General features: G+C 63.6%; 49 protein-coding genes (1 of these 49 cut by a window edge). 22 read left to right on the top strand and 27 right to left on the bottom strand.

Annotated features, from left to right (window positions below; genetic code table 11):
- Together pgm and JY500_RS14250 are read left to right on the top strand one after the other, a co-directional pair.
- Complete coding sequence (pgm, locus tag JY500_RS14255; RefSeq protein ID WP_206253439.1) at positions 1 to 1,641, top strand: phosphoglucomutase (alpha-D-glucose-1,6-bisphosphate-dependent); 1,641 nt, start codon at positions 1 to 3, stop codon at positions 1,639 to 1,641.
- A 341-nt stretch (positions 1,642 to 1,982) separates the two neighbouring features.
- Positions 1,983 to 3,038, top strand: a complete 1,056-nt coding sequence (locus JY500_RS14250; RefSeq protein ID WP_206253437.1) for a hypothetical protein — start codon at positions 1,983 to 1,985, stop codon at positions 3,036 to 3,038.
- A 24-nt stretch (positions 3,039 to 3,062) separates the two neighbouring features.
- On the opposite strand, the gene JY500_RS14245 is transcribed toward JY500_RS14250, so the two are convergent.
- Genes JY500_RS14245 through JY500_RS14235 form a run of 3 tightly spaced genes read right to left on the bottom strand, consistent with a single transcriptional unit; the run spans position 3,063 to position 6,148 of the window.
- Positions 3,063 to 3,611: an FMN-binding protein gene (locus JY500_RS14245; RefSeq protein ID WP_206253436.1), complete on the bottom strand. Its 549-nt coding sequence runs from the start codon at positions 3,609 to 3,611 to the stop codon at positions 3,063 to 3,065.
- A complete protein-coding gene (locus tag JY500_RS14240) occupies positions 3,611 to 4,945 on the bottom strand; it encodes an outer membrane beta-barrel protein (RefSeq protein WP_206253434.1) in 1,335 nt (444 codons plus the stop codon). The genes JY500_RS14245 and JY500_RS14240 overlap by 1 nt, the downstream gene beginning before the upstream one ends.
- Positions 4,946 to 4,969: 24 nt before the next feature.
- Complete coding sequence (locus JY500_RS14235) at positions 4,970 to 6,148, bottom strand: cytochrome-c peroxidase (protein ID WP_206253433.1); 1,179 nt, start codon at positions 6,146 to 6,148, stop codon at positions 4,970 to 4,972.
- A 93-nt stretch (positions 6,149 to 6,241) separates the two neighbouring features.
- On the opposite strand from JY500_RS14235, the gene JY500_RS14230 reads away from it, so the two are divergent.
- Positions 6,242 to 7,138, top strand: coding sequence for an FAD:protein FMN transferase (locus tag JY500_RS14230; RefSeq protein ID WP_206253431.1), 897 nt, complete (start codon positions 6,242 to 6,244; stop codon positions 7,136 to 7,138).
- 8 nt (positions 7,139 to 7,146) lie between these two features.
- Positions 7,147 to 7,605, top strand: coding sequence for a hypothetical protein (locus JY500_RS14225; protein ID WP_206253423.1), 459 nt, complete (start codon positions 7,147 to 7,149; stop codon positions 7,603 to 7,605).
- Here JY500_RS14225 and JY500_RS14220 read toward each other — a convergent pair.
- Together JY500_RS14220 and cls are read right to left on the bottom strand one after the other, a co-directional pair.
- Complete coding sequence (locus tag JY500_RS14220) at positions 7,599 to 7,916, bottom strand: hypothetical protein (RefSeq protein WP_206253421.1); 318 nt, start codon at positions 7,914 to 7,916, stop codon at positions 7,599 to 7,601. The genes JY500_RS14225 and JY500_RS14220 overlap by 7 nt on opposite strands.
- Positions 7,917 to 8,017: 101 nt before the next feature.
- Complete coding sequence (cls, locus tag JY500_RS14215) at positions 8,018 to 9,475, bottom strand: cardiolipin synthase (protein WP_206253419.1); 1,458 nt, start codon at positions 9,473 to 9,475, stop codon at positions 8,018 to 8,020.
- Positions 9,476 to 9,646: 171 nt separating this feature from the next.
- On the opposite strand from cls, the gene JY500_RS14210 reads away from it, so the two are divergent.
- Positions 9,647 to 10,540 carry a hypothetical protein gene (locus JY500_RS14210; protein ID WP_206253417.1) on the top strand — a complete coding sequence of 298 codons (894 nt, stop codon included), beginning with the start codon at positions 9,647 to 9,649 and terminating at the stop codon, positions 10,538 to 10,540.
- Positions 10,541 to 10,602: 62 nt separating this feature from the next.
- On the opposite strand, the gene JY500_RS14205 is transcribed toward JY500_RS14210, so the two are convergent.
- From JY500_RS14205 to JY500_RS14195, 3 genes are all read right to left on the bottom strand, one after another.
- The gene (locus tag JY500_RS14205) at positions 10,603 to 11,157 is read right to left on the bottom strand and encodes a PEP-CTERM sorting domain-containing protein (protein ID WP_206253416.1); all 555 of its coding nucleotides are present in this window, start codon (positions 11,155 to 11,157) and stop codon (positions 10,603 to 10,605) included.
- A 193-nt stretch (positions 11,158 to 11,350) separates the two neighbouring features.
- A complete protein-coding gene (aceB, locus tag JY500_RS14200) occupies positions 11,351 to 12,949 on the bottom strand; it encodes a malate synthase A (protein ID WP_206253414.1) in 1,599 nt (532 codons plus the stop codon).
- Between the two features lie 31 nt (positions 12,950 to 12,980).
- The gene (locus tag JY500_RS14195) at positions 12,981 to 13,670 is read right to left on the bottom strand and encodes a haloacid dehalogenase type II (RefSeq protein WP_206253412.1); all 690 of its coding nucleotides are present in this window, start codon (positions 13,668 to 13,670) and stop codon (positions 12,981 to 12,983) included.
- Positions 13,671 to 13,824: 154 nt separating this feature from the next.
- On the opposite strand from JY500_RS14195, the gene JY500_RS14190 reads away from it, so the two are divergent.
- The 8 genes from JY500_RS14190 (at position 13,825) to JY500_RS22340 (ending at position 21,517) form a co-directional block, all read left to right on the top strand.
- Entirely contained in the window at positions 13,825 to 14,742 is a 918-nt protein-coding gene (locus tag JY500_RS14190) for a LysR family transcriptional regulator (RefSeq protein ID WP_206253404.1), read from the top strand.
- Positions 14,743 to 14,835: 93 nt separating this feature from the next.
- A complete protein-coding gene (locus JY500_RS22445; RefSeq protein ID WP_206253402.1) occupies positions 14,836 to 15,342 on the top strand; it encodes a GspH/FimT family pseudopilin in 507 nt (168 codons plus the stop codon).
- Positions 15,343 to 15,355: 13 nt separating this feature from the next.
- Entirely contained in the window at positions 15,356 to 15,937 is a 582-nt protein-coding gene (pilV, locus tag JY500_RS22440; protein ID WP_206253394.1) for a type IV pilus modification protein PilV, read from the top strand.
- 9 nt (positions 15,938 to 15,946) lie between these two features.
- Complete coding sequence (locus tag JY500_RS14175; protein WP_206256494.1) at positions 15,947 to 16,825, top strand: PilW family protein; 879 nt, start codon at positions 15,947 to 15,949, stop codon at positions 16,823 to 16,825.
- Entirely contained in the window at positions 16,822 to 17,406 is a 585-nt protein-coding gene (locus JY500_RS14170) for a pilus assembly PilX family protein (RefSeq protein WP_206253385.1), read from the top strand. Before JY500_RS14175 ends, JY500_RS14170 begins: the two co-directional genes overlap by 4 nt.
- A 24-nt stretch (positions 17,407 to 17,430) precedes the next feature.
- On the top strand, positions 17,431 to 19,002 hold the full coding sequence (locus JY500_RS14165; RefSeq protein WP_206253383.1) for a vWA domain-containing protein: 1,572 nt from the start codon (positions 17,431 to 17,433) through the stop codon (positions 19,000 to 19,002).
- Positions 19,003 to 19,544: 542 nt separating this feature from the next.
- Entirely contained in the window at positions 19,545 to 21,080 is a 1,536-nt protein-coding gene (locus JY500_RS14160; RefSeq protein ID WP_206253381.1) for a pilus assembly protein, read from the top strand.
- Positions 21,077 to 21,517 (top strand): type IV pilin protein, encoded by a 441-nt coding sequence (locus JY500_RS22340; RefSeq protein WP_206253380.1) that lies wholly within the window; start codon positions 21,077 to 21,079, stop codon positions 21,515 to 21,517. The genes JY500_RS14160 and JY500_RS22340 overlap by 4 nt, the downstream gene beginning before the upstream one ends.
- Before the next feature lie 880 nt (positions 21,518 to 22,397).
- Here JY500_RS22340 and JY500_RS14150 read toward each other — a convergent pair.
- The 3 genes from JY500_RS14150 to JY500_RS14140 form a co-directional block, all read right to left on the bottom strand.
- Entirely contained in the window at positions 22,398 to 22,652 is a 255-nt protein-coding gene (locus tag JY500_RS14150; RefSeq protein WP_206253378.1) for an ATP-binding cassette domain-containing protein, read from the bottom strand.
- The gene (locus JY500_RS14145; protein ID WP_206253376.1) at positions 22,643 to 22,849 is read right to left on the bottom strand and encodes a hypothetical protein; all 207 of its coding nucleotides are present in this window, start codon (positions 22,847 to 22,849) and stop codon (positions 22,643 to 22,645) included. Before JY500_RS14145 ends, JY500_RS14150 begins: the two co-directional genes overlap by 10 nt.
- Before the next feature lie 158 nt (positions 22,850 to 23,007).
- Complete coding sequence (locus tag JY500_RS14140) at positions 23,008 to 24,321, bottom strand: DUF4397 domain-containing protein (RefSeq protein ID WP_206253374.1); 1,314 nt, start codon at positions 24,319 to 24,321, stop codon at positions 23,008 to 23,010.
- A 179-nt stretch (positions 24,322 to 24,500) separates the two neighbouring features.
- Between JY500_RS14140 and JY500_RS22335 the strand changes: the two genes are divergently transcribed.
- On the top strand, positions 24,501 to 25,121 hold the full coding sequence (locus JY500_RS22335) for a TetR/AcrR family transcriptional regulator (RefSeq protein WP_206253372.1): 621 nt from the start codon (positions 24,501 to 24,503) through the stop codon (positions 25,119 to 25,121).
- 109 nt (positions 25,122 to 25,230) lie between these two features.
- On the opposite strand, the gene JY500_RS14130 is transcribed toward JY500_RS22335, so the two are convergent.
- The 6 genes from JY500_RS14130 to JY500_RS14105 form a co-directional block, all read right to left on the bottom strand.
- Positions 25,231 to 26,772 (bottom strand): cryptochrome/photolyase family protein, encoded by a 1,542-nt coding sequence (locus JY500_RS14130; RefSeq protein WP_206253365.1) that lies wholly within the window; start codon positions 26,770 to 26,772, stop codon positions 25,231 to 25,233.
- The gene (locus JY500_RS14125; protein WP_206253363.1) at positions 26,769 to 26,921 is read right to left on the bottom strand and encodes a DUF2256 domain-containing protein; all 153 of its coding nucleotides are present in this window, start codon (positions 26,919 to 26,921) and stop codon (positions 26,769 to 26,771) included. The genes JY500_RS14130 and JY500_RS14125 overlap by 4 nt, the downstream gene beginning before the upstream one ends.
- Positions 26,922 to 26,924: 3 nt before the next feature.
- Positions 26,925 to 28,457, bottom strand: coding sequence for a cryptochrome/deoxyribodipyrimidine photo-lyase family protein (locus JY500_RS14120; protein ID WP_206253361.1), 1,533 nt, complete (start codon positions 28,455 to 28,457; stop codon positions 26,925 to 26,927).
- Between the two features lie 143 nt (positions 28,458 to 28,600).
- Positions 28,601 to 29,443, bottom strand: coding sequence for a DUF6671 family protein (locus tag JY500_RS14115; RefSeq protein ID WP_206253357.1), 843 nt, complete (start codon positions 29,441 to 29,443; stop codon positions 28,601 to 28,603).
- Complete coding sequence (locus JY500_RS14110; RefSeq protein ID WP_206253356.1) at positions 29,443 to 32,016, bottom strand: YbcC family protein; 2,574 nt, start codon at positions 32,014 to 32,016, stop codon at positions 29,443 to 29,445. The genes JY500_RS14115 and JY500_RS14110 overlap by 1 nt, the downstream gene beginning before the upstream one ends.
- Positions 32,017 to 32,042: 26 nt before the next feature.
- Positions 32,043 to 33,620, bottom strand: coding sequence for an NADH-quinone oxidoreductase subunit L (locus JY500_RS14105; RefSeq protein WP_206253355.1), 1,578 nt, complete (start codon positions 33,618 to 33,620; stop codon positions 32,043 to 32,045).
- 99 nt (positions 33,621 to 33,719) lie between these two features.
- Here JY500_RS14105 and JY500_RS14100 point away from each other — a divergent pair, with 99 nt between their 5' ends.
- Positions 33,720 to 34,598 (top strand): LysR family transcriptional regulator, encoded by an 879-nt coding sequence (locus JY500_RS14100; protein ID WP_206253354.1) that lies wholly within the window; start codon positions 33,720 to 33,722, stop codon positions 34,596 to 34,598.
- A 194-nt stretch (positions 34,599 to 34,792) separates the two neighbouring features.
- Here JY500_RS14100 and JY500_RS14095 read toward each other — a convergent pair whose 3' ends face one another.
- Together JY500_RS14095 and JY500_RS14090 are read right to left on the bottom strand one after the other, a co-directional pair.
- Positions 34,793 to 35,824, bottom strand: a complete 1,032-nt coding sequence (locus JY500_RS14095) for an ethylbenzene dehydrogenase-related protein (protein ID WP_206253353.1) — start codon at positions 35,822 to 35,824, stop codon at positions 34,793 to 34,795.
- A 238-nt stretch (positions 35,825 to 36,062) separates the two neighbouring features.
- Positions 36,063 to 36,680, bottom strand: coding sequence for a TetR family transcriptional regulator (locus JY500_RS14090; RefSeq protein WP_206253352.1), 618 nt, complete (start codon positions 36,678 to 36,680; stop codon positions 36,063 to 36,065).
- 186 nt (positions 36,681 to 36,866) lie between these two features.
- Here JY500_RS14090 and JY500_RS14085 point away from each other — a divergent pair, with 186 nt between their 5' ends.
- From JY500_RS14085 to JY500_RS14070, 4 genes are all read left to right on the top strand, one after another.
- Positions 36,867 to 38,051 carry an efflux RND transporter periplasmic adaptor subunit gene (locus tag JY500_RS14085; RefSeq protein ID WP_206253351.1) on the top strand — a complete coding sequence of 395 codons (1,185 nt, stop codon included), beginning with the start codon at positions 36,867 to 36,869 and terminating at the stop codon, positions 38,049 to 38,051.
- 11 nt (positions 38,052 to 38,062) lie between these two features.
- Complete coding sequence (locus tag JY500_RS14080; RefSeq protein WP_206253350.1) at positions 38,063 to 41,176, top strand: efflux RND transporter permease subunit; 3,114 nt, start codon at positions 38,063 to 38,065, stop codon at positions 41,174 to 41,176.
- On the top strand, positions 41,173 to 42,600 hold the full coding sequence (locus tag JY500_RS14075) for an efflux transporter outer membrane subunit (protein WP_206253345.1): 1,428 nt from the start codon (positions 41,173 to 41,175) through the stop codon (positions 42,598 to 42,600). The genes JY500_RS14080 and JY500_RS14075 overlap by 4 nt, the downstream gene beginning before the upstream one ends.
- Before the next feature lie 167 nt (positions 42,601 to 42,767).
- Positions 42,768 to 43,268, top strand: coding sequence for a GAF domain-containing protein (locus tag JY500_RS14070; protein ID WP_172198363.1), 501 nt, complete (start codon positions 42,768 to 42,770; stop codon positions 43,266 to 43,268).
- A 79-nt stretch (positions 43,269 to 43,347) separates the two neighbouring features.
- Here JY500_RS14070 and JY500_RS14065 read toward each other — a convergent pair whose 3' ends face one another.
- The 6 genes from JY500_RS14065 to radC all read right to left on the bottom strand — a co-directional run bounded on the left by JY500_RS14065 (position 43,348) and on the right by radC (position 50,509).
- Positions 43,348 to 43,962: an HD domain-containing protein gene (locus tag JY500_RS14065; protein WP_206253343.1), complete on the bottom strand. Its 615-nt coding sequence runs from the start codon at positions 43,960 to 43,962 to the stop codon at positions 43,348 to 43,350.
- A 61-nt stretch (positions 43,963 to 44,023) separates the two neighbouring features.
- Positions 44,024 to 45,793, bottom strand: coding sequence for a PTS glucose transporter subunit IIBC (ptsG, locus tag JY500_RS14060; protein ID WP_206253337.1), 1,770 nt, complete (start codon positions 45,791 to 45,793; stop codon positions 44,024 to 44,026).
- 29 nt (positions 45,794 to 45,822) lie between these two features.
- Positions 45,823 to 48,822, bottom strand: coding sequence for a phosphoenolpyruvate--protein phosphotransferase (gene ptsP / locus JY500_RS14055; RefSeq protein ID WP_246479633.1), 3,000 nt, complete (start codon positions 48,820 to 48,822; stop codon positions 45,823 to 45,825).
- Between the two features lie 455 nt (positions 48,823 to 49,277).
- Complete coding sequence (gene rpmG / locus JY500_RS14050) at positions 49,278 to 49,445, bottom strand: 50S ribosomal protein L33 (protein WP_172198374.1); 168 nt, start codon at positions 49,443 to 49,445, stop codon at positions 49,278 to 49,280.
- Positions 49,446 to 49,469: 24 nt separating this feature from the next.
- Positions 49,470 to 49,703: a 50S ribosomal protein L28 gene (gene rpmB / locus JY500_RS14045; protein ID WP_172198377.1), complete on the bottom strand. Its 234-nt coding sequence runs from the start codon at positions 49,701 to 49,703 to the stop codon at positions 49,470 to 49,472.
- Positions 49,704 to 49,831: 128 nt separating this feature from the next.
- Positions 49,832 to 50,509, bottom strand: coding sequence for a RadC family protein (radC, locus tag JY500_RS14040; RefSeq protein ID WP_172198380.1), 678 nt, complete (start codon positions 50,507 to 50,509; stop codon positions 49,832 to 49,834).
- 67 nt (positions 50,510 to 50,576) lie between these two features.
- Here radC and coaBC point away from each other — a divergent pair, with 67 nt between their 5' ends.
- Genes coaBC through JY500_RS14025 form a run of 3 tightly spaced genes read left to right on the top strand, consistent with a single transcriptional unit; the run spans position 50,577 to position 53,026 of the window.
- Positions 50,577 to 51,764, top strand: a complete 1,188-nt coding sequence (gene coaBC / locus JY500_RS14035; protein WP_206253335.1) for a bifunctional phosphopantothenoylcysteine decarboxylase/phosphopantothenate--cysteine ligase CoaBC — start codon at positions 50,577 to 50,579, stop codon at positions 51,762 to 51,764.
- Positions 51,765 to 51,801: 37 nt separating this feature from the next.
- Positions 51,802 to 52,251 (top strand): dUTP diphosphatase, encoded by a 450-nt coding sequence (gene dut / locus JY500_RS14030; RefSeq protein ID WP_172198387.1) that lies wholly within the window; start codon positions 51,802 to 51,804, stop codon positions 52,249 to 52,251.
- Complete coding sequence (locus JY500_RS14025; RefSeq protein ID WP_206253329.1) at positions 52,202 to 53,026, top strand: substrate-binding periplasmic protein; 825 nt, start codon at positions 52,202 to 52,204, stop codon at positions 53,024 to 53,026. Before dut ends, JY500_RS14025 begins: the two co-directional genes overlap by 50 nt.
- A 27-nt stretch (positions 53,027 to 53,053) precedes the next feature.
- Here JY500_RS14025 and JY500_RS14020 read toward each other — a convergent pair whose 3' ends face one another.
- Both JY500_RS14020 and JY500_RS14015 read right to left on the bottom strand, forming a co-directional pair.
- Entirely contained in the window at positions 53,054 to 54,007 is a 954-nt protein-coding gene (locus JY500_RS14020; RefSeq protein ID WP_206253327.1) for a transglutaminase family protein, read from the bottom strand.
- On the bottom strand, positions 54,004 to 56,475 hold the 3' portion of the coding sequence (locus tag JY500_RS14015) for a circularly permuted type 2 ATP-grasp protein (RefSeq protein ID WP_206253321.1). Its footprint extends 42 nt past the window's final position; the window shows 2,472 of its 2,514 coding nt (coding positions 43–2,514); its start codon lies off the right edge, out of view; the stop codon is at positions 54,004 to 54,006. The genes JY500_RS14020 and JY500_RS14015 overlap by 4 nt, the downstream gene beginning before the upstream one ends.

Here is a 56,475-nt window from a genome sequence, read left to right as displayed (position 1 = left end):
ATGGCACACCCCCTGGCCGGTCAACCGGCGCCCAAAGACGTCCTGACTGACATCCCCGCGCTGCTGGCTGCCTATACGGCGATCACGCCGGATGTGAACAACCCGACGCAGCGCGTGGCCTTCGGTACCAGCGGCCATCGCGGCAATGCGTTTGCCGGCAGCTTCAACGAAGCGCATATCCTCGCGATCACGCAAGCCGTTTGCGAGTACCGCGCGCAGGCGGGCATCACTGGCCCGCTGTACCTGGGCAAGGACACGCATGCGCTGTCCGGCCCCGCGCAGATCAGCGCGCTCGAAGTGCTGGCCGCAAATGGTGTGGAAACCCGCATCCAGGCCGACGATGGCTTCACGCCGACGCCGGTGATCTCGCGCGCGATCCTCGTGTACAACCGCGACAACGCCGGTCCGCGTGCCGACGGCATCGTCATCACGCCGTCGCACAACCCGCCGGTCGACGGCGGCATCAAGTACAACCCGCCGCACGGCGGCCCGGCGGATACCGACATCACCGGCTGGGTCGAGGCGCGCGCGAATGCGCTGATGGCGGAGGGCAACAAGGGCGTGAAGCGCGTGCCTTACACCGAGGCACTAGCCGCCGCGACCACGAAGGCCGAAGACTTCGTCATGCCTTACGTGAAGGATCTGGGCGCGGTCATCGACTTCGACGCGATCCGCAAGGCAAACCTGAAGATTGGTGTGCACCCGCTCGGTGGCGCAGCCGTCGCGTACTGGAAGCCGATCGCCGACACCTACGGGCTGAACATCGAGATCGTGAACCCGGCGGTCGATCCGGCCTTCTCATTCATGACCCTGGACCATGACGGTAAGATCCGCATGGACTGCTCCAGCCCCTACGCGATGGCGAGCCTCGTCGCGCTGAAGGACAAGTTCGACATCGCCTGGGGCAACGACGCCGACGTCGACCGCCACGGCATCGTCACGCCGTCCGTCGGCCTGATGAACCCGAACCACTACCTGGCGGTGGCGATCAACTACCTGCTGACGCACCGCCCGCAGTGGCCGGCCAGCGCAGCAGTCGGCAAGACGCTCGTCTCCAGCGCGCTGATCGACCGCGTCATGAACGGTCTTGGCCGCAAGTTCCTCGAAGTGCCGGTCGGCTTCAAGTGGTTCTCGGGTGGCTTGCTCGACGGCAGCTTCTGCTTCGGTGGCGAGGAGAGCGCTGGCGCATCCTTCCTGCGCCGCGACGGTTCGGTGTGGACCACCGACAAGGACGGCATCATCCTCGGCTTGCTGGCAGCGGAAATCACCGCCGTCACCGGTAAGGACCCGGGCGTGCATTACCAGGAACTGGCCGCCAGGTACGGCGCGCCGTTCTACACCCGTATCGATGCTGCCGCGACGCCGGCCCAGAAGGCGGCCTTCAAGGGCCTCACCGGCGAGCGCGTGACTGCTGCGACGCTGGCGGGCGACGCCATCACCGCGAAGCTCACCAAGGCGCCGGGCAATGGTGCGTCGATCGGCGGCCTGAAGGTCACCACCGCCAACGGCTGGTTCGCCGCGCGCCCCTCGGGCACCGAAGACATCTACAAGGTCTATGCCGAGAGCTTCGTCAGCGCCGAACACCTGCAACTGATCGTGAAAGAAGCGCAGCAGATCGTCAGCGACGCGCTGGCAGCCTGACTTCGCGCAGGTCACTGGAAAACCCGGCCTCGTGCCGGGTTTTTTGTCTCTTTCGTGACGTTGGCATCGCGCGCTGTGTGACGGCGTGACCCAGCATGCGGCCGGGGTACCGAGTCGGTTCTGGACAATACGCCGGGGTCTCGGCGCAAATGGAGTAAAGCAGGATGCGGATCAGCGAATACGAACTGAGCCAGATCGAGGGTTGGCAATGCCTGTCCGCGCTGGTGGAGTGGGAGTCCGTGAGTCGTGCGCCGCAGCGGATCGAGTTTCGTGTGCCGAGCACCGGATTGCCGATGCGTCTTCACGCTGCGCCCTTCGTGCTGGCTGCTGCGGTGCCCGCGATGGCCGCCGGTGAAACGCGCATTGCGAGCACGCTGCCCCTCGACCCGGTTCTCGTTGAAGGCATTCCGTCGGCACTCGCGATCATCAAGCATTGGTGCCGTGATATGTCGGGTGCGTGGACCTTGCCGACGCTCGAATGTGCAGTCGAGGCATGCGTTGCACCGCCCGGGCGAGCGACTGCGAGCTTCTTCTCCGGCGGCGTTGATGCGACGTTCACCCTGTTGCGCAATCACAGTCTGCTTCCGGTCGGAGCCGCCGGCCGGATCGACCATGCCTTCATTGTGTTTGGTTTGGACCTTGGCTACCTGAGTACCCGCGACGACCGGCCCGCGTACGAGCAATTCCTTGCGTCGGCGGTACCGTGGCTTGCCTCTCGCGGTGTGCGGGGCGTCCAGGTTGAAACGAATCTGCGCCAGCTTGACCCGCGATCTGGCTTCTGGGGTGTCGCGTTTAATGGCTTCGCACTGTCTGCCATTGCCCAGTTGTTTCCCGATGTGGTCGAACAGGTGCACATGGGAACCAGCGGCGAGCGTTTGATCGACATGGTGCAGAACCCTTGGGGCTCGCATCCGGTGATACACCCCTACTTGAGCTCGATGGCCGTACAGGGGCGTTCGCCCTACATCGAGTTCTCGCGTTTGAAGCGCCTGGCCGTCCTTGCCAAAGACACCGATGCGGTGAGCCGACTGCGTGTCTGCTTTTCATCGCGGGAGGGGGCGCTGAACTGCGGGGTGTGCGAGAAATGCATTCGTACCCGTATCGGGCTTCTACTTTGTGATGCCGACCCACAGGCTGGATTCGACGGGCCGCCGCTGTCGGCTGCATTGATTCACGCGGTTTCGCTAACCAGCCCGGTAGGTCAATCGGAACATGAGGAACTGCGGGATGCTCTCAGGGCGCACGGTAATCATGACCTCGCGGATGCCGAAGATGATCTTGTTCGACGCTGGCTCCGCTACGAAAAGTGGCGCCAGAAGCGCGGCTTCAAAGGCTGGCTGCGGCGAAAGCGCGATGCCCTGCAGCAGCGCTTTGCGGTGGATGCAGCAAAGCGCTGAGCAGGCGATCGCGCCGCGCGGTCGTTAGCGAGGCGCCAACACGGTGCGCTGGATCGTCGCCAGCCGCTGCACGCCCTCTGTGACATGGCGGCACGACAGGGTCGCGCCCGAGATGCTCTTGATTTGCTCGCCAAAGCGAAGTTCGTCGAGCGTCTTCTTGCCGACGAACTGCTTGCGCCATGCGGGTAGCCGGATCTCCTGTCCATGCGATTCGCGGTACGCCAGCACCTCTACTGCCTGAATTGCACCGTCAGCGCCGAACGCGACGGCATAGCTGATCAGCTCGTATTTGCCGATGACCTCATCGAGCAGGATCTGGCCGATCAGCTTCCCCGCGCCGTCGCGCGCGGTCCAGCCCTGCACGCGCCGCGGCTTGGTTGCAACGCCGAGCGCCTGGTCGAGCACTTGCTGCTGCGCGGGCGTGAGCTCAATTGCGATCTCGTCGAAGCGCGCTGCCTGCGGAAACAGCGCAGCACGTGCCTGCTCGGCGCTCATGTACACCACCGCATGCACCGGCAGCACGATCGCGGCCGGTGTCAGCGCGAGGGCGGCGAATAGCCAACGGTGCTGCATCAGTACGCAAAGCCAATGCCGAGGTTGAACATGTCGCGGCTGCTGTTCTCACGGAACCACTGGTAATCCGCCTTCAGCACCACCTGCGGATGCAGCTTGAAGCTTGCACCGGCGGTGACCACGGCTTCTGTCGGTTGCGCTGCGTAGCCGAACTGAGCGAGGGCGTCGTCGTACTTGCGGGCGGTATTGAATTGCTCGTAGCGGACGAACGGCAGCAGAGCATAGTCGCCCTGGGCCCAAGCCTTGTAGCCGGCCTGTGCATACCAGCCATCAAAGCGCTTGGGCACCGGATATGGGTTGCCGACCTGGGTCAGGTTGAATTGTTCAACGTTTGAGAAGCTGCCGATCGCATACAGCGCGCTGAGATCCCAGTTGCCCGGAGTCCATCGTGCGTGCGCCTCTGCCAAGGTCAGACGAGCGTCCGGGCTGGCGAAATCGGGTTGCTTTTGCGCGACGTCGCCGATGAATACACCGCCGCCAACGTTCAGCCCGGGCTGGCCGTTGTAGTTCAGCGCACCGTAAAGCGCGAGATTGCCTGCCTTGGCGAATTGCCCTTCCTGATGGACCGCGCCGAGTGGCGATTCGAGCGCTTCGGCATCGGTAGCGTCCCACTTCGTGAGGTCGAATCCCGTCGTGACGCCAGCGTCCCAGCGCAGGCCGAAGTCCGTGCTGCCCGTGAGGCCAATGCCGATCTCTCGCCAGGTGGTCGGGATGATCGCGGTCTCGACGAAATTGCGCTTGACGCCAAAGTAGTTGGGCGGCTCGTGCGATTCGTTCAGGTAGCCCAGCGGGATCAGATAAAGACCCGCCTTGACCGCCAGGCCATCATTGATCTGATGCTCGACGTACGCCTGTTCGATCGCGACTTCACCCTGATCGTCAGCCGAAACGACTGCGTTTTCAACTTCGAGCTCCGTAACGATCTTCGTGCGTTCGTTGAATTGGTGCCCGAGCCCGAGCACCACGCGTCCCACCGTGGCCTGCGCCTGGGCGGCGTCTTGCGGCCGGCTGAAGCTGATTTCGCCGTAGCCGAACAGGCGTGTAGCCGACTCCGCCGGCTCCGCGGCGGCAGCCACCGTGGCCCCGGCAGGTGACGTGGGTGAGGACGATGCCACGGCGGTTTGTGCGGAAGCGGGAGCAGGGGCGATAGGCGTTGCTACCTGCGCGCTGCGGGCCGCGGGTGCGGCAGCCTTCACGGCATCAAGCTCGGCGCGTAGCCGTTGCACTTCTTCGCGCAGCGCGCGCATTTCGGCGCGCAGGTCTTCCTGGGCAAACGCTGGCGCACTCGCGAATGCGGCCGCCAGCGCTACGGCCAGCGCGGTTTTCTTCATCATCTTGGGTTCTCCGTGGGGCGGGGCTTACTTTGGTTGCCAGCCGTCGTTGAGCGTGTTCAGAAATGCGATGAGGTCGTCGATCTCCGCGTCATTGAGCGCGGGCGCGTCGCCCGGTTTGCGGTTGTACGGCGCCTCGGTTGTATTGACGTTGCCTTTCCAGGCCGCCGGCAGGTCGTCGAACTTGTCGATCGAGCCGTCGGGCAAGCGCGGGTACCACTCTTCCGGGTTGGTGTCGCGGCGCACGTAGAAACGCAGCGCCTCCTTCAACGTTTCAAATCGACCGTTGTGGAAGTACGGCCCGCCGAGCGCCACGTTGCGCAGCGTGGGCACCTTGAACGCACCGCACAGGTCGGTTCGCCCGGTCAGGTCGGCGCGGAACGGACCACAAAGCCCCAGATCGAATCGGTTCGGGTCAGCGTTTGCGCGGATCTTGGGATTGCGCGGCACGCCAAGGTTGTCGTAGCTGAAATCGGTGAACAACGGCCCTGGCGCATTAGCCGGGGTGCTGGCCGGGTGGCATGCGGCACAGTTACCCTTGCGTGGATCGTTGAACAGCGCCAGCCCGCGCATTTCTGAGTCGCTCAGCTTGGTCTTGCCGGCCAGGAAGGCGTCGTACTTGCTGTCGAAGCGGGCAAAGTCCGGGTCTTCCTTCTGATACTCCGCCAGCGCGTAAGCGATGCGGTCGAGCGCACGCGCCGGGTCGTCAAACACGGCCTCGCCGAACTGCGCGCGGAAAGCGGCTGCCCAGGGTGCTACGCGGGCCTTTGCTGCCAGCGCTGCGCTATCCGCCAGCGCCATCTCGTGGGGTTCGAAGAACGGTTTGCTTGCCTGTTCGGCAAGACTGCCAAACCGGCCGTCGCGCATGAAGCCACCGTTTGGCGTGCCTTCGGCGTCGAAGTTGAATGCTGGAGCGAAACGCAAATAGCGAAGCGACGGCGCTTTCCGGAAGCCCTGTACATCGAGTTGCGTGCCGCCGTCGGGCGTGCCGATATTGCCACTGCCAGACCCTGGTGCCGCGTGCCCGGCTGACGGGTCATGGCAGGTCGCGCAGGATATCTTGCCGGAGGCCGACAATGAGGGGTCTAGGAAGATCTGACGCCCGAGTTCGCCGACCGTGCTGAGCGTTTCTGAGGGTAGCCCCGGTGCGCTGGTGGCAGACGCGGAATCTCCGCCGCCACCGCAGCCGAGCAGTGACACACACATCGCGCATGCGAGCAGGTATCGCGCGGCCAATGGGTGGGGGAGGGGCCACCTGTACATTCTTTGCATCAGTTGAAATCTGTGGTGCGAGTGAGAATGGTTCGCATTGTTACATGTGTGACCTGCTTTGGTATAGTCGCCGTCATGGTTGATGCGGCGAATGCAACAGCGCCCGGCGCAGTGGTGCGGCGGGCGCGGATGGTGATGGGAACGCTGGTTGAAATTGAGGCCAGCACCTCCAATCCGTCCTTGCTTGACGAAGCCTTCGCGGCGCTTTCAGGGATAGAGGCTGCGTTCTCGTTCTTCCTGCCGACAAGTCTGCTGGCTCGTATCAACCGGGCCCGAGTGGGCGACGAGATCGACCTATTGCCTTGGCAGGACGAGTCGTTGCGTGAGGTGGTAGCGGTGGAGCGGGCCTCCGGGGGCTGCTTCAACGCCAACCTTGGCGCACAACTCATCGAACTGGGTTTGCGCCCGCGCTTGTTTGAGACGGACGACGTGCCGAGTGGTACTGCGGGTGAAGCGTTGGAATGGCTTGATACCGGCCACATTCGCATCCGGCGCCGCGTGTGCCTCGATCTTGGCGGCTTCGCCAAGGGTGCGGGCGTTGATGCCGCGCTGGCTCGCTTGGGGCAAGCGGGGGTACGACATGCGTGCGTGAACGCGGGCGGCGACTTAGCGGTGCTCGGCGAACGCAGTGTGGCGCTGCGGGCGGTTGGAGCTTGGCAGCGAGCCGGGGCGAGTCTGGCGCTTTGCGACGAGGCACTGGCCAGTTCAGTGCGCTACGCGATGCAGGGCCCGTTTCATGGGCAGGCGGGGCTTGCGGTGCTCGGTCGCGACGGCAGGCATCTCTCGCTCAAGGCAGGCGGCGTAGCGGTCCGAGCGCCGCGCTGCGCGATTGCGGATGCGCTGACCAAGGTGGTGTTGGTCAGCGGCGATCTGGGACATCCGCTGCTGGCAGCGAATTCTGCTGCCGCGATTGAACTGGAGTGACGAACCGAATGCAGCACAGACGAATGGGGGCGCCGGGTTTGCAGCACCACGCGTGGCGCCCGGCGATCATCGTTGTACTGGTGACGCTGTGTGCCTCGGGGCTGCCGCTGTTCGCGCCAGCCGCCAGCCTGTTCGCGGACGCTTGGCTGCTTGAATGGCGGCACGCGTCAGTGGTATGCCACGGCGTGCTGGCGGGTTGGTCGCTGGTGATGCTGGGCGCGATTTCCGCACGTCATGCGATGCCGATGTGGCGGGTCGGGCGCTTGCGCTGGGCGGGCATCACGTTGATCGCAGCGTGGGTTGCTTTGGGGCTGTCAGGCGAGTTTGCGCAGTATGGCGCCGACGGTGCGTTGCGCGACGCGCTGGTGAGTGCGCATGGCTGGATCGGCGTGGGTCTGCTGCTTCCCTTCGTTTGGCATGTTGTTCGACGGCACGGGTCGAAGCAGCCGGTCGCCAGCGTTCAGTAGGAGATCGCCCAGCCCGCCGTATCCACGCGAACATGTGGGCGCCCAACCGCCTTCAAGGCGTGCGCTGCAAAGCGCTGCGCCCACTCGTCGTGGTTCGCGAAGCGACTCTCTCCACCGTATTTCGCGACGTTCAGGATCTGATCAACGATCAGGAGCTTGCCCATCGGGTTGCTCGGCGTGCATTCGAGTTCAACGAACTCGCGGTCGAACCACTGGCGTGGTGCGCGGCCATCCAACGCGTCGAGCGCATTGTCGTCAACCTGGAATTCGTAATCGCGACCGTCGCCAAAACTCACGATCAGGGTGTTCATCGCTGAAGCCTTTCCGCATGCAATGCTGCCATTCTGCTACGGGCGGCCTGGCAGCGATGGCCTCCTTTGTCTGCGTTCGGACACTCATGCCTGACGGTCCGCTACAGCAGGGGGCTGGCAAGGTGTGCGGCGTTCTCGGCAAGCCGAGCGCGGGTGCTGCGGCGCGCCCAGCGTTCCGGATCGACGCCACGTGATCCGCTTTCATATTCAGCTTGCAGCGCGCGTAGCGCCTGGGTGAAGTGCGGGTCATAGACGACCAGCGTGACTTCGAAGTTGAGGCGGAAGCTCCGAATGTCGAGATTGGTCGTGCCAAACAACGAGAGACTGCCGTCGACCGTAACGCTCTTGGTATGCAGGAGCCCGCCATGGAATTGCAGGATGCGGACGCCGGCCGCCAGAAGCGGTTCAAAGAACCAGCGACTGGCATGGCGCACCAGGATCGAATCGATCCGCGCCGGCACGATGACCGTGACCCGCACGCCACGCAGGGCAGCCGCCTCGAGGGCAAGGAAGAGCGGCTCGTCGGGCACGAAGTAGGGCGTGGTCAGCACGATTTCGTCCCGTGCGCCGTAGAGCGTGGCGAGGAAGAGTCGTTGGGCGCCTTCGCCTTCGAACCCAGGGCCTGACGGGAGTACCTGAACCTCGGCGCCATCGTCGAATCGCGTGCCGACTGCGTTGGCCAACCCCGGTGCCACGCTTGCGATTGCGTCGCCTGTTTCGATGCACCAGTCCCACAGAACGATGCCAGCGAGCATTTCAACCACTGGGCCTTCGATTCGCGCCATCGCGTCGACCCATTTGCCGACGCCCGCGTCTTGCTTGAAGCAGCCGGGATCGACAAGGTTCAGACTGCCAGTCCAGCCCATCGTGCCGTCGATCACAACGATCTTGCGGTGCAGGCGCAGATCGAATCGAACAAACGCAGCACGTAGCAAGCCAACGGACAAGGTCTCGACCACGGTGACGCCGGCGCCGCGGAGTCGGGCTGGCCAGGGGCTGCGAAAGAAGGCCGCGCTGCCGACCGCATCCAGTAGTACGCGGCAGGTGACGCCTCGCGCAGCGGCATTGATCAGGGCTTCGGCAACAAGGTCGGCATCGCCGCCGGGGTGCCAGATGTAGAACTCCATCAGCACGGTATGGCGTGCAGCGTTGATATCGCCAGCGATGGCGCGGAGTATGGCCGACGAGTCGCTGCGAAGCTCCAGGCGATTGCCAATCGTCGAGGGTAGGCCTGCCGCGCCTTGGGCAGTGCGCCGGATGCTGAACCAACGGTCGCCATTGTCGTGTGGGCTCAGCATGCCCGGGGGTAGCTGGCGCACCCAGTCTTCGAGCACGGGCATCAGTGCGCGGGCGTGGCTACCGCGTCGCCGGCCAAGTTGGCGCTCGCCGATCAGCAGGTACATCACGGCACCAAAGTAGGGGACACCGAGTATCAGCAGCAACCAAGCCAGCGTCGTCGACGGTGGGTGTCGTTGCATCAGCGCGCGCACCGCAAACGCGGCGGTGATCGCAATGTGGGCCGCTGCGGCGAGGCTCCCGAGGTGGGCACTTAGGGTCATCGATGCGCGATGTCAGACTGCATGGCAGTGGGCAAGCATAGCCGAGCTGCTCTGCCACGACACGGTCGCGGCAAAACGGTGCCGCCCTGACACGCGCAATCGCGCACGGCGATGCTATCCTCCGGCGCCGTGTGATCCGCGATCACGTCTCATTTTCGGAGCCTGTCTGTCATGCAAATGCGCCCCCTTGTCGTGTGCGCCGCGTTGGCGCTGGCTGCGTCGCCTGTTGGTGCCGCACCGGCTTCCATGAACTTCACTGCCGCTTGGACCAACATTTTCGAGACCGATCTTGGGCAAGGCGGTACGGTCGGCCTATCGGGCCTGACCGTCACAGGCGGCGCGAACTGGGGGCTCTCTCAAACCTCATCGCTTGGTGTGCAGGTGCGCGTGGACGTCGACAACTGGCAGTTCGACAAGCCGGTTGGCTTCGGTGGTTTGACGCCGTGGCAGGCAACCAACCGCTTCTCGCTCAGCGTGCCTTACTCAATGCGCCTGGATGGCGGCTGGAACGTTGCGCTGACACCCAGCATCGAGAGCAATGGCGAGGAAGGGGCCTCGAGCTCGAAGACACTCGCCTACGGCATGACCGGGATGGTGATGAAGGGCTTTGCGCAAGACAAGGTCATTGGTTTGGGCGTTGCGGTGTTTCGTAACATCGAAGAAACGCGCTTCTTCCCATTTTTCGTCGTCGACTGGAAGCTGGCGGAAAACTGGCGCCTCTCCAACCCGCTGCAAGTCAGCCCCTCGGGCCCGGCCGGCTTGATGCTGTCCTACCAGCTCTCGCCGCAGTGGGAACTGGGCGCCGGCGCTGCCTATCGCTCCTACCGTTTCAGGCTCGCGAACGACAATCCTGTCGCCAGCGAGGGGGTTGGTGAAGCGGACTACATGCCGGTCTTCGCGCAGGCTACGTATCGAGGCCAGGGCGGCTGGCGTTTCGACCTTTACGGCGGCGCAATGACCGGCGGTCGCCTGAAGGTCATGGATCGAAGCGGCGACAACGACATCGCCAAAGACGATGTAAAGACGGCGCCCGCGATGGCTGCGTCGTTCTCGGCGCGTTTCTAGCGCGGCAAGCCACACAACAAAAATGGCGCCCGCAGGCGCCATTTTTGTTGCTGTGCAGAGAATCAAGCTGCTTGACGACGCCGGCGAGCGGCCAGCGCGGTGACACCCAATCCGGCCAGCATCATCGCGTAGGTTTCCGGTTCCGGTACAGCCGGAGTGATGCCGGCGCCAAACGCACCGGCGACGTGAGCACGAGTGCCGTCGCTGAAGGCGTCAGCGTTGATAACGACGAGGTCGGCGTTTCTCACGTTGAAGGTGAACGCCGTAGGCGTATTCCAATTGACGTGGTACGTCTCAATACTGCTGAAATCGCTTCCAGCATCGGTTTTGCTATACGCGGTCACGTAAAACGTGCTCTTTCCGTACAAATCGTAATTGTCCTCGCCGGGCAAAGGGGCGCGCCCTTCCCATGGCCAATTGCTTGAAACAGTTGCGCCATCCAGATTGAAAACGCCCCCATCGGTGGCCCAGATGGCGTAGTCCGCGTGGTACACGCGGTGGCCATTTATCGTTCCGATATCGAAAAGCAAGTCGTTTGACGATGACGTGGCGGCGTGCCCGGTGGATGCAAGACAGCTGAAAATCAGCGCCGCGGCGAGGCGGGTGAAAGTGGTCATGGATTATCCAATTTGATGTGACAAGGCTAGATAATGCCGTATGGATAAGGTTGAGCTTGGATTGAACCGACGTCGAGCGTGATCAATCTCTCACAGCGCCGGTGGGTCGCATAGGAGTGCCCTGTCCGCGCTTGCAGGCGCCGTATCAGCGGCGTTGCGGTGCCTGCAAGCTCTTGAGTGATGGGCTCTTTGTTTAGGCCATCTCTTCGTACAACGGCAGCGTCAAGAACTCGGTGAAGTCGACGCGGGTGCTCATGTCCTCGAAGATCTGCGCGGCGCGCTCGTAGGTGGCGGTGTTTTCACCTTGCGCGCTGACCGCTTTGCAGACTTTGCCAAGTTCATCGGCCGTGAGGTTGCGCACCAACTCGGCTGTGACCTTGCGGCCGTCTTCGAGCACGCCCTTAGGCGAGCGGATCCATTGCCACACCTGTGAGCGTGAGATCTCGGCGGTAGCGGCATCTTCCATCAGGTTGTGGATGGGCACGCAGCCGTTACCGGCAAGCCAGCTGCCCAGGTAGTGGATGCCAACGTTGATGTTGTTGCGCAGGCCCGCTTCGGTGATGGGTGCTTCCGGCTGGAAGTTGAGCAGGTCACCGGCGGCGACGCTGACGTCGTTGCGCTTCTTGTCGATCTGGTTGGGTTTGTCGCCCAGCACGGCCTTGAACTCCGCCATGGCTGCCTCGACCAGCCCTGGGTGCGCAACCCAGCCACCGTCGTAGCCGTCCGTCGCATCCCGCTTTTTGTCATTGATGATGCCCTGCATCGCGATGGCGTTCTTTTCCGGATCATTCTTGATCGGGATGAGTGCGGACATGCCGCCAATGGCTGGCGCGTTGCGTTGGTGGCAGGTCTTGAGCAGCAGCAGGGCGTAGGCGCGCATGAAGGGCGTCGTCATGGTGATCTTGCTGCGGTCTGCGAGGCAGAAGTTCTTGTCGACCTTGAACTTCTTGATGCAGGAGAAGATGTAGTCCCACCGCCCAGCGTTCAGGCCGGCGGAGTGCTCACGCAATTCGTAGAGGATCTCGTCCATCTCGAACGATGCGAGGATCGTTTCGATCAACACGGTGGCTTTGATGGTGCCGCGCCGGATGCCGAGCTCATCCTGAGCAAGACAGAAGATGTCATTCCACAACCGGGCCTCCAGGTGCGACTCCATCTTCGGCAGATAGAAGTAGGGCCCCGCGCCGCGGGCAAGCTGCTCCTTCGCGTTGTGAAACAGGAAGAGGCCAAAGTCGAAAATGCCGCCGGAGACGCGCTGACCGTCCACCAGCACATGCTTTTCGTCGAGATGCCAGCCGCGCGGCCGCACCACCAGCGTGGCCACTTTGTCCTTGAGCGCATAGCGCTTGCCGTTTGAGTCGAAGTCGATCTGGCGGCGGATTGCGTCGTAGAGGTTGATCTGGCCCTGGATCTGGTTCTCCCAAACCGGCGAATTCGAATCCTCGAAGTCCGTCATGTAACTGTCGGCTCCCGAGTTCAGCGCGTTGATGATCATCTTGCGCTCGACCGGGCCAGTGATCTCCACCCGGCGACACTCAAGCGCCTTCGGAATTGGAGCAATCGTCCAGTTGCCTTCGCGGATGTGCCGCGTCTCGGGCAGGAAGTCGGGGTGCTCGCCTTCGTCCAGCCGTTTCGTGCGTTCGATGCGCGCAACAAGCAGTTGTTGGCGGCGGCTTTCAAACGAGCGGTGCAGTTTGGCGACAAACGCAAGCGCGTCGGGCGTGAGAATCGCCTCGAATGCCTGCGTCACAGGCGCGTTGATTTGCATGCCAGCGGGCAACTGAAGGGCCATGGTTGTCTCCTTGTCTTCTAAATCGGAATCTTCACTGCTTGCCGGCCTGCTTGCCGGCAACGTATTCAAGTAGGTCGCTGAGTGAGCGCCCTTCCGCGTTCGGTGCGATATCTAGGTGTTCGCGCGGTTGTCCTGTCCGGTTGCACCAGAACGTGTTGAACCCGAACCAGCCGGCACCGGCCGCGTCCCAGCCGTTCGAAGAAACGAACAGGATCTCTTTGGCCGGGCGTTTCAGGGCCGAAGTGCCAAGCGCGTAGGCGGTAGGCGATGTCTTGTAAGCGCCGACGGTGTCGGCCGACAGCACGTGGTCGAGTAGCGGTGCGATGCCGGCGCTTTTTAGCGCGATATCGAGCATCTGCGACGTACCGTTCGACAGGATGCCGAGTGTCAGCCCGTGTTCCCGCAGCCGCTTGAGCGTCGGCTTTACATCCGGGAAGGCTGCGAGGCATGCGTACTGATTCATCAGGCGATCGCGCTGCTGGTTTGTGAGCCCCAGGTCGAGACGCTCGACGGCAAAATCCAGCCCATCCCGAGTCACTTCCCAAAACGGCTTGTACCGCCCCGCCAGCGTTCTTAGCTGGGTGTACTCGATCTGCTTCTGGCGCCAGAGCGTTGATAGCTCTGCCCCCCGCCCAGTGGCGAGCTGGTCGGCCAGCGCTACGACGGAATGAACGTCGAACAGCGTGCCATAAGCATCGAACAGGACGGCCGAGTACCGCATCGCTTCCCCCGAAAAAACAGCCGCCGCCTCCCGTCCCCCCGGCGAGAGGCGGCGCTGCGCAGGTCAATGCGCAAGCTGCGACCGAAGTCTATTAGTCTTTGGAAATGTTTAGAATTCTCGCCAAGGTCAATTCATCTTTGCGGTTTGGTCAACAATGGATCGTTTCAAGGAGATTTCAGCCTTCGTCTCGTCCGTGCAGCGCGGTAGTTTGAGCGCAGCAGCGGCGATGGAGGGTGTCACACCGGCAGTCGTCAGTCGGAGACTTGACGCACTAGAGGCGCGGCTTGGGGTGAAGCTAATGGTGCGTACGTCGAGGAGGCTAACTCTAACTTTCGAGGGAGCCGCTTTTCTGGAGGACTGCCAGCGCGTGCTCAATGATCTCGCCAACGCTGAGGCATCCGTCAGCCTGGGTGGAATTAAGGCAAGCGGTCATATTCGAGTGTCGGCTCCGGCAGGATTCGGACGCCGCCACGTTGCGCCGGTCGTGATGGAATTTCTTCGTGACAATCCTGACGTTACGGTGAGTCTGGACCTTTCGGACCGCGTTGTGGATCTTGTAAACGAAGGGATCGACGTAGCTGTTCGACTTGGCGATCTTGCGGACTCAAGCCTTGTTTCGGTGCGGCTTGGCGAGAATCGTCGCGTCGTTGTCGCGAGCCCCGAATACCTGCTGCGGTGGGGAACGCCTAGCGTTCCGGCGGACCTCGTGTCGCATCATGGCTTGGCGCTCTCGCAGCAGCGCGGGTGGGTGCTCCTCGATCCAGAAAGAGCAATGACGCCCCGAACCTACCGGGTAGCAGGAGTATTTGAGTGCAACGATGGCGCCGTGCTCCGTGAGTGGGCGCTAGCGGGCGTTGGGCTGGCCTGGCGTTCTATGTGGGAGGTTGGTGGCGATTTGGCCGCTGGCCGTTTGGTGTCTGTCCTTGATGACTTCTCCGCTCCGCCGGTTGGAATACATGCCGTATTTCCGCAGCGACGCAACATTGCGTTGCGGGTGCGGTTGTTCATTGATCGGTTGAAGCATCATTACTGCGAGCGCCCTGAGTGGGCCGCCGCAGGTGTCGGCAGCTAGATCCGCTCGTCTCAGGGTGAAGACCATTCGTCGTCGGAGAGATCAAGTGCGTTCTTGATGCGGCTACAGTGAAGGCGTGAGATAGGAGGCGATGTGGCTCAGAAAGGTTTTACGCTTGTCGAGTTGATGATCACCGTCACCATTTTGGGAATTCTCCTGGCGCTGGCAGCCCCGAGCTTCTCAGATGTCCTGGCGAGGCAACGAATCGCGGGCGCTGCGAGCGATCTATCTAGCGATCTGATGTTGGCGCGCATTGAGGCCTCGCGGCGGGGCGGCCGAGTGTCACTTTGTCCGAGCGCTGATGGTGTCGCATGCGGCGCTGTTGGCGACTGGTCTCGAGGTTGGATTGTGTTCTCAGATCCCGATGGGGATGGCGTAATTGCCGCTGCAACCGATATCGTTCGGACGCGACGGATCGAAAGTCCGCAAATCCGTATTGCCGTGACGGGGGCTCCGCTCTCCACCACGTTTCAGATGACGGGGCGATTAAATGTGGCACGGCAGTGGACTGTTTGCGTGTCAGGGCGGCTTGGTCGGGTGCTTGATGCGCGCCTGACTGGCGTGGTTACGGCATACCCGACAGCAGCTGCGTGTGTGTAATGTGAGGGGAGCGATGAATAACGGGCGTGGGCAGTCGGGATCAAGCCTAATTGAGGTGCTGGTCGCCATCGTAGTGGTCGCTGTCGGACTGCTCGGTGTCTCCGGGATGTTTGTTCTGAGCACTCGGGGTGCTGCGGATGCGGCAAGTCGAACCGTGGCCACTCAAGCCGCCTACGAGCTTGCCGACAGGATTCGTGCAAATCGAACCGCCATCGCCAGCTATCTCGCCCCCGCTTGGGGCGTCGCTACGCCAATCCCCAACGGTGCCGCGTTGCCCACGAACTGCTTCTCGGTGGCATGTACGCCGGCGCAGCAAGCAGATTTTGATCTGAGGGTTTGGGCTCGGGGTCTGACCGACGCGTCTCTGGCAGGGCTTCTCCAGGCTAGGTCTGCGCGTCTGCCGCAGGCCCGCGCTGTCGTTTGCCGCACCCTCACGCCGGAGGCTGGCACACCTGCCGCGCCAGCGTGCACTGGGGGGGCGACCGACCCCATCGTGATTAAGATTTGGTGGTCGGAGCGATCGGTAACCGCAACAGAGAATGCAACTGCGGGTTCGCTGATTCAACGCCGCTATGCATTGACCTTTTTGCCATGAGTGCCCGTCATGAAACAGCATTCTGAAAAGAGATGGTTGCACGGGTTGACTCTGGTCGAGTTACTGGTGTCGCTTGTGATTGGAATGGTGGTCGTTTTGGCCGCGACGAGATTGTTCTCGGGGAACCTGATTGCGGCGAGGGCCACGCAAGCTTCCTCCGGTATTCAGGATGGGGCTCGTGTTGGTTTTGATGTGCTTACAAAGCAGATCCGACAGGCAGGATTTCATCCGGTGGCGTCGAGGATGAATTTCAACAGCGTCCTTGCAAATTGCGGAGTGGCACCGTTCGATATCACACAAGCGTTGTGCGGGGCGAATGACGTGGGCCCGGTCGGTACTGCGGATGAGGTTCGAATGAGGTTTTGGGGGGCGGATGGCTCAACCCCCGGGGTGGCAGACGGATCAACGATCGATTGCGAGGGGCTCGCTGTGCCGGCTGCTCAGATTGTTGAACAGCGTTTCCGAATTGTCATGCTGCCTACTAACCCGGCTGATCTCGCAACGAATACCCCAACACTCGTTTGCGACGTGATCCGCGGTCCTGCGAATATCGCGGCCGGCGGGCCGGTCGCGACTCAAGTTCCGCTCATCTACGGCGTAGATACCCTTCAAGTCCTTTACGGCGAGGATACGAACGGGGATAGAAATGTTGATCGCTGGGTGCCCGCCAGCGCTGTTGCCAATATGGGCAACGTGCTGGCTCTCCAAATAGCGTTGCTGATTCGGAGCGATGCGGGCGCTATACAAAATTCGGCTTATACATACAACCTATTTGGCGGAGCTTATCCCGCTTTGGGGGATGGAGGTGCCAACTTCGTGGACCCCCAGGACAGACGGGCGAGACGTGTGGTGAGCTTCTCTGTAGAGCTTAGGAATCGAACGTCATGATCGCGCGGAATTTTGAAAACTCCTTGTTGCAGGAACGTGGCGCGACTCTGATTGTTAGCTTGTTGATTTTATTGGTAATTACAATCATGGGTTTGGCTTCTATGCGCACCGCTACGATGGACGAACGGATGGCGCGCTATACCCGCGAGCAAGCGATCGCATTTCAGGCGGCAGAGGCAGCGTTGAGGGACGCGGAGGTTGATTTGCTAACGCCTGCAAGTGCGAGGGCTGCGAACATTTCCGGCCTTACGGGGTTTGCCGCCGACTGCAACCCCGCCGACCCGGTGTTAAGAGGCTTGTGTCTGCCCGCGGCTGCTGGCGCAGAGCCGGCTTGGTCGGCGCAGATGGCGGCAGCGTCGGTGGTCTATGGCCGTTTTGGTGGGAATCCGCCTCTCGCAACAACGGGTGGGCCGTCGTCGGTTTCGGCTCAACCGCGCTACATTGTTGAAGGCATTAATACGCCTCTGCCGGGGCAGTCCTTGAAAGTCGGTAAGTCGAAACCTCGCTACCGAGTGACCGCACAAGGCTTTGGGCCTCGAAATGAGGTGCAGGCTTGGGTGCAGGCGACGCTGCAACCGTAAGCGAATTGATAATAGGAGAGTGATATGGTGCCTACGATGAATTTCCGTCGGCTGGCCTGCTCCGCACTTGCGGGTTTAATGGCGATAACGCCATTTTCTTCGATTGCGGCGCCGCTGAATCTCGCTCAGCAGCCATTGTTTGTGAAATCGGCGCAGAAACCGAATTTACTCGTTACGTTGGATGACTCGGGGAGTATGTCTTGGGGGTATGCGCCGGATGGCATGTCGGGCGATTTTGTTACCAGCGGCACGGGTTATAGCAAAAAACGGGCATTCAGCGCTCATTACAATCCGATCTATTTTGACCCCAGTGTTACGTACGCGCCCCCATTGAAACCGCCGGCTTCCGGTGGCACCTATGCAGCCTCGTATACAAGTGCGCCGATCAACGGATTTGATCCAACGAAAGGCGCCGTGGATTTGTCTGGAGGCTACCGGGCGACGACCGAATACAATCCTTCTGGCACGGCCCAGACTCGTGCGAATCACCCAAACGACCTGACCGCACTCGGCGCCACCTCTGTGACCGCGAACGTCGGTGCCTATTACTATGTTCACAAGTCCAGTTGTGCGGATACAGACACAAGTGACGCCTGCTATACGCTCGTAAAGGTGAATGGCCTTTCTTCTGCGGAGAAACAGAACTTCGCGAATTGGTATTCCTTCTATCGCACCAGAAATCTAATGGTTGCCAGTGCGGCGACTTTGGCGTTCGCGGACCTAGATAAAGGGATTCGGCTTGGATGGCAGTCGCTAAATAAGTGCTCTGCATTCAACGATTCGTGCACCGGTTGGTCATCTACTAGCTACCGTAACAAGATTAGACGTTACGAGACCAATAAAGATGACTTCTATAACTGGCTTTCTCGGCTCCCGGCAAATAGCGGCACTCCGCTGCGCGCGGCCTTGCAGCGAACAGGAAACTACCTTCGCAACGGCAGTGGTGTGGATGATCCGTATGCGTTTGATCCGCAACAAACCGAACTGCCCCGATATGCTTGCCGCGCGAGCTATGCGGTTCTGATGACGGATGGAAGGTGGAACAGCAATGGCGGTACCGAACCAACAATAAATGCTTGTAGTGGGATCAGTGGTTGTTCAAACAACAATGTAGATGGAACCGGCAGAACGTTACCTGACGGAAAGGTTTACGTCGCTGCGCCGCCTTACAGCGATACAACTACGCCGAGTACGCTGGCCGATTTGGCGTTCGCGTTTTGGGCGTATGACCTGCGCACTGATATTGATAACCTGGTGCCCCGCCGCCACACTAACCCCGCGTTGATTGGCCCGGAGGCCGACGTGTTGGCAAGTTGGTCGGCGGCCGACTATAAGGATCCGCACTACGATCCCGCCAACTGGCAGCATTTGACCACCTACACAATTGGTTTGGGGCTTACGAAAATGCTCGCGGCGTCCTCGCCTCCCCTTGTGTGGGGGGGGATACGTACAGCGGAAGCTATTCGAGTCTGGCTTCGGGTGCTACGCCGTGGCCAGCCGCCAGCGATGATAGCGTCAATAACGTATCTGATCTTTGGCATGCCGCAATTAATTCGCGAGGGAAATTTTTCTCTGCCGATTCCGCGACCGATGTAATTAATGCGTTCAAAGATATCGTGGGCGCAATTAATTCGACGGTAGGAGCGGCAGGCGCTGCGGCCGTCAATGGTGGGTCGTATTCGAGTGGCGCAGCAACCTACATTAGCTCTTTTCACCCGTTGTCGACGGTGTCTGCCACCGATAGATTGAGTCCCCCGTGGAATGCGCTGGTGTCCAGCGACGCGCAAATGTGGTGGGGTGATCTTGTAAAGTACAATTTCGTTAGAGGTAGTTCTGGCCTGTTGTCTGTTTCTGGCACGCCGACTTGGTCTGCTGCGAGTAAGCTGATTCATGATGCAAGTGTGGTTGCGAGTCCGTCAAAGTACGTCAATGCACGGACGATATTGAGTTACAACCCCGATGTCGCTGTTGCCTCTCGGCCAATTCCCTTCCGTTGGGCAAGTTTGAGTGCTGGACAACAGACAGCTATAAGTGGTGCCGCTTCGGTGCGAAGTGGTCTTGATCGTTTGAACTGGCTTCGTGGCGATGCCACGTACGAGGGGAGCGTTGGAACTCTACGCGCTCGCCCGATTACCAAGTTGGGCGATATCGCTCACTCGTCTCCGGTATTGGTCGCGGCGCCTAACGATGGCTACGCAGATCCTTCTTACGCGGCTTTCCGTAGTTCGAAGATGGGTAGAACGCCGGTCATCTATGTGGGGGCGAACGATGGAATGCTGCATGGGTTTCGAGAGTCGGATGGCGTTGAGGTAATGGCGTATGTGCCTTCGGCGGTCTATCCGAATCTGCGCTCACTTACCGAGCAGAGCTACCCGCATAGGGCATTCGTTGATGGGCATATCCAGGTGAACGATGCGCAGTTTTCGGATGGCTGGCACTCCGTCTTGATCGGGGGGCTTCGAGCAGGTGGTAAGGGGCTGTTTGCGATCGACGTGACTAACCCTTCGTTTTCGGAGTCGTCACCTGGTAGCGCTGTTTTGTGGGAGTTCCGCTCGGATGATGACGCTAATCTCGGGTTCGCGTACGGTCATCCGGTGATCGCTAAGTTGAAGAATGGTAAGTGGGCAGCAATATTCGGGAATGGCTATAACAGCAATTCTGGAAAGGCGGGTCTATATGTCGCCTACATTGAGGACGGCAAGAGCGGGTGGTCGTCGGGTAGCAACTTCCGTTTTATTGACACCGGGGAGCCGGTCGGGGCTACGCCCAATGGGTTGTCTTCTCCCGCCGTCATTGATCTCGACGGTGACGGCATCGTTGATTACGCTTATGCAGGTGACCTTTACGGCAACGTCTGGAAGTTTGACCTGACCTCAGCGTCGATGTCGGGGTGGTCTGTCAGTAAGAAGTTGTTCGTAGCGAAGGATTCTGTGGGGAGCGCTCAGCCGATTACTACTGCGCCTGAAGCTACGCTGCATCCGAAGGGGGGCGTTTTTGTGCTCTTCGGATCTGGAAAAATGATTGAAGAGGCTGACCTTGCGGATGCGCGCGTTCAGAGCTTCTATGGTGTGTGGGATACCACTTATCCCACGGTGATCGACCGATCGAAGCTGTTGGGGCATGTCTTTTCAAATAATGAAGATCATGTCGCGACATCGAACACGCTCCGGACTGTCGATACTGGCACGCCAGATTGGTGGGATCCAGCTACGAACGTTTATGGCCGACTCGGGTGGTATGTTGACCTTAAGGAGAACGGCGCGGCGTTAGGCGAGCGGGTGATTGAGGATCCAGTTTTGGTCGACGGGAAGATCCTGTTCATTTCCACTGTTCCCACCGATGACCCGTGCAAGGCCAGCGGTTATTCTTGGCTGAACGAGGTTGATGCGGTTACAGGCGCCCGGTTGCCGGTACCGCCGTTCGATCTTAATCGCGATGGCGCCTTCGATGTGAACGATACGATGAGTGGTGGTACTGTGCCATCGAGCAGAAAGATCTCGCCTGCGGGAGGTTTTCCGGTAATCGTTAGAGATACAGACAGTGGTGCTGGAGGGGGCTCGGGCGCATGTGTTGACAATAAGGTGATTAAGAAGAGCGACGGCACGGTCGAAATGGTTGCCGACCCCTGTACGCCGTCATCAGGTCGTCTTAACTGGCGGGATCTTGCACGATGAAAGTCAAAGCTGGTGGGCCGTTAAGAACGTTGGCTGCGGGTTTTACGCTGATCGAGCTGGTAATTACGGTGGTGATAGTTGGTGTGCTCGCAGCGATCGCGTTACCGACATACTCGCAGTATGTTGAGCGAGGGCGACGTGCGGAGGCGAAGGCAGCTTTGAACGGCGCGGCACAAATGCTTGAGCGCTTCTACACGCAGACCAATAGTTACACGGTGGCGCTTGCGGCCCTCGGCGTTTCGGCTACGACGGAGAGTGGAAGGCACGCGATTGTCGTGAGTCCTGGAGCAACGGGAGATATTGCGACGAGCTTTTTGATTACTGCCTCGCCGGTTGGATGGGCTGATGCTCATTGTGGGAATTTGACTTTGGATAGTGCCGGTCGGCGGGGCCGGTCGGCGGCTGGCTGGTCTGTTGAAGACTGCTGGCAGCGGTAGGGCGGTGTCCGGGCTTTGCTCCGATGGCCCGCTTGCGCGGGCCTTCTTGTTTTCGGTCCTCATTCATTTCCTAGTCGTTGTGGCCGGATACATGGTCGAGCCGCATCGGCCGATTTCTCCGCTCATTGCGACGCTGCGCATATCAGGGGAGCCTGCTGCACGATCCGTTCCGGCCCACGGGTTGGCCACCCAACCCAAAGTCGACCATGCCGAGACGAACCGGCCGGTGGCACGGGAGTTGGGCCGCGCCATGCCAAAGCGAGCGACTTTAACGAGCGCAGAGTTGATTCCATGGATGGATCGGCTGGTCGCGGACCCTATGGCGCCCCTATCGCCATCGGCCATTGCAGTTACGAGCCCATACAAGCTCCTGGAGCTGAGAGCGGCGGGGCAGATCTTTGCGAGAGAGATCTCGGAGGTGGAGGTTGGCAAGCAGCCGTTACACCTACCGCCAGGGAATTGGGCCTATTCTATGCAACTAGACCGACGACCCTACGCCCTCGACTCGATGAATTCGTCGGTATTGGCGCTCCCGTCGTTGGCCCAGAGTGAGAGCCTCATAATTGCCGTATTTATTTCCGCCGAGGGGCAGGTAAATGGGGTTCAGCTTCTATCGGGGAAAGAGTCCTTCTTTCGTCCGATTGCGGATAAGTTGTACCAGCTGCGATTTGATCCTGGGGTGCGTAACGGCGTTGCCGTGAACGCCATAATGTTGATAGCTATTTCGGTTGAACCTGAATAATAGAAGACTGCGTGTCGGGGGGCGCGAGGGAGGAGCCTTTCTATAGTGCGCGGCAAAGAGAGGGGCTTGTCGACGCTTGCCGAATCACTGAAGAACGCGCCGCGCTCTACGTTCGTCGGAATTTATCACATCGGTTGGCTAGCCAAGGCGGCCGGTAATGTAATCCTCAGTGGGGCGATCCTTCGGCGATAGGAACATCGCGTCGGTTGCGCCGAGCCTGATGAGCTCGCCGCGATAGTTGCAGGCGGTGTAGTTCGAGATGGGTGCGGCTGGCTGCATGTTGTGCGTGAAGATCGCGATCGTGAACTCGCTTTGCAGTTCCGAGACCAGTTCCTCTATCCGTATGGTCGTGATTGGATCCAGAGTAGAGGCCGGTTCGCCGATCAGCAGCATCTCGGGCCGGAAGGTTTCGGAGCGAGCGATGCAATTCTGCTGTGCTCATCCCGCCGTACTTGCCGCGCTACTTGTCGAAGGTCGCTTCCGGAAGCCCCTTGCGGGAAGACCTCCTTGACCGACATACCCACTTCGACTTGCTTGAGGAAGCCGATGATCTGCGCTTCGTTAAGGCTGCCTGTTTTCATGACGGTCATTCTCATTCTCTGACGGACTTCTCGCTACCTCAGGTCGGTACCGCCTATCGGGGGAGGTTACCGGCACGGGTTGTGGCCGATTTGGGTTTCGGTATCACGCATGTTGGCCTGCCGTTGCTTGCGTAGACGGCAGGCCAGGTGAGCCGTGCTGATCGGCCTTAACGATCAGTCAGCAATTTCAGAGCCAGCGGATTTGCGGCCCCGGTCGCGGTCGAGCCGATCGCGATTGCGGTGTAAACCTTGCCGGCTTCAAGTGCCAGGCTGGACGAGGTGAGGGCGGTGGTCGCCGTTCCGGCTACGTTAAGTTTGAAAACATAGTTGCCGGGTGGCACCTCGAGGTAAGCGCTGGCGGCCTTGAAGGGCACGTTGCTGAGCACCTTGGCGTCATTAGCGAGCACGTCGACGTTCGGCGCGTCGGGCGACGCATGGATCACTCGGACTCTTGCCTTGTCGGCAACCGTGGTCCGGTCGTCCTCCAGCACCAACGGTTCAATGCTGGCCAGCGGGCCAACCGCGAAGATCGAGTAGGACTTCGCGCGTGCCAGCGTGGCGTCTGCGTTGATCACGGTGGTCGTCGTGTTGGCAGCATTCACCTTGAAGTTGTAGTTGCCGGCCAGCAGGCTCAGGTAGCCCGAGTCAGCGGGAAACGCGACGCTGCTGAGCACCTTGGCGTCATTCACCAGAACGTCGACTGCCGGTGCGTCAGGTGAGGCATGCATCACGCGCACCTGGGTTGTCGCATCGGGTAGTTCGAGCTTGGGCGCGGCGCTGTCGCGCGTCAGCACGAGCAGGCTCACTGGCGAGTGCCCGCTGGTATCCGGCACGGCTAGCGCAACCAGATCCATACCAGCGGCAAGGCTGACCGTGCCCGAGTCATAGGCTACCGTCTTCGTGCCGGCGAGCGTGATCCGGATACGGTAGTCGCCGGCTTGCACCTGCAGCGCATCGCTGACCGCCTTGTAGGCCGCGTTGGCCACAACCGGCGTCGCGCTGGCGAGATCCGCGCTTGGCGGTGTCACGTAGATGTCGACAGCCGGTACCGCGGGCGAGGCATGGCCGGCACGCAGTTTCAGCTTGCCGCTATCGGGCGCGGTGCCGCTCTCGCTGATCACCAAGGGCTCAACGGTGCCACCCGACAGGCTGCCAACGGCGACGACGGTGGTGTAGCTGTCGGCAGTCAGGTTCAACGTGGCCTTGATGACCTGCGGCGTCATCGCGCCTTCGGGCGTGACGATGACTTCCGGACTGCCGGCGTCAACCTTGAGGAAGCTGGTGGCATCCTTGTAGGCAACGCCGCTCAGCGCTTTTGCGCCGGCGAGATACACGTCAACCTTGGGGGCGTCTGCGCTGGCATGCACAACACGCAGGCGGGCTTCTGGTTTTGCTGGCGCCGGCGCGGGGTCGTCGCTGCCGCACGCGGCGAGCAGGGCGACGGAAGACGCGGCGACCAGCCAGGAACGGATCGAAATCATGGGCACTCTCCGTTGATGTTTCGGTGTGGGTGGTGGGGTGCGAACCCCGTTTGTGCACTGCGCAGTGCACGGAAGTACCGGTACGTTGTGATTTATACTCATCAGTCACAAAATATACAAGTAGAGTTTTATGTGACTCTTTAGGTGGATTTCGGACCGCTCCGCGCTAGAATTGCGCCATGACTGCCACTGCTCCCACCCGACCCAGCTTCAAACAACGCCAATTCGAGGCGCGTGAAGACGCGATCCTCGATGCCGCGCATGAGCTGTTGGCGACCAAGGGTTACGACCAGACCACCGTCGACGAAGTGGCTGCCGCGGTCGGTATCGCCAAGGCGAGCCTCTACAAGCACTTCCCGTCGAAGGAGGTGCTTGCGACGGCGGCGATGAAGCGCATGATCCAGCGCGCGCTCACGTTCATCGATGGCCTGTCGCCATCGCTCTCGGCCGACGAGTCCCTGCGTGCCGTGCTGGAATGGGCCTTGCGCCTGCGCCTGGCCGGTGGGCTTCCGACGCTGCCATCAAGCAACTCAGCCTTGGTGGCCGCACTCACGCAGGACGAAGCCTATGTCGCGCTGGTGACCGAGCTCACCGGGCGGCTCGGGCTATGGGTGCAGTTCGGAAAGGCCCTGGGGAAACTGCGCGCGGATCTTCCGGATGAGGTGATCCTGCTCTCGTTCTATGCGCGCACCTGTGACCCCGCCATCGACTTCCTGAAGCGAGGCGGCACGATGGATGACGAGACGATCGTCCAGGCGATGCTCAAGCTCTTCTTCGATGGAGTGCGCCGAAGCGCTTAGCGGCGCCAGTACGAACCGTTCGCACTGCCTTGCCGGCAGGGGGCCGGTTCTCGCCTCCAGCGGCGCCAAGGCCAAGCGCTGCTCAGTGCCATCACGATCCAGCCAGCGATCAGATCGTATCCAGCCCCCTCTTCAAGCTACTTGCACGCGCCTGCAGGGCGTCGAGCTGCGGCTCTGCCATCTTGCGCAGTTGGCGATAAACCATACCAAGCCGAGGGTTGTGGCCAAGCGTGGCTTCATGCCGCGCAAAGAAGTCCCAGTACAGCGCATTGAAGGGGCAGGCGCGTTCGCCGATTTTCGCCTTCCTGTCGTAGTGGCAACCCTTGCAGTAGTCACTCATGCGGTCGATGTAGGCGGCGCTGCTGACATAGGGCTTGGTGGCGAGCCGGCCGCCGTCGGCGAACTGGCTCATGCCCACGGTGTTGGGTAGTTCCACCCACTCGAAGGCGTCGATGTAGATACCGAGGTACCAGCGGTGCAGCGTGGCCGGGTCCAGCCCGGCGAGCAGCGCGAAGTTGCCGATTACCATCAGCCGCTGGATGTGGTGCGCCCAGGCATCGTCGAGCGACTGGCCGATTGCGCGTTGCAGGCAGCGCATGCGGGTGCGGCCGGTCCAGAACCAATCGGGTAGCGGCGTTTGGTGGCCCAGGGCGTTCTGCGCTTCGTAGCCGGGCATGTGGGCCCAGTAGAAGCCGCGGACGTACTCGCGCCAGCCGAGTATCTGCCGTACGAAACCTTCCGCCGCCGCGAGCGGCGCGTGGCCGGCGCGGTAGGCAGCTTCGGCCGCGTCGATCACCTCGCGCGGATGCAGCATCTTCACGTTCAGCGCGAAGGAGAGCTGCGAGTGAAAGAGGCGCGGGCTGTGGCTGCTCATCGCATCCTCGAATTCGCCGAAGTGGGGCAGCGCTTCCGCGATGAAGTGTTCGAGCCCGGCGAGCGCCTCGTCGCGGTTCAGCGGCCAGCGGAAACAGTCGGCGTGGGGCGCGCCGAAGCTGCCTACGCCGGCGGTCTCGATCATCTGCCACAGCGCGCGGTGGTCGTGGCTGGGGCGCGTGTCGGGCGGTGGCGCCGGCGTACCGGGCCAAGGCTTACGGTTTTCGGCGTCGAAGTTCCATTGCCCGCCCTCCGGCTCGCCGGTGGATGTGAGCAACACCCGGTGGCGTTGGCGCATCGCCCGGTAGAAATGCTCCATCAGCCATTGCTTGCGACCACGGAAGTGCAGCGCCACGGCGTCCCGCGGGGCGAGGAAATGCTCGCTGTCGACCACGCAGGTCTCGAAGGGCTGCGCGGCTGCCCAGTCGCGCAGCTGGGTATCGAGCCGCCATTCGTCGGGGGCCTGCCATTCGAGGCGGCTCGCGCCGTAGTGCCGTATCAGGGCGGCGAGGTTGTCGGGGATCGACTGGCGGTTGCTCGGGTCGTCCAGCGCGATGTAGCGCACCCGGTGGCCGGCCTCGCGCAACTGGCGCGCGAAGTCGCGCATCGCGACGAAGATCGCGAGGATCTTCTGCGCGTGGTGCAGCACATAGTCGGTTTCCTGCCGCACCTCCATCAGCACATGCACCACGCCAGGGTCGCGCTGTGCAAACCAGCTGTGGCGAGGGTTGAGCTGGTCGCCCAGGATCAGCCGCAGGGTCTGGGCCGGTGCGCTCATGCCCTGGCACTTTCGTTGTGGCGTGCGCGGCGGCAGCGGTCCGAACAGAACTTCACCGCTTCCCAGTCGCGAGCCCATTTCCTGCGCCAGCTGAAGGGCAGGCCGCAGTGCCGGCAGGTCTTCTGCGGCAGATCGTGCTTCTTGCGCATCGGTCAGAAATCCAGTTCCTGCTGACGTGCCGGGTTGCGGGCCGCGGGCTTGCGCGGTGCAGCTCGGCGTAGGCGCGAGCCGTGTTTCTCGACGATCGCCGCCTTCGCTTCGCGAACCTCTGCACGCGCCCGTAGCGCGTGCACACGGGCCTTGGCGGCTCGGGTGGCGGATTCCAGATCGACCACCGGGGCAGGGATGTTCTCGCCCACCCGCACGCCGCAGCGGGCCTGCACATCGGCCGGCATACGCCAGGGTTCGAACAGCCACGCATCGGGCACGCGGCGCATGGCGGGGAGCCAATGGCGCACGAAGCGGCCTTGCGGATCGTGATCGCATGCCTGCTTGACCGGGTTGTAGACCCGCGTGGTGTTGATACCGGTGGTGCCCGCCTGCATCTGCATCTGGCTCCAGTGGATGCCCGGCTCATAGTCGATGAACTGGCGCGCCAGCCACAGGCCCACCGGCCGCCAGTGCAGCCACAGCGGGTAGGCGGCCACCGACACCAGCATCGCGCGCATGCGGAAGTTGAGCCAGCCGGTCTCGCGCAGCATCGCCACGCAGGCATCAACCATCGGCCAGCCGGTGCGGCCGGCGCGGAGCGCGGCGAAATGGGCCTCGTTCCATTCCGCTTCGCGCAGCCCGTCGTAGCCACGGTGCAGGTTGCGGAATTCGAGTTCGGGTTCGGATTCGAGTTTCTGGATGAAATGGCAGTGCCAGTGCAGGCGGCTCAGAAACGCCGCGAGGCCCTGGCACTGCCGGCCGTCCTCCGGCCCCTGCAAGGCCCCGATGCGGGCGCGGGTGGCCTGCACCACCTCGCGCATGCTCAAGCAGCCGAGCGCGAGGTAGGGCGAGAGCCGCGAGCAGGCAGTGGGTGCGCCCAGGGGCGAGGAGATGCCGCCGCGGTACTGCCGGCTGCGCTCGTCGAGAAACGCCTGCAGCACCAAGAGCCCCTCGTTGCGACCGCCGTGCTGGCGCAGTGGCGGGGCGTCGTCGGCGAGGCCAAACGCGCCACCTGCGGGCCAGCGCCCGGTCGGCCAGGGCAGAAGCCGGCCTTCGATGTGTGTGGGCTCGGGCAACAAGGGCGCCTCCATGTGTGCCTGCCAGCGCGCATGCCATACGTTGCGGGTCGCCAGCCGCCTCACCACGCCGTGTTGTGGCCACTCGCGCCAGACGACGCCGCTGGCGACGCACCAGCGCGCGACGGCCTTGTCGCGTTCAAAGGTGTGGCCGTTACCGGTCTCCTCATGCGAGACCAAGGTGTGGAAGGGCGCGGCGGCGTGCAGCCGGGCGAGTACCTCGGGCGCTTCGCCGATCGCCAGTTGCAGTTCGGCGCCGCGGTGGCGCAACGCGCGGGCGAGGTCGCGCAGGCTCTCCTGCAGGAACAGATAGTGCTGCAGCGCGTAGTCGGGTTGCGCCCACAGGCTGGGCTCCAGCACATACAGGCACAGCACCGGCCCTTGCCGGGCGGCGTGGGCCAGCGGCGCATGGTCGGCGAGCCGCAAGTCACGCTTGAACCAGACGACGGTGTAGCTCATGTGAAAGTGCAGGGGCGAGTCACGTTGGAGTGCGTGTGACACCGCCATCTACCGGCAGGTTCGATCGTCGATCAGGCTCAGGCGCTAGCCGCGCCCGTTGAGCCGCGAGCTGTGGCGGTCCGGTGCGTGCGGGTGGGAGGACCTCAGGGGTTGCAGAAGGCGCAGTGCTGCGGCTCGGCGAACTGGCGATCGGTTCGCGGTCGTGTTTCGCTTTGCGTGCAGCGAAGGCATTGCCAGGTTTCGCTGCGGTAGCTGCTGGTCGGTAGCCCACATGCCGCGCACGGCAGCCCGGCCTGTTGCGCGGTGACCCAGTAGCCCGGCGTTGCACAGGCTGGGCACAGCGACAGCAGGCGGCGCAGCAAATCCTCGGCGGCCTTGCCGATCTGTTGCATCCGGCTCGGGTTCGCGAACGCGCGCAGATCGGTCTCTGCAAACACTTGCCCGTTGCTCGCCTTGGCCTGGCACGCGTCAAAGTGGCGCTTGAGGGTCGGCCAGTCGGCGATGCCTTTGTGAAGCCGCGGGTCGTCTTGATGCTGTGGGCGTAGCACGAGCTGGTGCGCTGGGAAGTCTTGCTTCGTCGCGAAGGCTTCAAGTGCCGACCATTCAGCGGTGCGTAGCGTGCCGCATCGTGCCGGCCCCTGGGCGATGCCGACGACTTCCACCTCTAGCCGGTCGTCGATCAGCACCAGCATCTCCGTGTTCCAGGTGAAGAGGCCGGTGAAGGGATCAGGCCCGAAGCTACCTTCGCTGGCGAGCCCGATCTGCGAGCCGGAGAGCGACATGCCGATTCGTGCCTTCTTGCGCGCCGCCTCGAGCTGACTACCTTCGCGTGGGGTGTCACGCGTGAAGGTGCCGAGCTGGTCAGTATCGAAACCGCTGATGCGCTCGACCTTGCAGCCGAGCGCCGGTTCCAACACCGGCGCGATGACCGCTTCCTTGCCGTGCTGGGTGAGGAGGGCGAGGCGCTGCCCTGCGTAGTGCGACATCAGGCCGCCTCCAGCCCGAGCGGGAGCCATTGCCCATGCGTGTAGCGTTGCAGCGCGTCGTTGCCGAAGTGCCACAGATGCAGCCAGCCGTTATCGAGCAGCTGGCGCACGACGGCGTGCTTGGCGATGACCTGCTCGATGGCTGCCTGCGGCGCATCGATCAGCACGGTCAGGCGAAGCGGCTCGTGCACCCAGCGCTCACCGTCGTGCAGCGATTGGCGGGAGAGCCCGATTCGCAGATCGCCACCGTTGCCCTCGAATACGCCGATCGATCCGCCGACAACGTTGTGCAGCACTTTGTTGCCGCTACCCAGGTGCTGCGGATCGCAGGTGGAGGCGTGGTATTGCCAGTTGATCCAATGCGTTACCAGCATCGGTGCGGTCATCAGCAGTTCCAGCACGCTGCCGTCGGCATCCTGCTTGGCGTCGTAGTCGTGCAGGAAGCTGCGGCCGTCCAGCACGATGCCACGGGTACGGTGCCGCGGCGCGATGACGAACGCGGCGTTGCCCGCGAGGCCCCATTCCGGCCGCGTCTGGGCGCCGTCGTTGGCACGCCGGCGCAGTTGGGTCAGCAGTTCATCCTGCGGCGTTGTCGGATCGAGCCCAAGGCGCGGCGCACGCTCGCGGCGTACCAGGTCAGACGCTTGCGAGAAGACCACTTGCAGTTGATCCCAGCGTGCGCGGGCGTCGGTGGGCAGAAGATCGAGGTCGAAGCCCTCGATCTCGTCGGTGGTGGTGTTGTGCAGCGCGGCGACGAAGCGCGTCTCCTCGGGAATCGCGATGCCGCGCGCCAGCAAGCCGGCCCGCACCGATTTCTCGTTGAGCAGCAGCGCCAGGCTGCGCGCGTTGACCTCGCCGGTCTGCCCGCAGCAGGCACCGCAATCGAGCGCGGCAGCATGCGCGTTGTTGGTCGACTGACTGCCGTGCCCGACCAGCAGCACCAGGGGCGCGAGACCGTGTTCGAGCCCCATCGCGTGCAATACGCGCGCCGCGAGCGCTACCTTCGTGTCGACATCCAGCGCGTTGAGCTGGGGTCTGCAGACGGCGCGATAGCGGTGCGGCAGGCCGGCCAGATCATCGCGCTGCCGGGCCTGCGCCGAGGGCCGCAGCCATTGCCCGAGCTTGCCGAGGTAACCGGCACCGGCCGCTTCGACAAACGAGAAGGCTGCGCCCGGCCACCGACTGGCCGCTTGCCACTGCGCGGCGAGGTCAAGGCGCGCGCGCCGGCCACTCGCGGCGGCGGCCTCGGCGGCCTCATCGGGCTGGCCCGCCTCGCCGGGGCCGGCGTAGATCCGATCGGTGACTTCCATCGCCGGAGCGAGCAGGCCGGGCAGTTGGGGCCGGCGGGCGGCGCTGGCCAGCGGGGTGTATGCGACCGGTAGCCCGAAGAAGCCGGCGAAGCCGATCGTCTGCACGGCGGGCCAGACTGCTTCGAGGGCACGGCGCATCGGTTCGCTGCGCACATCGATACAGAAGGCGGCCTGTACTTCGATCTTCTGCTCGGCAGGCGTCTTGCTCGTCGTGGCGGTGAGTTTGTGGGCCAGTTGGCGCTGGTAGCCGGCTTCGAGCGCGAGTTGCCAGACTTCGTCGGCCAGCAAGCCTGCTTCGCTTTCGTCGAGCAGCGTCGCGGCGCGGTGCCACGACGCCTGCAGCGCAGCGAACGCGAGCCGCGTGCTGGCGTCGTCCTTGCAGTCGAGCAGCACGGCGCCCCATGCGAGCCGGATCGCGAGCAGATCGCGCAGGTTCGGGTCGTCACGCCCCTCCAGGCCGGCTTGCCAGCCCTGGTAGGCGCACCAGGAGGCCCAGCCGTTTACCGTCAGCAGCACCGCTTCCAGATAGTCGGCCCAGACGGATTCCGGCAGGCCGAGCTGGCGCAGCGCCCAGCGTTCGGCGTCCAGCCGCGTGGCGGGCAGCACGTCGAGCCGGCGGCCCAGGTCGGGCAGCCCCATCAGCAGGCCGATGCCGTGGTCGTGCTGCAGGGTGTCGCGCCAGAAGGCGTACAGCCCCTGATCGCGGCTCGGTTGCCAGTCGGCCTGGTGGGCGTCGAAGTAGGCGGCGCAGGTCTGGCTGACCTGGTGAGTGATGGCCTGACGCCACGAGAGCCGCGTGTGCCGCGCCGGATCATTGTCGAGGGTGTCGATCAGGAGCGGTAGCCGGGCGGGCGTCCAGTCGCTTTGCAGCGCGTCGATGCACTGCTGCGCGCTGAGCATGCCGGCCGCTCCAGGCAGATTCGACAGCGCGTAGTCGAGATCCGCGCGGGTGATGCGGCCTTCCTCCCAGGCTTGCCGCTGCGATTCGCGCGACGGAAACACCCGGATATCGCCGAGCACCGCCATGCGGGCGGCCACACGGCGCAGCGGCATACCGATGCGCGACCAATGCGGATTCACCGCGATCGCCCGATCCAGCGGCCAGGCGGGCGCAATCGCACGACAGGCTTGCGCGCAGGCGGATTCGATCTGCTCGTTGATGAGTAGATCGTTCTGCGCTGATCCGCTTTCAGCCCGCGCGCCCGCAAGGTTGTTTGCGAGACCGTTCGGCCGTGCCTGTTCAGTAAGTTGCAGCGTATCCATGTTGATCTCCTGCGAGGGGTGTGGGGTCAGGCCTTGGCGCGAATGGCGCCGTTGCTGCGGCTGCTGTGGCGCTCATGTGACGCGGGTGCCCAGCGCGTTGGCCAGAGCCACAGGGCGAGTCGGGTGTAGGACTCATCGAGGTAGAGGCCGGCGTAGCTCCAGCGCCGGCTGCGCGCGAGTGCCGCAGGCCAGAGTTGAAGTGCCACCAGCCAGCCGTGCAGGCAGACCATGCCGAGCAAGGCAATAACACCCGTTGCGGTATCGGGGCGATCGACCGTCCCCAGCGGGATCGCGTGGGCCAGCATCGCCAGCGCGGTAAGGCCAACGACCATCACAACGCCGGCTGCGTAGTGGCGCAGGGTCTGACGAAGGGTTTGGTCGCTTGCTTGAGGCAGCCACAGCAAGGGTGCCCAGGCAAGGGCCAGAAGGAGGCTCCACCACCACGGCCAGGCGGCATCGCGGAACAGTGCGAGTACCGCGAACACGCCCGTGGCAGCCAGTACTGGCGCGAGCAGCAGGCTCAACGGCGTGGGCGTGCGTGCATCGTGCAGCGCCTGGATCCGTGTGTGTTGCACTGCCGTCGAGGCCGACAGGAAGGTGTGCGCCTTGTACAGCGAGTGGCCGATCAGGTGCAGCGCCGCGAGCGTGTAGAGACCGAGCCCGCATTCGAGCACCATGAAGCCCATCTGCGCCACGGTGGACCAGGCGAGTCGAACCTTGATGCTGATCCGGGTGAGCATGACCAGGCCGGCGAGGATCGCCGTACCGAGGCCAAAAGCCACCAGCAACCAGCGTGCGGCGGGGGCGTGCTCCAATAGCGGCGAGAAGCGGATCAGCACATAGCCGCCGAGGTTAACAACGCCGGCGTGGAGCAGGGCGGATACCGGCGTCGGCGCCTCCATCACCTGGATCAGCCAGCCATGAACCGGCAGCAGCGCGGTACGGAGCACCACGGCGAGCACCAGGCACACCGCGCTGAACTGCAGTGCAGCCGACGCACCATCCTGCGCGAGATGTGTCCAGAGCGCCGAGAGCGAGCCGCTGCCGACGGCCCACCACGCCAGTGCCGCGGCGGCGATCAGCAGCGCATCGGCCAGGCGATCGGCGAGCCGTTTCTTGAAGGCTGCGAGTTGGGCGAACGGGCGATCGGGGTAGAAGCACAGCAGGTGCTGCAGCGCCACGCCGACCAGCGCCCACGCCGCGATCAGCACGAGCCAGTGGTCTGCCAGCAACAGCAGATGCACCGCCGCCAGCACGCCGGCGAGCGCCGCAAGGTAGCGCTGTTGGCCCGCCTCACCCTGCAGGTAGCGCGACGAAAAGGCGCCGATCAGGGTGCCGAGCAATTGCACCAACACCGCCAGCCAGCCGCCCAACATGGGGGCCGCCAACCAAGGCGAGATGAATGTGGCCGCGCCGGTGGCCGAATTGCCGCGCAGCACGAGTCCGATCGCCGCGGCGAGCAAGGCCGCCAGCGATAGCGCGAGGAAGCCTTGCCACTGTCGAGCCTGCTGAACCTTGGGCAGGAACGGCAGCAGCACGCCGATCACCATCAGGGCGACTGGCAGCAGAAGGCTGAAGGTCAAAACACTCGGGAGCAGTTCCATGGCAGCTTTTCTCGATTCGAAAACTGTCCGGATCTTGCGTTGCGGTGGTTGTTCTGTAAATTACAATGATTCGAACGAAACAATCGAAAAAACAGAACAATGAAGCTGGAACTGCTGAACTTCCACCACCTGTTTTACTTCTGGCGGGTCGCAAGGCTTGGGCATCTCACGCGCGCTGCGGCCGAGCTTCATACGTCGCAATCGGCGCTGTCGGCACAGATCCGTCAATTTGAGGATCGACTCGGCGAGCCCCTGTTCACGCGCCAGGGGCGGCGGCTGCAGCTCACGGATACCGGGCAGCTGGTGCTTTCGTACGCCGAAGACATCTTCGGCCTCGGGCAGGAAATGCTGGGGCGCCTCGACGGGCGCAGCGAGGGCTTGACGCGGCTACGGGTGGGCAGCGTCGCCACCCTGTCGCGCAACTATCAGGAGAACTGGATTCGCCCGGCGCTGGCCGATCCTGGCGTGGTGCTGACGCTTGAATCGGGCGTGCTGGAAGGCCTGCTGACCCGCTTGCTGCAGCATCAACTCGATGTGGTACTGGCGAACGAGACGGTGCCGTCGGATGCCGACCGGCCGCTGCATTGCCGCTTTCTTGGCAGCCAGTCGATCTCGCTCGTGGGGCCCGCCAGCAGCTGGAAAGGTCGCACGTTGCGGATACCGGAAGACCTCGACGGTCTCGACATCGCGCTGCCGGGGCCAAGGCATGCGTTGCGCGCCCAGTTCGATGCGCTCTGTGCCTCGGCCGATGTGCGGCCACGCTTGCGCGCGGAGGTGGACGACATGGCCATGCTGCGCCTGATCGCGCGCGATAGCGGATGGCTAACCGTGCTGCCCGAGGTTGTGGTGCAGGACGAACTGCGGGCCGGGGCGCTGGTGACGGTCGGCCAATCGACGCAGTTGCAGGAGCGCTTCTACGCCATCACCACGCCACGCCGGCACCGCATCGAAGCGTTGGAGCGATTGCTGTCGCAATGAGATACCGGCGCGCCAGCGGCTTGGGCGCGGTCGGTTGGTTGGGGGCAGGCAAGCTGCGACAGGCCGGAAACGTGTCGCCGCAGTGGCCCGCGCGATGCGTTTGCCGCAGCCGCCAGCGCCGGCCGCAGGGCGGGGCGCTCATCGCACGCCGCCCTGCCACGAAGTTTTTGCTGCCGGCGTTGGCTAGCAGCAGCTTATTTTGCAAACCTCAGGATCACCGGCCCTTTGTGGATCGCGTGCCGCACTTGAGAATTGTCGAAGGCCGCAAAGCCGAAGTAGTAAGCGGCGTCGAGGTCTTTGAACTGAACGTCGTAGGGTGAGGCGGTGGTCAGCTTGCGCGCGACGACATAGGTCCATTTCCCGTCCGCCCATGCGCCCGCACCGGCCAGGTTGCCGCGATCGCCGGTGAACTTGCTCACCACCACGGAAGCGACCTCGTCACCTGCAACGAACTTCGAATCGTCGAACGGCACGCGGTCTTCCAGCTTGATCCAGTAGGTACCGCCTTTATTGGCCGCCTTGCCGTCCTTGTTCATGAACTCCGGCTTGCCGTTCACCAGCTTGACTTCGTTGTAGCCGCCGCCGGTGCTGGCGTCGGACTTGCGACCCGAGTCCGGCGCTTTGTCCTTGTCGTAGCGGGTGCTGTCGACATACTGGTTGTCCGGCTGGCCGAGCGACACGCCGCCGCGGACGCTGCGCATCTGCCAGATGTCGCCAATTTCGCCCGAGTTCTTCGTGTACTTGTTGCCGTATGGCTTGGTTGTGACCTCGTCGTGGCAGGCGGCGTAGCAGCCGCGTTTCTTGAAGCCGCGGATCGAGGAATCGTCGATGTTCCAGAAGATCGCCCACTTGTCTTCATAGAAACGGTTGTTGTCACCACCCTTGTCGTTGGGGTCGGTCAGCCGCTTCCACGAGCCATCGCTCTGCTTCTGGTAAGGGCTGTAGCGATAGGACTGAGTCGGATCGTCGTAGCTGAACATCAGGTAGAGCGTATCGGCCGTGTAGACGGCCTTGATGTTTGCGGTGGTCTTGCCGTCCGCGAAGCCCGATCCGCTATGCATATGAATCATGACCGGCTTTGCCGCCGACCATGCCGGGTCTGCAGCCAGCTTTTCGAGAACCGGCCCTTGTTCGACCTTTTGGGCAACCAGGAATCGTTCGGCGCTGGCGTCAAGAGATATCAATAAAGATGCCGCAACCAGGGAATGCTTGAGGAGCGTTTTCATTTGGAAATGTCCGGTCGGCTGAGAAAGCTGATCAATCAAGGCTATGCCCTTGCTGAACCGGAACGTTGAGCGGTATCAATTGTCACGGGCGCGACAATGTGCTTGTGTGAGCGGCTTGCCCAGCACTGCACGGTCCGCTGTGCTTTGAGTTCGGAAACGCTTGTGGCTGGGGCGTGCGCGATCAGCAACGAACCGCTGGCGGGGGGGCTCGGCGCCGGTATGGCGCGCCGCGGAGAGGCTAGGTCCGGCGCAGCGCGATGTGCGTGCGGATCATGTCGCGGGCTGCGGTGCGGAACTCGTTGTCCTCGCGATCGACGATCCAGAGCCGAACCAGGCCGAACAGGAAGGCATAGGTGTCGCGCGCCATGGCGTCCGGGTCCAGACCGGCGCGCAGGCCGCCCTTTTCGGCTGCTTTCTGATACGCGACGCGGAGCCGTTCGCTCAGGTCGTGCGAGCGGCGCATCACGCATTTCAGCGCATCCCCAAGCTCGCCGGTGTACTCGCACTTGTTGATCAGCACTTCGAAGGTCTGACGCGTCGTCAGATCCGATTCAAGACGTTCTACGTAGGCCATCAGGAAGCATTCGATCGCGCCGAGCGGATCGGAGCCGGAATCAACCTGCAGCGCAGCCTCGAGCACATCCATCAGCGGCATCGCGACGTCGTCACGCAGCGCAACGAAGAGTTGGGCCTTGTTCTCGAAATGCCAGTAGACCGCGCCGCGGGTGACCCCAGCGGCTGATGCGATCTGCTCCAGCGATGTGCGACTGACTCCGCGTTCGGAAAACACATTGCGTGCGGCGTCGATGATGTCGCGCCGCGTCTGTTGCATGTCTTCCTTGGTCTTGCGTGCCATGTATGTCCCACCAGAGCGATTGCTTGTAATTATACATCCGTGAATGTATAAATTCGGCTTTCCCAGATTGGCCCATGCGTTACGCCGCAAAAGGGCCGGCAGCGCCGCACCAGAGCCGCTAGGCTGAGTCTACCGCTCGGCCCGTGTGGCGCGGCCTGAAGCACAAAACCCCTCGAGGAGCTCCGGATGTCCGTCCGTCGCATGATCCCGCCGCACATCCGCGGCACTTTTGTACCCGCAATTTCCGCGATTTCTCTGGTGCTGGCATTGGCCGCCTGTACCGCCAAGGATCAGGCCGGGGGCGCGCCATCCGGACCGATGCCGGTTGGTGCCATTGCGGTGGAAGCGACCAGTGCGCCGGTGTGGGTCGAGGCGGTTGGCCAGACCGAAGGCGCGCGCGAAGTCGAGGTGCGGGCCCGCGTTGGTGGTGTGCTGGTCAAGCGTGGCTATGAGGAAGGCAACGCGGTGCGGGCTGGACAGTCACTGTTCGAAATCGATCGCGCGCCGCTTGAGGCGGCGCTCTCGAGCGCGCGCGCCCAGGCCAGCGACGCAGCGAACAAGTTGGAGCAGGCCACACGTGAGTTGGCCCGCACGCGCGGCTTGTCCACGCAGGATGCGGTGGCGCGGAAGGAACTGGATGACGCCGTAACCGCGGAAGCCACCGCCCGCGCGCAGCAGCAAGCGGCCCAGGCGAGCCTGCGCACGGCGGAGCTCAACCTTGGCTATGCCGCAGTGCCGGCGCCGGTGGCGGGTATCAGCGGGCGGGCGTTGAAGTCGGAAGGTAATCTGGTGGCGGTGGGCGACAGCCTGACGACAGTGGTTCAGCTCGATCCGATCAAGGTTCGCTTTGCGCTTTCCGATGCTGATCAGGCGAACTTCCCCGGCGGCCACTTCGATCCGCGCAAGGTGCAGGCGGTGCAGATCGTGTTGCCGGATGGCTCCACCTATGGTGCCAAAGGCGCGCTCGACTTCGCCGCGACACAGATCGATCCAAAGCTCGGCACCCGTTCGCTGCGTGCCGCATTCCCCAACCCCGATGCCGCGGTGCTGCCGGGCCAGTTCGTTCGCGTGAAGTTGCAGGTCGGCACCCGCGAGGGCGTGTTCCGCGTGCCGCAGTCGGCAGTGGTGCAAACCGACCAGGGTTTTATCGTGATGACGGTGGGTGAGGGCGACAAGGTGGCGCCGCGGCCAGTGCAAGTCGGCAACTGGGACGGCAAGGACTGGATCATCACTGGCGGCCTGAAAGCGGGCGACCAGGTGATCGTGGATAACCTGATCAAGCTGCGACCCGGCATGCCGGTAAAGCCGATGCCGCCGGGCGCCATGCCACCCGGCGCGCCCGGTGCTGCGGCCGGCAAGAAGCAAGCTTGAGGGGCTGATCGATGTTTGCTCAGTTCTTCATCCGAAGGCCCATCTTTGCGACGGTGATTTCGTTGATCATCGTCATCGCGGGCATCGTGGCGGCGCGCGCGCTGCCGATTTCGCAGTATCCGGCGATCACACCGCCAACCGTGCAGATCATCGCCTCCTACCCGGGCGCATCGGCCGAAACGCTCGCGCGCACCGTGGCGGCGCCGATTGAGGAGCAGCTCAACGGGGTCGAGGGGCTCGTCTACTACACGTCGAGTGCAAGTTCGAGCGGTTCGCTGACGATCACCGCGACCTTCGAGGTCGGCACCAACCCGGACTACGCCACGATCAACACCAACAACAAGGTCAATGCAGTGCTGCCGCGTCTGCCCGACGACGTACGCCGCAACGGCGTGATCGTGCAGAAGAGCTCGACCGAGATCCTGTTGGTCGCTTCGCTGGTGTCGCCCGACAAGTCACGTGACGCGCTGTTCCTGTCGAACTATGCGTCGCTGAACATTGTTGATGAGCTCAAGCGCACGCCAGGTGTCGGCAGCGTCACGATCTTCGGCGCGCAGGACTATTCGATGCGCGTGTGGCTCAAGCCGGATCGCATGGCGCAACTGGGTGTCACCACTGCTGATATCGCCGCCGCACTTGCTGCGCAGAACGCGCAGTACTCGGCGGGCAAGATCGGTGCTGCACCCGCGGTGCCCGGCCAGCAACTGGCCTACACGGTCACTGCGCGCGGCCGTCTGCTTGAACCCGCGCAATTCGGCAACATCATCCTGCGCGCCGGTGGGCCTGACGGCTACCTGCGCCTGAAGGACGTCGCGCGGGTGGAGCTTGCCGCGCAGAACTACGACGCCTTTACGACGCTCGACGGCAATCCGTCGATCGGTATGGCGATCTTCCTGCAGACCGGCGCCAACGCGCTGGATGTGGGCAATGCCGTGAAGGCCAGGATGTCGGAGTTCGAGAAGACGCTGCCCAAGGGCGTCGCGTACATGATTCCGTACGACACCACGGTGTTCGTGCAGGCATCGATTCACGAAGTCGTGATGACCTTGCTTGAAGCGAGCTTGCTGGTGATCGTGGTGGTCTTCGTGTTCCTGCAGAGCTGGCGCGCGACGCTGATTCCGATGCTGGCGGTACCGGTATCGCTGATCGGTGCCTTTGCCGGCTTGTGGATCTTCAACTTCTCGATCAACACGCTGACCTTGTTCGCGATGGTGCTGGCGATCGGCATCGTCGTGGACGATGCGATCGTGGTGCTGGAGAACGTTGAGCGTTTGATGATCGAGAAGGGGCTCTCGCCCCGCGAGGCAGCGGCGGAAGCGATGCGCGAGGTGGCCAGCGCGGTCGTCGCGATCGTGCTGGTGCTGTGTTCGGTGTTCGTGCCGGTGGCCTTCCTCGGCGGCATCGCGGGCCAGCTCTACAAGCAGTTTGCGGTCACCGTTGCGGTGTCGGTCGTCATCTCGGGCCTGGTCGCGCTGACCCTCACGCCTGCGCTGTGCGCACTGCTGCTCAAGCCCATGCATGAGGAAACGCGTGGTTTCTTCGCCGGCTTCAACCACTTCTTCGCACGCTTCACGCGTAGCTACACCGACACCGTGTCGTTCACCCTGCGGCATCGTGTGGCATCGGTGGCTGGTTATCTCGCGGTGATCGTGATCGCCGGGCTGCTGCTCGCCCGTATCCCCGGCAGTTTCGTGCCGCCGGAGGATCAGGGCTATGTGTTCGGTTCGGTGATCCTGCCCGATGGCGCGTCGCTTGAACGCACAGCAAAGACCGGCGAGGCCCTGCGCCAGACGCTGCAAAAGCACCCGGCGGTTGAGCATGTGTTTGTCGTGAACGGTTTCGACCTGATCGGCGGCGGCAACAAGAGCAATACCGCGACCGTGTTCGTGCGCCTGAAGCCTTGGGACGACCGTACTGCAACGTCCGACGACATCGTCAAGACCGTGTTCGGCGCCGGCATGATGCAGAAGGACGGCATGGCCATCGCCTTCAACCCACCGGCGATCCGTGGCCTCGGCGCGGCGGGGGGCTTCGAGGCCTACGTGCAGAGCCGCGGGTCCGACGATCCGAAGCGGCTGCAGGAAGTGATGGGGGCTTTCGTCGAGGCGCTCAAGCAGAACAAGCAGCTTACCGGCATCAACACCTTCTTCCGCCCGACTTCGCCGCAACTGCATGTGGAAGTGGATGAAGACAAAGCGCTCGCACTGGGCGTGCCGGTGGGGGACGTGTTTGTCGCGCTGCAGAGCACGATCGGCACCTACTACGTGAACGACTTCAACAAGTTCGGTCGTACCTACCGGGTACAGATGCAGGCCGATGCGCCTTACCGCATGAAGCCGGAAGACGTGGGCCGCGCCTGGGTGCGTGCGAGCAACGGCAACATGATTCCGCTCTCAGCCCTGACGCGCACCACGCGGATGACTGGCGCTGAGACGCTCGATCGCTTCAACGGCTACCTCGCCGCCAAGGTGCTCGGCAACGGCGCGCCCGGCGTGAGTTCGGGCGAAGCGATTCGCATCGTCGAGGCCACTGCGGCCAAGGTGCTGCCAGAGGGCTACCAGCTTGCCTGGACCGGGCAGGCCTATCAGGAGAAGCGTACCGGCTCGACGTCGATCGCGGCCTTCGCCTTCGGCCTGATCATGGTCTTCCTGATTCTCGCTGCGCAGTTCGAGCGCTGGTCGTTGCCGCTCGGCGTGGTGATGGCGATTCCGTTCGCGATGCTTGGTGCGCTGGTCGCAATTCTGGTGCGCGGCTTCCCGAACGACATCTACTTCCAGATTGGTCTCGTCGTACTGGTGGGCCTCGCGGCGAAGAACGCGATTCTGATCGTCGAGTTTGCCTCGCAGCAGATGGAGGCCGGCATGAACGCCATCGATGCCGCACTCGAAGCGGCCCGGCTGCGTTTCCGGCCGATCGTGATGACCTCGCTCGCCTTCGTGCTCGGCATGGTGCCGCTTGTCTTCGCTACCGGCGCGGGCGCGGCGGCACGCCGTTCGATGGGGACCGGCGTGTTCGGCGGCATGATCGCAGCCACCTTCATCGCCACGCTGTTCGTACCGCTTTTCTTCATCTGGCTGACTGCCCGCCACAAGGTGGTCGCCCGCAATGCCGGAGACAACGCATGAGCGCCCGGATGACCTTGATTGCAGCGGCGCTGTTGAGCCTGACTGGCTGCGCCGTCGGCCCTGACTACCAACGTCCGCAGGCTGTGCTGCCGGAGCAGTTCGCAAGCGTGCCAGCGGGTGCCGCCAACGACGCAGTCACGCTGGCCGATGGCTGGTGGCAGGCGTTTGGTGACGCGGAGCTCAATGGATTGGTCGAGCGCGCGTTGAAGGATTCCGCCGATATCCGGATTGCGCTCGCGCGCATCGAGCAGACCGACGCCGTGATGCAACAGGCGGGTGCGGCATTCTTTCCGGAGATCGACCTCAACGGAAACGCTTCGCGTATCTCGCCCAGCCGCGCCACCTGGACTGCCAACAAACTGACTCCGCGGCCGTATAACGACTTCAAGCTCAACGGTCTGATGGTGGCGTACGAGCTCGATTTCTGGGGCAAGTTTCGCCGTGCTCGTGAAGCGGCGATTGCCCAAGCCAGCGGCAGCCGGCTCTATCGCGACACCGTGCGGCTCACGCTTGCCGGCAGCGTCACCAGTGGCTACGTCAGCCTGCGCAGCCTCGATACCCAACTTGCTAGCAGCCGCGCCAGCCTGAAGACCCGCGAAGCGGCCGTCGCCATTGCGCAGCACCGCTACGAGGCCGGCAAGGTCTCGGCGCTGGACGTGCAACAGGCAGAAAGCGCACGCGCTGCGCTGGAAGCTCAGGTGTCGGTGCTGACGCAGCAGCGTGAGTTGCAGTTGCACCAGTTGGCGCTGCTGGTCGGCGCGCCAGAGCTCGAAATCGCGCCGCGCGACGACCTGCGCACCTTGCCAATGCCGCCCGTGCCACCGGCCGGCCTTCCGGCTGATCTCCTCGACCGGCGGCCGGACGTGCGTCAGGCAGAGCAATCCTTGATCTCGTACAACGCCCAGATCGGGGTCGCCAAGGCGGCGCTCTTTCCGAGCATTTCGCTGACCGGCTTCTTCGGCGGCGAGAGCGCGGACCTCTCCAACCTGTTCAAGTCGAGCGCGAGCCTGTGGACCGCCACGGCAATCGTCAACCTGCCGGTGTTCGATGCTGGCTACCGCCTGGGTAAGCTGGATCAGGCGACCGCAGTGCAGAAAGAGGCCCTGGAGCAGTACCGCAAAACCGCCCAGACGGCCTACCGCGAAGTGCTCGACGCGCTCGTGGGTCTGCGTCAGACTGCTGTCACCGAACAGGCGCGTGAAGCCCAGATGAAGGCCGCCGCGAACGCTGAACGAATCTCACGCGCCCGTTACGGGGCCGGGTCCGCCGCGTTCCTTGAATTGCTGGATGCCCAGCGCTCGAGCAACGATGCGCAGATCGCCTTCATCCAGGCTCGCGAAGCGCGGTTGAACGCTTCAGTTGCCTTCTTCAAGGCGCTTGGCGGCGGGTGGGGGACCGGTACTGGCCCAGTGGCACAACGCTAAATTGTTGGGCTGGGCGCCGCGAGCGGGAAGGGGCCGACCGCGGCGCGAGCGCCCGATACGGCGATCGCGGGGCGCCACGCCAGGGCTCAAGGGCGCTGGCGTTCTTTCCGTTAACCCGCGCATGCGAGGGGCTGCCGCTTGCGGCCTCTGAAGAGTCTGGGGTTTTCATGCAGCGACCCGCCACACCGCCCGACGAGGCGCAGCGACTTCAAGCGCTGCGAGATTTGTTGGTACTTGATACCGAGCCAGAGGAACGCTTCGATTCGATCACGGCTTTCTGCGCTACGGCCTTTCGTGTGCCGATTGCACTGGTCAGCCTGATTGACGCGGACCGCCAGTGGTTCAAGTCCAGGCAGGGCTTGGATGCGTGTGAAACCGGGCGGGACATTTCATTCTGTGGCCACGCGATCCTCCAGGATGATCCGCTCGTCGTGCCCGATGCGCTGGAAGACCCTCGGTTTGCCGACAATCCCCTGGTAACCGGGGAGCCTAAGATCCGCTTCTACGCCGGGATGCCGTTACGTTTGAGCTCAGGCTTTCGCGTCGGGACGCTGTGTCTGATCGACCGTAAGCCGCGCCGCCTCGAGCCCGAGGATCTTGTCCTCTTTCGCGATCTCGCGCGTTTGGTTGTTCGCGAGCTTGAAGCTCAGCCGGGCGAGCGCGCCTGACGCGCTGCGGCCGCAGTCCGCCTTGGCCCGCGTGGGGGGCCGTAAAGCAACTCATTGTGGCGAGCAGCCCGTATCGGGCTTACTCGGTGCTGTGGTCTTTTGCGCGGGTGAGATAGCCCTTCCCAACGGCTTCGTCGATGACACCGCGAGCGTAGTCCCAGAGGCGGGACGAGCCGTTCGCGATGACGTGGTTACGCGCGAGCACCTTGTCGGCCGTTACACCATTCGCCTGCCACGCGCGACCCTGGGTGTGCAGGTTGTGCAGCATTGGCATCAGGCGATCGAGCGCATTGGCGAAACGAGCGTCAATCGTTTCTGCAGCCTCGAACTCGTCCCACAGCGCGCGCAATTGGGCGCCCGTGTCCTGCGGTAGCAGGCCAAATAGCCGATCGGCAGCAGCGCGTTCTCGGGCCTCCTTGTCCGCGTGCGCTGCGGTGTCGTAGGCGAACGTATCGCCTGCGTCGATCTCCACGATGTCGTGCAGCATCAGCATCATCGCCGCACGGGTGGCATCGACCGGCGCGTTGGCGTGCTCGGCCAGCACGAGCGCCATCATCGCGACATGCCAGCTGTGCTCCGCCGAGTTCTCTCGGCGTTCTTCGTTTAGCAGCCAGCTTTGCCGCAACACGCTCTTGAGCCGATCGATCTCGAGGATGAAGCGGATCTGGGCGTCCAGGCGTTGTTCGGGGTTCATGTTCGCATCCAATGAAAAAGGGCGCCCGGAGGCGCCCTCAATACTACAAAGGAACTCTGAATCAGCGCAGCGCGGCGGCCAGCGCGTCAGCTTCGAGGCCGACGATCAGGTGCATGGCGCCACCCTCGACCGGCATCGTGGCCTGCACGCCGGCGTTCTTCAGCGCAGCAGCATCCACCTTGCCTGCATCGGCGAGCTCGACGCGCAGGCGCGTCGCAGCCAGCGCTTCGAGCGCCTTCACGTTTGCTGCACCGCCAAGGGCTGCGCGGATCTTCTCGGCACGAGCCTTCTGCTGGGCGTTGGCACCAGCCGGCGCTGCGGCGGCGGTGGCGACGGTTGCGACCGGAGCAGCAAGATCAGCGTCGGCGCCGGTGGACTTCAGGTAGTCCTCCATGTCGCCCTTCATGTTTTCAGACAGCGGGCCAAAGATGGCCTGGATGCCGTTGCCGACAACCACGACGCCCGATGCACCGAGCGCCTTCAGGCGGGCCTGATCGACACGCGACGGGTCGGCCACGGCGATACGCAGACGGGTGATGCAAGCGTCCAGGCTCTTGATGTTGGCACGGCCGCCGAAAGCGATCACGAGGTCACGCGCCTTGCCGCCCTTGCCTTCGCCCATGGCTTGCGTGGCACCTTCTTCGGCGGCGTCTTCACGACCCGGCGTCTTCAGGTTGAACTTGACGATGACGAAGCGGAACACCGAGTAGTAGATCGCGGCGTAGATCGGGCCGAGGATGAAGACGTACCACGCACCCTGCGACTTGTTGCCGATCAGGTTGAACATCAGGAAGTCGATGCCGCCCTGCGAGAAGGTGAAGCCCATGTGCATGCTGAGCGTGTTCGCAACGAACTGGCACGAAGCGGCGAGCAGCGCGTGGATGAAGTACAGCACCGGTGCAACGAACAGGAAGGCGAACTCGATCGGCTCGGTGATACCGGTCAGGAACGAGGTCAGTGCGGCCGAAACCATCATGCCGCCCACGGCCAGCTTGTTTTCCGGCTTGGCGGTATGCCAGATCGCGATTGCGGCAGCCGGCAGACCGAACATCTTGAAGAAGAAGGCGCCAGCCAGCACGCCTGCGGTCGGGTCACCCGCGAAGAAGCGGTTGATGTCGCCGCTCACCATCTTGCCGGTGCTCGGGTCGAGGAAGCTGCCCATTTCGAAGAAGAACGGCACGTTCCAGATGTGGTGCAGGCCGAACGGGATCAGCAGACGCTCAACGAAACCATAGACCGTTGCGGCAGTACGCGGATCGCTGACGGCGGCCCAGTGCGAGAAGGTCTTGATGGCGCCACCAATCGGGGGCCATACAAAGGAGAGCAAGGCGCCCAAGGCAATCGCGGCAATCGCGGTGACGATTGGCACGAAGCGCTTGCCGGCGAAGAAGCCGAGGTAAGCCGGCAGTGCGATGCGGAAGTAGCGGTTGAACATATATGCCGCCAGGCCGCCGGCGAGGATGCCGCCGAACACGCCTGTCTGGATCGAGGGCAGGCCCATGATCGTATCCGGCTTGATGCCCATGAGGCCCGCCATGACGCCCAGCGTGACGGTCATGACGAGGTAGCCGATGGTGGCGGCAATCGCTGCAACGCCGTCGTTCTCGGTAAAGCCCAATGCGACGCCGATGGCGAAGATCAACGGCAGGTTGCCGAAGATGACGTCGCCCGCATTCTTCATCAGCGACAGGATCGCGAGGAAGACGGTGTTGGTGGTGTGGAAATCGGTCGCACCGAGACCGAGCAGCAGGCCCGCCACAGGCAGGACGGCCACAGGCAGCATCAGCGCTTTGCCGATTTTCTGCAGGCCAGCGAAGGCATTTGCAAACATGGTTTTATGACTCCTCAAGGGGACTTGGTTTAATCAGCAAACTTGGCAAGCCGGGCACGCACTTCTGCGGCCGTACCCAGCGACAACACTTCCTGCGCGAGCGCCTGGCATTCGGCCATCGTCACGCGCGCCACGGTGGCCTTGACCGCTGCGATGGCGGGGACCGACGCGGAGAGTTCTTCAACACCGAGGCCGATCAGCACCGGGACGGCCATCGGATCCGATGCCATGCCGCCGCACACGCCGACCCACTTGCCGTGCTTCTTCGCGCCTTCGCAGGTCAGCGCGATCATGCGCAGCACTGAGGGGTGCAGGCCGTCGGCCTTCTTCGCGAGCTTCGGATGGCCGCGGTCCATCGCCAGCGTGTACTGGGTCAGGTCGTTGGTGCCGATCGAGAAGAAGTCGGCTTCGCGGGCGAACTGCTCAGCCATCACGGCGGCCGACGGCACTTCGATCATCACGCCGACCTTCACGTTGGTATGGCCGGTGGCCGCTTGCTCCTCGGCGAGGATGGCTTTGGCTTCGCGCAGTTCTTCGAGCGTCGCGATCATCGGGAACATGATGTGCAACTGTGCAAGCGGGGCCGTACGCAGGATCGCGCGAAGCTGGGTGCGGAACATGTCCGGGCGCTCAAGGCTCACACGCACACCGCGCAGGCCGAGGAAGGGGTTCTCCTCCTTCGGCAGCGGCAGGTAGGGCAGGGGCTTGTCGCCGCCGACGTCGAGCGTACGCACCACCAGCGGTCGCTCGGTGCCGAGTGCTTCCGCGACCGCCATGTAGGCGGCGGCTTGTTCTTCTTCGTCCGGCGCGGTGTCGCGGTCGTCGAAGAGGAATTCCGAGCGCAACAGACCCACGCCTTCCGCGCCATTCGCCACACCTTCCTGCGCGTCCTTCGCGTTGCGCACGTTAGCGACGACTTCGATGCGCACGCCGTCGGCGGTATGGGCCGCCTTGTGCGCAGCGGCTTGCTCGGCCTCGCGCTTGGCGGCCTGGCGGGCCATGCGATCCTGCGCATCGGCGAGCTGAGCTTCCGTCGGGTTCTTGCGCAGCGTGCCACGCGAACCGTCCAGCACGACCTGCGTGCCATCAGCCAGCGCCAGCACTGCTTCGTCGATGCCGCAGACAGCCGGGATGCCCAGCGAGCGGGCGAGGATCGCGACGTGGCTTGTAGCGCCGCCCGTGGTAGTGCAGAACCCCAGTACCTTGCTGCGGTCGAGTTGTGCGGTGTCGGAGGGTGTCAGTTCCTCGGCAATCAGGATCGAGCCAGCGGGGACATCAATCTTCGCTTGGGTGACGCCTGCCAGCGTGGCCAGCACGCGGCGACCCACATCGCGGATATCGTTGGCGCGCTCGCGCAGCAGCGCGTTGTCGAGTTTCTCGAGTTGCGCGGCGTAGCGGGTGAAGGCCTCGCGCCAGGCAAAGCCGGCGCTCTTGCCTGCGGACACGCCTTCGATGGCCAGGTCGACCAGCTCCGGGTCTTCCAGCAATTCAATGTGCGCGTCCATGATCTGCGCCTTGGACGGATCGCTGAGGTTCGCCTTGAGCGCCTCGATAGCGGTGCGACCTTCGTGCAGCGCGGCGTCCAGACGGGCGCGCTCGCGTTGCGGCGATTCACCCTTCTCGGCCACGTCGATGACCTGCTGGCGGTATTGCACGATGCGGCCAACGGCAAGGCCGGGCGAGGCGGATACGCCGCCGATTTCGTCGGCATCGGTCGGCATCGCGCGCGTCGGCGCGGCAACTTCTGGCGCGGTGGCTGCCGGCGCGTCGCCAGCCTTCTCGCCACAACCTTCCGATATCAGTTTGGCCACCGCAGCCGCGGCGTCGCGTGCATCCGGGCCGGTGGCCCTGACGACGATCTGGTCGCCCTGCTGGGTCGATAGCCCCATGATCGCGACGACCGATTTGGCGTTCGCTTCATCGCTGCCGCGAGCGATGCGGACGTCGGACTTGAACTTCTTCGCCTCCGCAGCGAGCACCGCCGCCGGGCGCGCATGCAGGCCGGACGGGTTCGGCAGGCTGACCGGGCCAGCGGTCTCTGTGCTGCCGCCGACGGCTGCCGCGCTGCTTGCCGCGCCGATCAATTCAACACTCAGCACCACATCGCGACCGGCTTCCACTGCACCGCTCTTGGCGTGCATTGCGGCGACCTTGTCGCCATTGGCGATGATGATCTGTGTCAGCAGGCTGGCGGCCTTGCGCGCCACCAGATCCGGGTTAAAGCGGATCAGGGGTTGGCCGACGGTCACGGTGTCACCCTGTTTGACCTTGGGCGTAAAGCCTTCGCCCTTGAGCATGACCGTGTCGATGCCAATGTGCACCAGCACTTCCAGGCCTTCCGGCGTGGTGATCGTCAGCGCATGGTGGGCGCTATGCAGATTGGTCACGGTGCCGGCGACCGGGGACAGCAATTCCGGACTGGTCGGGTCGAGCGAGATGCCGTCGCCCACCATCTTCTGCGCGAAGACCGGGTCCGGCACCTTGTCGAGCGGGAACAGGATGCCGGAGAGCGGGGCGACGATATCGATCGCACCGGCGCCGACAGAAGGCGTTGCACCCGCGAGATCGAGCGTCAGCACTTCGGTCTTGCCTGCTTCGGCCTTGCCGGTGGCGGGCTTCATACGCGCCACGAGATCGCCATTGGCAATCACCATCTGCGTCAGCAGACTGCGCGCCTTGCGGCCGACGAGATCGGCGTCGAAACGGATCAGCAACTGGCCCGCGGCGACCTGATCGCCTTCGCGAACCTTAGGCGAAAAGCCTTCGCCTTTCAGCATCACGGTGTCGAGGCCGATGTGCAGCAGCACCTCGATGCCTTCAGCCGAGCGGATCGTCAGCGCATGGCCGGCGGCGTGCAACTGCGTGATCGTGCCGGCCACCGGCGCGAGCAATTCGTTGGAAGTGGGGTCGATCGAAATCCCGTCGCCCACCATCTTCTGGGCAAAAACAGGGTCCGGCACGCTTTCGATCGGAACAATCAAGCCCGACAACGGGGCGACTAGCTGCAACCTGGGTGCGTTTGCACGCATTGATGTCTCCTGGCGGAATTATCTGGACTGGTCCGGCGCGACTCCCCATCGCATCGAACTAGGGGTAAACCCCAACATAGGGTTTACCCTAGTGCGCAATTACGATCAAGGACTTGAGTTACATCATAGGAAGCGCTTATGGGGTTCTGCCCACAAAGCTTGTCGGCGGTTGACGAAATCGGTATGGACCGCGCGAAGTCGCGCTCGCCGCTTGCTTCTTGTGGCGATTGAGGGGGGGCGATGGATTTTTGTGCTGCGCGTGCGAGATGGCTGCCGCTGTAAGCGAGCGACTTGTACTCAGCGGTGCTTGGTTGCGAGGCGGCGGAGTGCGACCGTGCGGTGGAACGCGGCGGGGCGGCGGGCCGGCCGCGGCGAATGCGTGAGATGCGGAGGCAGAAAAAGAAAAACCCGCCGATTGGCGGGTTTTTCATCGAGGCAAACCAGGTCAGCTCAAATTACTTGAGCTTGGTTTCCTTGTAGAGCACGTGCTTCCGGGCCTTCGGGTCATATTTCATGAACTCGAGCTTACCGGGAGTGGTGCGCTTGTTTTTGTTCGTGGTGTAGAAATGGCCGGTGCCCGCAGTGGACTCCAGCTTGATCTTTTCGCGACCGCCTTTGGCCATGATGTTCTCCTAGTGAGGGCGGGATCAGACTTCGCCGCGAGCGCGAAGCTCGGCGAGGACGACCTCGATGCCCTTCTTGTCGATCGTGCGCAGACCCGCGTTGGACACACGCAGACGGACGAAGCGGTTCTCGCTCTCAACCCAGAAACGGCGCGACTGCAGGTTGGGCAGGAAGCGACGCTTGGTCTTGTTGTTTGCGTGCGAGACGTTGTTGCCCACCATGGGGCCTTTACCGGTAACTTGACAGACGCGGGACATGAAACGCTCCGATGAACCTGTTTGCTCGAAACCCACGATTCTATCCAGAAATAGGGTGACGAATCAAGCTCTTTCGGTGGATAGATCGGGTGGCGCGGTGTGGAAAGATCCAAAGAGCATGTGTTGGCTCAGAGAAGGCCTCGCTCGGCGAAGGAGAGGGGGCGCGCGTTGCCGGCCACGATGAAGTGATCCAGCACGCGTACGTCGACCAGCGCCAATGCCTGCTTCAGGCTGCTGGTCAATAGCTCATCGGCGCGACTCGGTTCGCTGCAGCCGGACGGGTGATTGTGCGCAAAGATCGCCGCCGCGGCGTTACGTGCGAGCGCGAGCTTCACCACTTCGCGGGGGTAGACGCTGGTCTGGTCGAGCGTGCCGCGAAACAGCTCTTCGGCATGGATCAAGCGATTCTGCGCGTCGAGCAGGATCACCATGAAGACCTCGTAGGGCAGGGCGGCAAGCTTCAGGCGCAGCCAATCGCGCACCGCGCCGGGCGAACTGAGCAGATCGCGCTCGCGCATTTCTTCACCCAGCGCGCGACGCGCCATCTCGATCACTGCCTGCAACTGCGCGAACTTTGCGCTGCCCATGCCGGGCACGGCGGCGAAGTCGTCGACCGGCGCCGCGAACAGGCGTGTCAGGCTGCCAAAGCGGGCGATCAGGTCGCGGGCGAGGTCAACGGCGCTCTTTCCCTTGATGCCGACACGCAGGAAGATCGCCAGTAGTTCAGCGTCGGACAGCACCGCCGCACCGTGCGCCAGCAGGCGCTCGCGTGGGCGTTCGTCTTCGGGCCAGTCGGTGATAGCCATGTCGTGTCCTTGCAGCGGGGCGGTAGAATCGGGCCTCCATCGTGCCGCGTAATCTGGAATTCATGTCATGAGCATTTTCACGGGCAAGCGCATCGTGCTGGGGGTTGCGGGCGGCATAGCGGCCTACAAGGCGGCCGATCTCGCGCGGCAATTGGGCAAGGCCGGTGCGGATGTGCACTGTGTGCTGACCGAGGGCGGCGCCCACTTCGTGACGCCGGTCACTTTCCAGGCGCTGACCGGCAACTCTGCATGGACCGATGCATGGGATTCCCGCCAGAGCCGCAACATGGCGCATATCGACCTCACTCGCGGGGCTGATCTGCTCCTGGTGGCGCCCGCCACCGCCGATGTGATGGCGAAGTTCGCGCACGGCCTGGCGGACGACCTGCTGACCACCCTGGTGCTGGCACGCGAGTGCCCGCTTGCGGTATGCCCCGCCATGAACCGGCAGATGTGGGAGAACCCGGCGACTCAGCGCAACCTCGCCCAACTGCGCGCGGATGGTGTGGCGGTTTTCGGCCCGGCTTCCGGCGAGCAGGCCTGCGGCGAAGTGGGCATGGGCCGAATGCTGGAGCCACTTGAGATCGTCGCCGAGGTGGCCGCCTTCTTCACGCCCAAGCGGCTGGCCGGCAAGCGTGTGCTGATCACCGCAGGGCCGACGTTCGAACCGATCGACCCGGTGCGCGGCATTACCAACATCAGCTCCGGCAAGATGGGCTTTGCGCTGGCTCGTGCGTGCGCGGATGCCGGCGCCGAAGCGACGCTGGTGGCCGGCCCGGTTGCACAGGCGACGCCGCGTGGCGTGACCCGGATCGATGTGCAGACCGCCTTGCAGATGCGCGATGCCGTGATGCGCAACGTGCTGGCCGCCAATGTTTTCATCGGCGTTGCAGCGGTGGCTGACTACAGGCCAGCGACAGCGGCCGATCACAAAATGAAAAAGGCCGGTGGCGACGGCTTGACGATCGAACTGGTGCAGAACCCGGACATCCTCGCCGAAGTGGCGTCGCTACCCAATCCGCCGTTCTGCGTGGGCTTTGCGGCCGAGAGCCAGAATCTCGACGAGTATGCGGCGACCAAACGCGCCAAGAAGCGTGTGCCACTCCTGGTCGGCAATCTGGTGCAAGACGGCATGGGCGGCGACGATAACCGTGTGGTGTTGTTCGACGATTCGGGCCGCCATGAGGTCCCGCACGGCCCCAAGGACGCCGTCGCTGAAGCCATTGTTGAGCACCTGGCCGGCATGCTGGCTTGACCCGAACCATTACGACCCCGACTCTGGAGCCCGACCCATGCACCACATCGACGTGAAACTGCTCGACCCGCGCCTCAAGGAGAGCCCGCCGCACTACGCCACCCACGGCTCTGCTGGGCTTGACCTGCGTGCCTGCCTGGATGCGCCGGTCACGCTGGAGCCGGGTGCGACCTTCCTGGTCCCGACCGGCATGGCGATCCATCTGGCCGATCCGGGCCTCGCTGCGATGATCCTGCCGCGTTCGGGGCTCGGGCATAAGCACGGCATCGTGCTGGGCAACCTGGTCGGGCTGATCGATTCGGACTATCAAGGCCAGATCTTTGTGTCGGTCTGGAATCGCGGCAACAAGACCTTTGTCATCGAGCCGATGGAGCGCATCGCGCAGCTGGTGGTCGTGCCGGTGCTGCAAGTGGGCTTCAACGTGGTTGAAGAGTTTGATGTGTCGCATCGCGGCGAAGGCGGTTTCGGCAGCACTGGCCGGGCCTGACGGGGCGCGGGTGGTGCGAGTTCGGCTGCGCGTTGTCTGCGCGCTGCTTGTCGCAGGCCTGTTGCCGGATGCGGTGTTTGCGGCCGATGAGTCGATCAGCGTCGTGTTTCGCAACAAGCCGCCGTACAGCTACGTTGAAAACGGCGTTCAGAAGGGCTTTCTTCTAGCGCGTGCGCAGCAGTTGTTTGCTGCCGCCGGCTTGCGCGCCCGTTTTGAAGAGATGCCGCCCGCGCGCATGTGGGCGGAGTTGCGTGCAAATGCCGCGCCGCTGTGTTCCTTCGGCTGGTACCGGCTGCCTGAGCGTGAGGCCTTCGCGCGCTTCTCGCTGCCGATTCATACCGACCGACCTCAGGTCGTCTTGACGCGGGCCGACATGGCGCCGCGCTTGCGCCGGCACACGAGCTTTGCCGCCTTGCTGCAGGCGGGGGATCAGCGCTTTGGCGTGGTCGACGCGGTGTCCTACGGCCCTGAACTGGATCGTTTGATTGCTGGCGCACGTGTGCCGGTATCCAGGGTGCTGGACGCGCCCGTGCGCGCGATCTGGATGCTTGCTGCGGGGCGTTTCGACTTCATGATCGTCGATCAGGACGATCTTGATTTCTACCTTGCGAACACGCCGGACCTGAAGAATCAGAAGCTTGAGCGGGTGGATTTTCCGGATATGCCGCCCGGCATGACGCGGCATATCCTGTGCAGCCGCCAGGTGCCGGAGGCCTGGATGCAACGCCTTGACGATGCGATTCGCAAACAGGCCGAGACGCCCCGCAAGCGCTAGCTGTGCACCTGGAGCGCGCGTGTCGACTTACGCCCGGCGCGTGGCGCCGAATAAGGCGGCGTAGTCCGCTTCCGGCACGACGCTGACCTCGATGCTGGGGGTGTGCTCGCCGCCGCCGACAATCACGCCGCGCAGCGGTGTCACGTCGCCGAAATCCCGCCCCCAGCCTAGCGTGATATGGCCGATACCCGCCTGCACGCCATTCGTTGGGTCAAATTCCACCCAACCTGCGTTGGGGCACCACACTGCGATCCAAGCGTGACTCGCGTCTGCACCGACCAGGCGCGGGGAGCCGGGCGGAGGGGTGGTCAGCAGGTAGCCGCTCATGTAGCGCGCGGCAAGACCGAGGGACCGCAGCGCGGAGAGCATCAGATGCGCGAAGTCCTGGCACACCCCGCGGCGCTGGCGCAGGACTTCCATGACGGGCGTCGCGACGTGGGTGGCTTCCGGATCGAACGCGAATTCCGCATGAATGCGGTCATTGAGTGCCCGCACGCCGTCGAGGAGCGATTTGCCCGGCGCAAACGAACGGGCGGCCCATTCGGCCAGGTCGCGTTTGACGCGCACATGGCGCGACTCAAAGAGGAAGCGTGCTGCGTCGCGCTCGCCCGCATCCGGGCGGTGGCCCGCGCGGAAGACCATGCGGTCGCGCACCGACTCCCAATTCGGCGATTCGCCAGCCGCTGGCCGTTCGCTAAGCTCGACCCAGCTCCGCGCATGCACATCCAGGCCGTGATGCTGGAGTGCGATGGCCAGCGTTTCGATCGGGTTGCCAAATGCGTCGAGCCCCGTCAGCCGTTCGGACGGCGCCGGGTCTGCGTCGAGTTCATGCGAGATCACGCGTTGCCATGGCAGGCCGCGCGGCGTCAGATGCAACACATGGCGCCCGAGCGCGACCGGCCGGCCGTAGTCGTAGCGTGTGAGGTGCGAGACGAAGTAGCGAGCCACTGCGTCAGCACCGCTTTCTGGGACAGCGCTCACGCCGCCTCCGCACTGCGCAGCGCCTGCTCGGCGTGGCTGAAGAAGCGCAGCGAGAGCTCGTCCGATAAGCCCCAGGCCGCACGCTGTGCGCGCGCCGCAAAGGCGGCGAGCGCGTCGAGTTGCGGGCTACCCGGCGCGGCTTCGCCGAGCAGCGCGAGGTTGTGATAGCGCGTGGGGTCGAAACGCCGCAGGGTTTCCAGGAGCGGTGCGGGGTCGTTCTCGAAGCGCACGCCGAAATCACGCCCGAGGCGGCTGAGGTAGCGCGCGAGCACGTCGAGCTGGAAGCCCAGCGCATGGGGGTTGTCGCGGTCGAAGACGATCAGGTCCAGCACCGGCAGCATTTCCGGTTGGCGCTGGTAGCGACTGCGGTAGGTGACGATGCTGTTGGTGGCCTCCAGCAGCCACTCGAGCCCGTCGGCATGCTGTCGGGCGTCGCCTTGCAGGTAATGGCTGATCAATCCGCCGAGGCTGGCGAGGCGTTCGATACGGCGCCCCAGCAGCAGGAAACGCCAGCCGGCGTCGCGCACCATGTCGTCCATTGCAAAGCCCGCGAACGATACGCACAGCAACATTGCGTGATCGAGCGCTTCCGCCGCGCCCGCGATGCCCGGCGCGGCGTGTTCCAGCACTTGCGGCAGGCGGTTGAGCGCGTGCCAGTTGTCCGCCGATAGCCGTTCCCGAATCTGGCTGCCGGCGCGCTGCAGGCGCCGCGCATTGGCGTGCAGGCTGCCCACCGCTTGGGTGTCGAGGATGGCATCGAGCCATGCATCGTCGGGTGGCAGATCGGGTGCAGTGCCCTCGTCGTCGGGCTCGCTAAGCAGGCCTTGCGCACGCGCAACGGCGGCGAGCGACGGCAGGCCGCTCAGCGCGTCCGCGTCGCCATCCGACAGGCGGTTGATGGCCGCGCGCAGCAGGCGTACCTGCGCCTCACAACGTTCCGCGTAGCGACCAAGCCAGAACAGGTTTTCCGCGATGCGGGAGGGAATCACCGCTTCGGCGCGCAGCAGCTCGGGCGGGGTGATCGGGGCGCTTGCCAGGGGTTCGCGCGCTACCGGCGCATTGCTGAGTACCCAGATGTCCTTGCTGGCGCCGCCTCGCTGCATCGTCACGACGTCGTCGCCCGCTTCGGGCGCGACACGTGCGAGGCCACCAGGCATGACGCGGTAGCCATCCGGGGTTGCCAGCGCGAAGACCCGCAGGCCGACCGAGCGTGGCGCCACCCGACCGTCGGCCTGCAAGGACGGCGCTTGAGACAGCCTTACCCATTCCTGCGCGAGGAAGGCGTGAGGCGTTGCGCGCAGGCGTTCGGCAAGCGCGGCGCGGCCGGCCGAATCAAGCCGGTGGCCGAATACCGGCTCGGGGCTCATGCCGGGGAATGCCGGTTTGATGACGAGTTCGTCCAGATGCTCCAGTACATGGGCGAGCGCGGGCGCCTCCCCGCACCACCAGGTGGCGACGGAGGGCAGGCGCATGGTTTCGCCGAGCAGGCGCTCGCAAATGCCGGGCAGAAAGCCGTGGATGCCGGTTGTTTCCAGCACGCCACTGCCAAGCCCGTTGGCGACCAGCACGTTGCCAGCACGCACCGCGGCGAGAAGGCCGGGTACGCCGAGCGCGGAATCCGCCCGCAGTTCCGCCGGGTCGCAGTAGTCGTCGTCGAGCCGGCGAAGGATTGCGTGCACCGGTTGCAGGCCCTGCAGCGTCTTCATGTAGACGCGGTCTTGCCGCACTGTCAGGTCCTGCCCCTCGACCAGCGCGAAGCCAAGGTGGCGGGCGAGCAGCGAATGCTCGAAGTAGGTTTCGTTCCAGGGGCCGGGTGTCAGCAGCACGATGCGCGGCGTTTCGCCCGCTGCGACCGGTGCGATCTGGCTGATCGCGTCGCGCAAGCTGCGCAGAAAGTCCGCCAGGTGGGCGACATGGGCGCTGCGGAAGAGATCGAGCTGGCCGCGTGCCACAAGGCGACGGTTCTGCATCGCGTAACCCACACCGGATGGGCCTTGCGTGCGGTCATGCACCACCCACCAGCGGCCATCTTCCGAGCGCGCCAGATCGGCTGCGTACAGATGCAACCAACGCCCGCCGACCGGTGTGATGCCCTGACAGGGCCACAGATAACCGGGGTGGCCGAAGGCAAGCGCCGGCGGCAGCAGGCCTTCGCTGATCAATTCCTGCGGGCCATAGAGGTCGGCGAGGATGCGGTCGAACAGTTGAGCGCGCTGCGCGATGCCGAGCGAGATCGTCTGCCAGTCGTCGGCGCTGATCACCAGCGGAATCGGGTCAAGCGACCAGGGGCGGTCCGCGCCTTGCGGATCGGCATAGACGTTGTAGGTCACGCCGTCGAGTTCGACCATGCGTCGAAGCGCGTCGGCCTGTCGCGACAGCGCCTTGCCGCCGCCTGCGTTCAGCGCGGCGACGAGCGCCTGCCATGCCGCGCGCGGGCGACCGTCCGCCTCGAATGCTTCGTCGAAGTG

The organism is Niveibacterium microcysteis, assembly GCF_017161445.1.
Lineage (GTDB): Bacteria > Pseudomonadota > Gammaproteobacteria > Burkholderiales > Rhodocyclaceae > Niveibacterium > Niveibacterium microcysteis.
This window is presented reverse-complemented; position numbering and strand designations above follow the sequence as displayed.

Coding starts and splice junctions, on each gene's coding strand:
- pgm (WP_206253439.1), top strand. CDS start 1: ATGGCACACCCCCTGGCCGGTCAACCGGCGCCCAAAGACGTCCTGACT.
- JY500_RS14080 (WP_206253350.1), top strand. CDS start 38,063: ATGTTTGCTCAGTTCTTCATCCGAAGGCCCATCTTTGCGACGGTGATT.
- ptsP (WP_246479633.1), bottom strand. CDS start 48,822: ATGCGTGCAAACGCACCCAGGTTGCAGCTAGTCGCCCCGTTGTCGGGC.
- JY500_RS14095 (WP_206253353.1), bottom strand. CDS start 35,824: ATGAAAACGCTCCTCAAGCATTCCCTGGTTGCGGCATCTTTATTGATA.
- JY500_RS14250 (WP_206253437.1), top strand. CDS start 1,983: ATGGCCGCCGGTGAAACGCGCATTGCGAGCACGCTGCCCCTCGACCCG.
- rpmB (WP_172198377.1), bottom strand. CDS start 49,703: ATGTCCCGCGTCTGTCAAGTTACCGGTAAAGGCCCCATGGTGGGCAAC.
- JY500_RS14205 (WP_206253416.1), bottom strand. CDS start 11,157: ATGACCACTTTCACCCGCCTCGCCGCGGCGCTGATTTTCAGCTGTCTT.
- JY500_RS14140 (WP_206253374.1), bottom strand. CDS start 24,321: ATGATTTCGATCCGTTCCTGGCTGGTCGCCGCGTCTTCCGTCGCCCTG.
- JY500_RS14230 (WP_206253431.1), top strand. CDS start 6,242: ATGGTTCGCATTGTTACATGTGTGACCTGCTTTGGTATAGTCGCCGTC.
- JY500_RS14190 (WP_206253404.1), top strand. CDS start 13,825: ATGGATCGTTTCAAGGAGATTTCAGCCTTCGTCTCGTCCGTGCAGCGC.
- JY500_RS14150 (WP_206253378.1), bottom strand. CDS start 22,652: ATGCTGCTGATCGGCGAACCGGCCTCTACTCTGGATCCAATCACGACC.
- JY500_RS14090 (WP_206253352.1), bottom strand. CDS start 36,680: ATGGCACGCAAGACCAAGGAAGACATGCAACAGACGCGGCGCGACATC.
- JY500_RS14225 (WP_206253423.1), top strand. CDS start 7,147: ATGCAGCACAGACGAATGGGGGCGCCGGGTTTGCAGCACCACGCGTGG.
- JY500_RS14085 (WP_206253351.1), top strand. CDS start 36,867: ATGTCCGTCCGTCGCATGATCCCGCCGCACATCCGCGGCACTTTTGTA.
- JY500_RS14125 (WP_206253363.1), bottom strand. CDS start 26,921: ATGCGCAAGAAGCACGATCTGCCGCAGAAGACCTGCCGGCACTGCGGC.
- JY500_RS14240 (WP_206253434.1), bottom strand. CDS start 4,945: ATGATGAAGAAAACCGCGCTGGCCGTAGCGCTGGCGGCCGCATTCGCG.
- pilV (WP_206253394.1), top strand. CDS start 15,356: ATGAATAACGGGCGTGGGCAGTCGGGATCAAGCCTAATTGAGGTGCTG.
- ptsG (WP_206253337.1), bottom strand. CDS start 45,793: ATGTTTGCAAATGCCTTCGCTGGCCTGCAGAAAATCGGCAAAGCGCTG.
- JY500_RS14110 (WP_206253356.1), bottom strand. CDS start 32,016: ATGGATACGCTGCAACTTACTGAACAGGCACGGCCGAACGGTCTCGCA.
- JY500_RS14025 (WP_206253329.1), top strand. CDS start 52,202: ATGTGTCGCATCGCGGCGAAGGCGGTTTCGGCAGCACTGGCCGGGCCT.
- JY500_RS14195 (WP_206253412.1), bottom strand. CDS start 13,670: ATGCGGTACTCGGCCGTCCTGTTCGATGCTTATGGCACGCTGTTCGAC.
- JY500_RS14165 (WP_206253383.1), top strand. CDS start 17,431: ATGGTGCCTACGATGAATTTCCGTCGGCTGGCCTGCTCCGCACTTGCG.
- JY500_RS14175 (WP_206256494.1), top strand. CDS start 15,947: ATGAAACAGCATTCTGAAAAGAGATGGTTGCACGGGTTGACTCTGGTC.
- JY500_RS22335 (WP_206253372.1), top strand. CDS start 24,501: ATGACTGCCACTGCTCCCACCCGACCCAGCTTCAAACAACGCCAATTC.
- JY500_RS14145 (WP_206253376.1), bottom strand. CDS start 22,849: ATGACCGTCATGAAAACAGGCAGCCTTAACGAAGCGCAGATCATCGGC.
- JY500_RS14065 (WP_206253343.1), bottom strand. CDS start 43,962: ATGAACCCCGAACAACGCCTGGACGCCCAGATCCGCTTCATCCTCGAG.
- JY500_RS14105 (WP_206253355.1), bottom strand. CDS start 33,620: ATGGAACTGCTCCCGAGTGTTTTGACCTTCAGCCTTCTGCTGCCAGTC.
- JY500_RS14220 (WP_206253421.1), bottom strand. CDS start 7,916: ATGAACACCCTGATCGTGAGTTTTGGCGACGGTCGCGATTACGAATTC.
- JY500_RS14075 (WP_206253345.1), top strand. CDS start 41,173: ATGAGCGCCCGGATGACCTTGATTGCAGCGGCGCTGTTGAGCCTGACT.
- JY500_RS14130 (WP_206253365.1), bottom strand. CDS start 26,772: ATGAGCGCACCGGCCCAGACCCTGCGGCTGATCCTGGGCGACCAGCTC.
- JY500_RS14245 (WP_206253436.1), bottom strand. CDS start 3,611: ATGCAGCACCGTTGGCTATTCGCCGCCCTCGCGCTGACACCGGCCGCG.
- radC (WP_172198380.1), bottom strand. CDS start 50,509: ATGGCTATCACCGACTGGCCCGAAGACGAACGCCCACGCGAGCGCCTG.
- JY500_RS14070 (WP_172198363.1), top strand. CDS start 42,768: ATGCAGCGACCCGCCACACCGCCCGACGAGGCGCAGCGACTTCAAGCG.
- JY500_RS14170 (WP_206253385.1), top strand. CDS start 16,822: ATGATCGCGCGGAATTTTGAAAACTCCTTGTTGCAGGAACGTGGCGCG.
- JY500_RS14235 (WP_206253433.1), bottom strand. CDS start 6,148: ATGTGTGTGTCACTGCTCGGCTGCGGTGGCGGCGGAGATTCCGCGTCT.
- JY500_RS22340 (WP_206253380.1), top strand. CDS start 21,077: ATGAAAGTCAAAGCTGGTGGGCCGTTAAGAACGTTGGCTGCGGGTTTT.
- JY500_RS14120 (WP_206253361.1), bottom strand. CDS start 28,457: ATGAGCTACACCGTCGTCTGGTTCAAGCGTGACTTGCGGCTCGCCGAC.
- aceB (WP_206253414.1), bottom strand. CDS start 12,949: ATGGCCCTTCAGTTGCCCGCTGGCATGCAAATCAACGCGCCTGTGACG.
- JY500_RS14115 (WP_206253357.1), bottom strand. CDS start 29,443: ATGTCGCACTACGCAGGGCAGCGCCTCGCCCTCCTCACCCAGCACGGC.
- dut (WP_172198387.1), top strand. CDS start 51,802: ATGCACCACATCGACGTGAAACTGCTCGACCCGCGCCTCAAGGAGAGC.
- rpmG (WP_172198374.1), bottom strand. CDS start 49,445: ATGGCCAAAGGCGGTCGCGAAAAGATCAAGCTGGAGTCCACTGCGGGC.
- cls (WP_206253419.1), bottom strand. CDS start 9,475: ATGACCCTAAGTGCCCACCTCGGGAGCCTCGCCGCAGCGGCCCACATT.
- coaBC (WP_206253335.1), top strand. CDS start 50,577: ATGAGCATTTTCACGGGCAAGCGCATCGTGCTGGGGGTTGCGGGCGGC.
- JY500_RS14100 (WP_206253354.1), top strand. CDS start 33,720: ATGAAGCTGGAACTGCTGAACTTCCACCACCTGTTTTACTTCTGGCGG.
- JY500_RS14210 (WP_206253417.1), top strand. CDS start 9,647: ATGCAAATGCGCCCCCTTGTCGTGTGCGCCGCGTTGGCGCTGGCTGCG.